The sequence below is a fragment of the Photobacterium sp. GB-1 genome (assembly GCF_003026165.1).
Classification (GTDB): Bacteria; Pseudomonadota; Gammaproteobacteria; order Enterobacterales; family Vibrionaceae; genus Photobacterium.
Genome location: NZ_PYOB01000007.1, coordinates 57,672 through 115,130, shown reverse-complemented (window position 1 = coordinate 115,130; position 57,459 = coordinate 57,672). Strand labels below are relative to the sequence as shown.

At 41.7% G+C, this 57,459-nt stretch carries 61 protein-coding genes (2 of these 61 running past the window's edge); 36 read left to right on the top strand and 25 right to left on the bottom strand.

Annotation, left to right across the window (positions count from 1 at the left end; genetic code table 11):
* Positions 1-289: the final stretch of a phosphoenolpyruvate carboxylase gene (gene ppc, locus C9J45_RS10160; RefSeq protein WP_107247099.1), read on the top strand. The gene continues 2,342 nt to the left of window position 1, outside the view; 289 of the gene's 2,631 nt are visible here — the last part of the coding sequence; its start codon lies beyond the left edge, outside the window; the stop codon is at positions 287-289.
* A 409-nt stretch (positions 290-698) separates the two neighbouring features.
* The gene (locus C9J45_RS10155) at positions 699-1,262 is read left to right on the top strand and encodes a PadR family transcriptional regulator (RefSeq protein ID WP_107207485.1); all 564 of its coding nucleotides are present in this window, start codon (positions 699-701) and stop codon (positions 1,260-1,262) included.
* A 137-nt stretch (positions 1,263-1,399) separates the two neighbouring features.
* Here C9J45_RS10155 and C9J45_RS10150 read toward each other — a convergent pair whose 3' ends face one another.
* Complete coding sequence (locus tag C9J45_RS10150) at positions 1,400-3,814, bottom strand: bifunctional aspartate kinase/homoserine dehydrogenase II (RefSeq protein ID WP_107260633.1); 2,415 nt, start codon at positions 3,812-3,814, stop codon at positions 1,400-1,402.
* Positions 3,814-4,980: an O-succinylhomoserine (thiol)-lyase gene (locus tag C9J45_RS10145; RefSeq protein ID WP_107260631.1), complete on the bottom strand. Its 1,167-nt coding sequence runs from the start codon at positions 4,978-4,980 to the stop codon at positions 3,814-3,816. The genes C9J45_RS10150 and C9J45_RS10145 overlap by 1 nt, the downstream gene beginning before the upstream one ends.
* A gap of 303 nt (positions 4,981-5,283) precedes the next feature.
* Here C9J45_RS10145 and metJ point away from each other — a divergent pair, with 303 nt between their 5' ends.
* On the top strand, positions 5,284-5,601 hold the full coding sequence (metJ, locus tag C9J45_RS10140) for a met regulon transcriptional regulator MetJ (RefSeq protein WP_005371859.1): 318 nt from the start codon (positions 5,284-5,286) through the stop codon (positions 5,599-5,601).
* Positions 5,602-5,678: 77 nt separating this feature from the next.
* Here the strand turns inward: metJ and C9J45_RS10135 are convergent, their stop codons facing one another.
* Together C9J45_RS10135 and rpmE are read right to left on the bottom strand one after the other, a co-directional pair.
* Positions 5,679-6,926 (bottom strand): malic enzyme-like NAD(P)-binding protein, encoded by a 1,248-nt coding sequence (locus tag C9J45_RS10135; RefSeq protein ID WP_107260629.1) that lies wholly within the window; start codon positions 6,924-6,926, stop codon positions 5,679-5,681.
* A 198-nt stretch (positions 6,927-7,124) separates the two neighbouring features.
* Positions 7,125-7,337 (bottom strand): 50S ribosomal protein L31, encoded by a 213-nt coding sequence (gene rpmE, locus C9J45_RS10130; protein WP_105061118.1) that lies wholly within the window; start codon positions 7,335-7,337, stop codon positions 7,125-7,127.
* 266 nt (positions 7,338-7,603) lie between these two features.
* Here rpmE and priA point away from each other — a divergent pair, with 266 nt between their 5' ends.
* The 7 genes from priA to rraA all read left to right on the top strand — a co-directional run bounded on the left by priA (position 7,604) and on the right by rraA (position 15,607).
* A complete protein-coding gene (priA, locus tag C9J45_RS10125; RefSeq protein ID WP_107292492.1) occupies positions 7,604-9,805 on the top strand; it encodes a primosomal protein N' in 2,202 nt (733 codons plus the stop codon).
* 184 nt (positions 9,806-9,989) lie between these two features.
* Positions 9,990-11,012, top strand: a complete 1,023-nt coding sequence (gene cytR, locus C9J45_RS10120; RefSeq protein WP_289844205.1) for a DNA-binding transcriptional regulator CytR — start codon at positions 9,990-9,992, stop codon at positions 11,010-11,012.
* 159 nt (positions 11,013-11,171) lie between these two features.
* Positions 11,172-11,906: an SPOR domain-containing protein gene (locus C9J45_RS10115; RefSeq protein WP_107292491.1), complete on the top strand. Its 735-nt coding sequence runs from the start codon at positions 11,172-11,174 to the stop codon at positions 11,904-11,906.
* 182 nt (positions 11,907-12,088) lie between these two features.
* The gene (gene hslV / locus C9J45_RS10110; RefSeq protein ID WP_005371875.1) at positions 12,089-12,616 is read left to right on the top strand and encodes an ATP-dependent protease subunit HslV; all 528 of its coding nucleotides are present in this window, start codon (positions 12,089-12,091) and stop codon (positions 12,614-12,616) included.
* 10 nt (positions 12,617-12,626) lie between these two features.
* Entirely contained in the window at positions 12,627-13,958 is a 1,332-nt protein-coding gene (gene hslU / locus C9J45_RS10105) for an HslU--HslV peptidase ATPase subunit (protein WP_107207479.1), read from the top strand.
* Positions 13,959-14,092: 134 nt separating this feature from the next.
* The gene (locus C9J45_RS10100; RefSeq protein WP_107292490.1) at positions 14,093-15,001 is read left to right on the top strand and encodes a 1,4-dihydroxy-2-naphthoate polyprenyltransferase; all 909 of its coding nucleotides are present in this window, start codon (positions 14,093-14,095) and stop codon (positions 14,999-15,001) included.
* A 120-nt stretch (positions 15,002-15,121) separates the two neighbouring features.
* Complete coding sequence (rraA, locus tag C9J45_RS10095; RefSeq protein ID WP_107207477.1) at positions 15,122-15,607, top strand: ribonuclease E activity regulator RraA; 486 nt, start codon at positions 15,122-15,124, stop codon at positions 15,605-15,607.
* Between the two features lie 100 nt (positions 15,608-15,707).
* Here rraA and zapB read toward each other — a convergent pair whose 3' ends face one another.
* Positions 15,708-15,950: a cell division protein ZapB gene (gene zapB, locus C9J45_RS10090; RefSeq protein WP_107207476.1), complete on the bottom strand. Its 243-nt coding sequence runs from the start codon at positions 15,948-15,950 to the stop codon at positions 15,708-15,710.
* A 607-nt stretch (positions 15,951-16,557) separates the two neighbouring features.
* Here zapB and glpX point away from each other — a divergent pair.
* The 5 genes from glpX (at position 16,558) to tpiA (ending at position 20,534) form a co-directional block, all read left to right on the top strand.
* Entirely contained in the window at positions 16,558-17,565 is a 1,008-nt protein-coding gene (gene glpX, locus C9J45_RS10085) for a class II fructose-bisphosphatase (RefSeq protein ID WP_107292489.1), read from the top strand.
* Positions 17,566-17,726: 161 nt separating this feature from the next.
* On the top strand, positions 17,727-18,341 hold the full coding sequence (locus C9J45_RS10080) for a metalloregulator ArsR/SmtB family transcription factor (RefSeq protein ID WP_107292488.1): 615 nt from the start codon (positions 17,727-17,729) through the stop codon (positions 18,339-18,341).
* Between the two features lie 15 nt (positions 18,342-18,356).
* Positions 18,357-19,100 (top strand): ferredoxin--NADP reductase, encoded by a 744-nt coding sequence (locus C9J45_RS10075; protein WP_107292487.1) that lies wholly within the window; start codon positions 18,357-18,359, stop codon positions 19,098-19,100.
* A gap of 38 nt (positions 19,101-19,138) precedes the next feature.
* Positions 19,139-19,579, top strand: a complete 441-nt coding sequence (locus tag C9J45_RS10070) for a DUF3135 domain-containing protein (RefSeq protein WP_233217672.1) — start codon at positions 19,139-19,141, stop codon at positions 19,577-19,579.
* Positions 19,580-19,763: 184 nt separating this feature from the next.
* The gene (gene tpiA / locus C9J45_RS10065; RefSeq protein ID WP_105061127.1) at positions 19,764-20,534 is read left to right on the top strand and encodes a triose-phosphate isomerase; all 771 of its coding nucleotides are present in this window, start codon (positions 19,764-19,766) and stop codon (positions 20,532-20,534) included.
* A 143-nt stretch (positions 20,535-20,677) separates the two neighbouring features.
* On the opposite strand, the gene pfkA is transcribed toward tpiA, so the two are convergent.
* Both pfkA and C9J45_RS10055 read right to left on the bottom strand, forming a co-directional pair.
* The gene (gene pfkA, locus C9J45_RS10060; protein WP_107207471.1) at positions 20,678-21,640 is read right to left on the bottom strand and encodes a 6-phosphofructokinase; all 963 of its coding nucleotides are present in this window, start codon (positions 21,638-21,640) and stop codon (positions 20,678-20,680) included.
* A gap of 470 nt (positions 21,641-22,110) precedes the next feature.
* A complete protein-coding gene (locus C9J45_RS10055; protein ID WP_105061129.1) occupies positions 22,111-22,578 on the bottom strand; it encodes a Spy/CpxP family protein refolding chaperone in 468 nt (155 codons plus the stop codon).
* A 199-nt stretch (positions 22,579-22,777) separates the two neighbouring features.
* Here C9J45_RS10055 and C9J45_RS10050 point away from each other — a divergent pair, with 199 nt between their 5' ends.
* Both C9J45_RS10050 and cpxA read left to right on the top strand, forming a co-directional pair.
* Positions 22,778-23,470, top strand: a complete 693-nt coding sequence (locus C9J45_RS10050) for a response regulator (RefSeq protein WP_107207470.1) — start codon at positions 22,778-22,780, stop codon at positions 23,468-23,470.
* Positions 23,470-24,849: an envelope stress sensor histidine kinase CpxA gene (gene cpxA, locus C9J45_RS10045; protein WP_107260623.1), complete on the top strand. Its 1,380-nt coding sequence runs from the start codon at positions 23,470-23,472 to the stop codon at positions 24,847-24,849. The genes C9J45_RS10050 and cpxA overlap by 1 nt, the downstream gene beginning before the upstream one ends.
* An 80-nt stretch (positions 24,850-24,929) precedes the next feature.
* Here the strand turns inward: cpxA and C9J45_RS21900 are convergent, their stop codons facing one another.
* Positions 24,930-25,019 (bottom strand): diguanylate cyclase domain-containing protein, encoded by a 90-nt coding sequence (locus C9J45_RS21900; RefSeq protein ID WP_107247081.1) that lies wholly within the window; start codon positions 25,017-25,019, stop codon positions 24,930-24,932.
* 96 nt (positions 25,020-25,115) lie between these two features.
* On the opposite strand from C9J45_RS21900, the gene C9J45_RS10035 reads away from it, so the two are divergent.
* A complete protein-coding gene (locus C9J45_RS10035; protein ID WP_107292486.1) occupies positions 25,116-25,580 on the top strand; it encodes a tRNA (cytidine(34)-2'-O)-methyltransferase in 465 nt (154 codons plus the stop codon).
* Positions 25,581-25,650: 70 nt separating this feature from the next.
* On the opposite strand, the gene cysE is transcribed toward C9J45_RS10035, so the two are convergent.
* From cysE to C9J45_RS10015, 4 genes are all read right to left on the bottom strand, one after another.
* The gene (cysE, locus tag C9J45_RS10030; RefSeq protein WP_107207466.1) at positions 25,651-26,472 is read right to left on the bottom strand and encodes a serine O-acetyltransferase; all 822 of its coding nucleotides are present in this window, start codon (positions 26,470-26,472) and stop codon (positions 25,651-25,653) included.
* A gap of 150 nt (positions 26,473-26,622) precedes the next feature.
* A complete protein-coding gene (gene gpsA, locus C9J45_RS10025) occupies positions 26,623-27,639 on the bottom strand; it encodes an NAD(P)H-dependent glycerol-3-phosphate dehydrogenase (protein ID WP_107292485.1) in 1,017 nt (338 codons plus the stop codon).
* A gap of 17 nt (positions 27,640-27,656) precedes the next feature.
* Positions 27,657-28,118: a protein-export chaperone SecB gene (gene secB / locus C9J45_RS10020; RefSeq protein ID WP_045083845.1), complete on the bottom strand. Its 462-nt coding sequence runs from the start codon at positions 28,116-28,118 to the stop codon at positions 27,657-27,659.
* A 123-nt stretch (positions 28,119-28,241) separates the two neighbouring features.
* Positions 28,242-28,682: a rhodanese-like domain-containing protein gene (locus C9J45_RS10015; protein ID WP_005371904.1), complete on the bottom strand. Its 441-nt coding sequence runs from the start codon at positions 28,680-28,682 to the stop codon at positions 28,242-28,244.
* A 419-nt stretch (positions 28,683-29,101) separates the two neighbouring features.
* Here C9J45_RS10015 and gpmM point away from each other — a divergent pair, with 419 nt between their 5' ends.
* Positions 29,102-30,643 carry a 2,3-bisphosphoglycerate-independent phosphoglycerate mutase gene (gene gpmM / locus C9J45_RS10010; protein ID WP_107247075.1) on the top strand — a complete coding sequence of 514 codons (1,542 nt, stop codon included), beginning with the start codon at positions 29,102-29,104 and terminating at the stop codon, positions 30,641-30,643.
* An 8-nt stretch (positions 30,644-30,651) separates the two neighbouring features.
* The gene (gene envC / locus C9J45_RS10005) at positions 30,652-31,947 is read left to right on the top strand and encodes a murein hydrolase activator EnvC (protein WP_107207463.1); all 1,296 of its coding nucleotides are present in this window, start codon (positions 30,652-30,654) and stop codon (positions 31,945-31,947) included.
* 85 nt (positions 31,948-32,032) lie between these two features.
* Here the strand turns inward: envC and C9J45_RS10000 are convergent, their stop codons facing one another.
* Positions 32,033-32,677: a TetR/AcrR family transcriptional regulator gene (locus C9J45_RS10000; RefSeq protein WP_107207462.1), complete on the bottom strand. Its 645-nt coding sequence runs from the start codon at positions 32,675-32,677 to the stop codon at positions 32,033-32,035.
* A 115-nt stretch (positions 32,678-32,792) separates the two neighbouring features.
* Here C9J45_RS10000 and rfaD point away from each other — a divergent pair, with 115 nt between their 5' ends.
* From rfaD to C9J45_RS09985, 3 genes are read left to right on the top strand one after another with little or no spacing between them, the layout of a single operon-like run.
* Positions 32,793-33,737, top strand: a complete 945-nt coding sequence (gene rfaD, locus C9J45_RS09995) for an ADP-glyceromanno-heptose 6-epimerase (protein ID WP_045083840.1) — start codon at positions 32,793-32,795, stop codon at positions 33,735-33,737.
* Between the two features lie 7 nt (positions 33,738-33,744).
* Entirely contained in the window at positions 33,745-34,692 is a 948-nt protein-coding gene (gene lpxM, locus C9J45_RS09990) for a lauroyl-Kdo(2)-lipid IV(A) myristoyltransferase (RefSeq protein WP_107292484.1), read from the top strand.
* Complete coding sequence (locus tag C9J45_RS09985; protein ID WP_158260221.1) at positions 34,685-35,869, top strand: O-antigen ligase; 1,185 nt, start codon at positions 34,685-34,687, stop codon at positions 35,867-35,869. Before lpxM ends, C9J45_RS09985 begins: the two co-directional genes overlap by 8 nt.
* 10 nt (positions 35,870-35,879) lie before the next feature.
* Here C9J45_RS09985 and C9J45_RS09980 read toward each other — a convergent pair whose 3' ends face one another.
* The 3 genes from C9J45_RS09980 to C9J45_RS09970 form a co-directional block, all read right to left on the bottom strand.
* Complete coding sequence (locus tag C9J45_RS09980; protein ID WP_107292482.1) at positions 35,880-36,983, bottom strand: glycosyltransferase; 1,104 nt, start codon at positions 36,981-36,983, stop codon at positions 35,880-35,882.
* Positions 36,980-38,089, bottom strand: a complete 1,110-nt coding sequence (locus C9J45_RS09975) for a glycosyltransferase family 9 protein (RefSeq protein WP_158260220.1) — start codon at positions 38,087-38,089, stop codon at positions 36,980-36,982. The genes C9J45_RS09980 and C9J45_RS09975 overlap by 4 nt, the downstream gene beginning before the upstream one ends.
* Positions 38,090-38,204: 115 nt before the next feature.
* Positions 38,205-39,248 carry a WavE lipopolysaccharide synthesis family protein gene (locus C9J45_RS09970; protein WP_233217670.1) on the bottom strand — a complete coding sequence of 348 codons (1,044 nt, stop codon included), beginning with the start codon at positions 39,246-39,248 and terminating at the stop codon, positions 38,205-38,207.
* A 98-nt stretch (positions 39,249-39,346) separates the two neighbouring features.
* On the opposite strand from C9J45_RS09970, the gene C9J45_RS09965 reads away from it, so the two are divergent.
* Genes C9J45_RS09965 through waaA form a run of 6 tightly spaced genes read left to right on the top strand, consistent with a single transcriptional unit; the run spans position 39,347 to position 45,484 of the window.
* Positions 39,347-39,727 carry an HAD-IIIC family phosphatase gene (locus tag C9J45_RS09965; protein ID WP_107292480.1) on the top strand — a complete coding sequence of 127 codons (381 nt, stop codon included), beginning with the start codon at positions 39,347-39,349 and terminating at the stop codon, positions 39,725-39,727.
* Positions 39,718-41,298, top strand: a complete 1,581-nt coding sequence (locus C9J45_RS09960; RefSeq protein WP_107292479.1) for a capsular biosynthesis protein — start codon at positions 39,718-39,720, stop codon at positions 41,296-41,298. The genes C9J45_RS09965 and C9J45_RS09960 overlap by 10 nt, the downstream gene beginning before the upstream one ends.
* The gene (locus tag C9J45_RS09955) at positions 41,295-42,026 is read left to right on the top strand and encodes a glycosyltransferase family 2 protein (protein WP_107292478.1); all 732 of its coding nucleotides are present in this window, start codon (positions 41,295-41,297) and stop codon (positions 42,024-42,026) included. Before C9J45_RS09960 ends, C9J45_RS09955 begins: the two co-directional genes overlap by 4 nt.
* 47 nt (positions 42,027-42,073) lie before the next feature.
* The gene (locus tag C9J45_RS09950) at positions 42,074-43,156 is read left to right on the top strand and encodes a glycosyltransferase family 4 protein (RefSeq protein WP_107247062.1); all 1,083 of its coding nucleotides are present in this window, start codon (positions 42,074-42,076) and stop codon (positions 43,154-43,156) included.
* Between the two features lie 15 nt (positions 43,157-43,171).
* Positions 43,172-44,203, top strand: a complete 1,032-nt coding sequence (gene waaF / locus C9J45_RS09945) for a lipopolysaccharide heptosyltransferase II (protein ID WP_107260597.1) — start codon at positions 43,172-43,174, stop codon at positions 44,201-44,203.
* Between the two features lie 6 nt (positions 44,204-44,209).
* Positions 44,210-45,484 carry a lipid IV(A) 3-deoxy-D-manno-octulosonic acid transferase gene (gene waaA, locus C9J45_RS09940; RefSeq protein WP_107292477.1) on the top strand — a complete coding sequence of 425 codons (1,275 nt, stop codon included), beginning with the start codon at positions 44,210-44,212 and terminating at the stop codon, positions 45,482-45,484.
* Positions 45,485-45,525: 41 nt separating this feature from the next.
* Here the strand turns inward: waaA and C9J45_RS09935 are convergent, their stop codons facing one another.
* On the bottom strand, positions 45,526-46,230 hold the full coding sequence (locus C9J45_RS09935) for a 3-deoxy-D-manno-octulosonic acid kinase (protein WP_107260593.1): 705 nt from the start codon (positions 46,228-46,230) through the stop codon (positions 45,526-45,528).
* 89 nt (positions 46,231-46,319) lie between these two features.
* Between C9J45_RS09935 and C9J45_RS09930 the strand changes: the two genes are divergently transcribed.
* From C9J45_RS09930 to coaD, 3 genes are read left to right on the top strand one after another with little or no spacing between them, the layout of a single operon-like run.
* Positions 46,320-47,378 (top strand): glycosyltransferase family 9 protein, encoded by a 1,059-nt coding sequence (locus C9J45_RS09930; protein ID WP_107292476.1) that lies wholly within the window; start codon positions 46,320-46,322, stop codon positions 47,376-47,378.
* A gap of 7 nt (positions 47,379-47,385) precedes the next feature.
* Positions 47,386-48,162, top strand: coding sequence for a glycosyltransferase family 2 protein (locus C9J45_RS09925; RefSeq protein ID WP_107207448.1), 777 nt, complete (start codon positions 47,386-47,388; stop codon positions 48,160-48,162).
* A gap of 8 nt (positions 48,163-48,170) precedes the next feature.
* On the top strand, positions 48,171-48,653 hold the full coding sequence (gene coaD, locus C9J45_RS09920; RefSeq protein WP_107207447.1) for a pantetheine-phosphate adenylyltransferase: 483 nt from the start codon (positions 48,171-48,173) through the stop codon (positions 48,651-48,653).
* A gap of 33 nt (positions 48,654-48,686) precedes the next feature.
* Here coaD and C9J45_RS09915 read toward each other — a convergent pair whose 3' ends face one another.
* From C9J45_RS09915 to radC, 6 genes are all read right to left on the bottom strand, one after another.
* On the bottom strand, positions 48,687-49,691 hold the full coding sequence (locus tag C9J45_RS09915; RefSeq protein WP_107207446.1) for an NAD-dependent epimerase: 1,005 nt from the start codon (positions 49,689-49,691) through the stop codon (positions 48,687-48,689).
* 142 nt (positions 49,692-49,833) lie between these two features.
* Positions 49,834-50,643 (bottom strand): bifunctional DNA-formamidopyrimidine glycosylase/DNA-(apurinic or apyrimidinic site) lyase, encoded by an 810-nt coding sequence (gene mutM / locus C9J45_RS09910; RefSeq protein ID WP_107292475.1) that lies wholly within the window; start codon positions 50,641-50,643, stop codon positions 49,834-49,836.
* A gap of 15 nt (positions 50,644-50,658) precedes the next feature.
* Positions 50,659-51,177, bottom strand: coding sequence for a hypothetical protein (locus tag C9J45_RS09905; protein WP_107292474.1), 519 nt, complete (start codon positions 51,175-51,177; stop codon positions 50,659-50,661).
* A gap of 171 nt (positions 51,178-51,348) precedes the next feature.
* Positions 51,349-51,516 carry a 50S ribosomal protein L33 gene (gene rpmG, locus C9J45_RS09900; RefSeq protein ID WP_005371942.1) on the bottom strand — a complete coding sequence of 56 codons (168 nt, stop codon included), beginning with the start codon at positions 51,514-51,516 and terminating at the stop codon, positions 51,349-51,351.
* 13 nt (positions 51,517-51,529) lie between these two features.
* On the bottom strand, positions 51,530-51,766 hold the full coding sequence (gene rpmB, locus C9J45_RS09895) for a 50S ribosomal protein L28 (protein ID WP_005371944.1): 237 nt from the start codon (positions 51,764-51,766) through the stop codon (positions 51,530-51,532).
* 172 nt (positions 51,767-51,938) lie between these two features.
* Entirely contained in the window at positions 51,939-52,613 is a 675-nt protein-coding gene (gene radC / locus C9J45_RS09890; protein WP_107207443.1) for a DNA repair protein RadC, read from the bottom strand.
* Between the two features lie 233 nt (positions 52,614-52,846).
* Here radC and coaBC point away from each other — a divergent pair, with 233 nt between their 5' ends.
* The 3 genes from coaBC (at position 52,847) to slmA (ending at position 55,349) form a co-directional block, all read left to right on the top strand.
* A complete protein-coding gene (coaBC, locus tag C9J45_RS09885) occupies positions 52,847-54,061 on the top strand; it encodes a bifunctional phosphopantothenoylcysteine decarboxylase/phosphopantothenate--cysteine ligase CoaBC (protein ID WP_107207442.1) in 1,215 nt (404 codons plus the stop codon).
* An 8-nt stretch (positions 54,062-54,069) separates the two neighbouring features.
* Entirely contained in the window at positions 54,070-54,525 is a 456-nt protein-coding gene (gene dut / locus C9J45_RS09880; protein ID WP_107207441.1) for a dUTP diphosphatase, read from the top strand.
* Between the two features lie 233 nt (positions 54,526-54,758).
* Positions 54,759-55,349, top strand: coding sequence for a nucleoid occlusion factor SlmA (gene slmA / locus C9J45_RS09875; protein WP_005371955.1), 591 nt, complete (start codon positions 54,759-54,761; stop codon positions 55,347-55,349).
* Positions 55,350-55,425: 76 nt separating this feature from the next.
* On the opposite strand, the gene pyrE is transcribed toward slmA, so the two are convergent.
* Both pyrE and rph read right to left on the bottom strand, forming a co-directional pair.
* Positions 55,426-56,067 (bottom strand): orotate phosphoribosyltransferase, encoded by a 642-nt coding sequence (pyrE, locus tag C9J45_RS09870; RefSeq protein WP_045083819.1) that lies wholly within the window; start codon positions 56,065-56,067, stop codon positions 55,426-55,428.
* A 145-nt stretch (positions 56,068-56,212) separates the two neighbouring features.
* Positions 56,213-56,929 carry a ribonuclease PH gene (rph, locus tag C9J45_RS09865; protein WP_107292473.1) on the bottom strand — a complete coding sequence of 239 codons (717 nt, stop codon included), beginning with the start codon at positions 56,927-56,929 and terminating at the stop codon, positions 56,213-56,215.
* Positions 56,930-57,156: 227 nt separating this feature from the next.
* On the opposite strand from rph, the gene C9J45_RS09860 reads away from it, so the two are divergent.
* Positions 57,157-57,459: the 5' portion of a YicC/YloC family endoribonuclease gene (locus C9J45_RS09860; protein ID WP_107207520.1), read on the top strand. It continues 561 nt past the right edge of the window; only the first 303 of its 864 coding nucleotides appear in the window; the start codon lies at positions 57,157-57,159; its stop codon lies off the right edge, out of view.

The following is a 57,459-nucleotide window of genomic DNA, read 5'->3' as shown; positions in this document are numbered from 1 at the left end:
GCGTCTAACAGATGAATCTCTATGGCCATTAGGTCAAAAGCTTCGTGATCAATTAGGTAAAGATATTAAGGCCGTATTAACGGTTGAAAATAGCGATCACTTAATGGAACAAGACCCTTGGGGCGCAGAATCAATTCGATTACGCAACATTTATGTTGAGCCTCTTAATATGCTACAAGCAGAACTGTTATATCGAACTCGACAGCAGGAAGAGTTGCCTCCTGCACTTGAAGAAGCCTTAATGGTTACTATTGCTGGTATTGCAACAGGTATGCGAAATACTGGATAGCAAATTGCAATAATTAATAAGGGTCATTTGATGGCCCTTTTTTTTCCCGTTATTTATCGATATGTTAAGAAAAATCTTTTTTGTCTCAATATTGATACAGCATAAAGTTTCTTAACAGAGCTATGATAGTTATAACTTCGATATGAGCAATGATGTATAAGATTGTTTAAGCCTTTAATGGTGCGAGTGATTTTTTGCTATCGAAGTAAGGTCACAAGATAATAAATTTGCAAGCCCGTACATCAGATATTTCATCTTGATGTATCGATATTAAGCAAATTAATGATATTGTATGCGGTCTCAACCGAACTATAAGATATTAAGATTATAAATAAAAAACGCCATTACGAAGCGTATGTAATCTAGTTCAGTTGTTATTTTTATTTGACGTATTTAACGGATAGAAGAGATGTCACTACCACACGTAATTTTAACCGTGCTGAGCAACAGAGAAGCAACGGGTTATGATATAACTAAAGAATTTTCTCATAGTATTGGCTATTTTTGGAAAGCGAGTCACCAACAGGTGTATCGTGAACTGAATAAGATGGCGACTAATGATCAAGTAACATGTCGACTTGAGCCTCAAGAGGGTAAACCTGATCGTAAAGTCTATGCCATTACAGATGCCGGTCGCCAAGCACTCTTTAATTGGTTTGAAGAACCTGCACGTAATCCCACAACTCGCGATGAGTTCTCAGCAAAGCTGTTAGTTTGTGGTGTTCACAATTCAGAGCCAATGCAAAAGCAACTTGCTGCATTGATCGATGAATCTCAAACACTGATCGGCCATTACAAAGAGCTAGAAAAAATTCATTTCAGCGATTATAAGTCAATGGACCGCCAACAACGCTTAGATCGTTTAACACTTCGTCGTGGTTTACATAACCGCCAAGCTTGGATTGACTGGGCTGAAGAAGTGCTTATTGAGCTAAAAGATATGGACAGTAACGGCAGCCCTGTTGCGCTGTAGTTCTTTATCTCTCTCATAAAATAAATAAACCGCAGTTTACTGCGGTTTATTTTTTACGACACAAACCAATCGCAACGCTGCTTTTAAATATAAAAAGCCCGCTAACAATAAGCGGGCTTTAAAATTTTATCAAACCGTTACAGTAAACAGGCCAGACGATTTATATCTGATAATAATGCACCAGCAGTTACATCACGCCCCGCTCCAGGTCCTCGAATCACTAACGGATTATCACGGTACCAATGGCTTTCAATGGCAAAGATATTATCGCACGGAAGCAAATTAGCTAGCGCGTGCTCTTGGGGTAAGGCTTCAACACCAACATAAGCGTTGCCATGGCGATCTAAACGAGCTACATAACGCAGCACTTTGTCTTCCTCTCGCGCACTTTCTAATCGCTCGGCTAAAATCTCATCGAGCACTTGAGTTTGTTCAAAAAACTGCTCAACAGATAATGCTGCCAGTTCGCTTGGGACTAAGCTTTCAACTTTAACCTGTTCAGGCTCAATCTCTAGGCCTGATTCACGGGCTAATATCACGAGCTTACGCATCACATCACTGCCATCTAAATCATGGCGAGGATCTGGTTCAGTGAGTCCTTGTTGCCACGCTTGTTCTACTAACTCAGAAAATGGCACGCTGCCATCATACTGTTGGAACAACCAAGACAAGGTGCCTGAGAAAATACCAGAAACAGCGATGATCTGATCGCCACTCTCTCGTAAATCACGGACAGTATGATTCACCGGAAGCCCAGCACCAACCGTCGCGTTATACAACCAATGACGGCTACTTTTCGCAAACGCATCAATCACCGCATGATAATCTTTACTGCTCGCAGAGCCCGCCACTTTATTGGCTGAAATTAAGTGCAAACCGTGTTCTGCTATTTCTGCATAACGCTTTGACAGCTCGGAACTTGCAGTGACATCAAGCACAATCACATCGTCATAATCAGCACTCGCAAGATGAGAGAAAAGCACACCCTCTTGATACTCTATGGCTTCTTGTTCAAATTGTGTCAGTGCTAGCGAAGGATCGATACCTGTAAAGTTCATCCAACAACGACGACTATCGAGTACCCCTATTAAAGTAAAACTTAAACCATGACGTTTTTCTAACGCTGATTTCTCTCGGTCGAATAATTCAAGCCAACGGGTGCCAATATTGCCTTTACCACAAAGTACTAGCCCTACTCGTTTTTGAGCTTGAAAGAGCGCTTGGTGAATATCACTAACCAAGCTTTCAGTTTCGACATGGCGCAATACAGCAACCAAACTTAATCCCGAATCCGCTTCTGTCATAAACTCAACCGGTAAGCCTTTTAACTGCTGATAAAAGCCATGACAGTGGATAGGGTTATTGATCACCCCAGCGCCCACAGCAGCAACCATTGAGAAGCCTTCTCGCAACCGTAATTCGGCAGGTGTTCCGCTATCTTGCAGTAAATTTAATACGTCATTCACTACCTCTCGAGTATAAGCCAGCATAATACGGCCTTTACTCTGCTCTAGGCTTTGCGCTAAAGGTGCTAATTGATGGCGCGACAATAAACGCTCAACGTCTTCACGTACATGTTGAACATCCATACCTCGTGGTACATCAACTTCAATCAAACACACATCATCAAGCGAAGAGACAATTTTTGCCCCTCGACCCGATGCCAGAACACGCTCTACTCGCGTAGAGCCTGATTCAGGTTGATGACTACAACGCAATGTTAAATCTATCGCACTTTGTGCCACCGGTTGTAACGTACGGCTATGCAAAACAGGGGCAGCAAGGCGAGCAAGCTCATTAGCTTCATCTAATCGTAATAACGGTAATAGGCAGGCATCGCTAACTTTACGTGGATCAGCACTATAGACTCCAGCCACATCACTCCAAATCGTGACTCGAGAAACATCTGCTAATGCACCAATGATTGTCGCAGAGTAATCTGAACCATTACGACCAAGTAAGACAGTTTCCCCTTGCTCATTTTGAGCCATAAAGCCTGTGATCACTAAGCGGTGATGGCTATGTTGTGCAAACTGCTGTTGTAATAATGGCTTCGACGATCGGCTATCGACTTCTGGCTGTGCGGCATGTTCGGCACGTAAAAATAACCGAGAATCCAAATCTGTGGCGGGTAAGTCACGCTGGCACAGTAATGCCGCTAATAATCGCGCAGACCATACTTCACCATACCCTTGAATGGTGCCTCGAAGTGCTGGGTTAATAGGGCTTTCACCATAACGAGCAATGGTTGATAAATCATCATGTAGTAATTCAATCAAACGTTCTGCTGTCGGCGAATAAAGCAAAGACTCAATTAATTGTTGCTGATAACTGCGGACAGATAACAAGGTTTCATGGGCTTGACGACCATCTTTTTCTAATTGCGCTAACCATAATATAAGTTGGTTTGTTGTCTTTCCCGCGGCTGACACAACAATTAAATCTTCATTGTTTGAATACTCCGCCAGAATATCCGCTACTCGGCGATAGCACTCAGGATCAGCTAAGCTACTACCGCCAAATTTATGTAATTGGCGTAATGCTTTTGTCATTAGTGAGCCTCCGCCGCGAGTTTAAAGGCTTGATCAAGATCTTCTATTAAATCACTAGGGTCTTCAAGACCAACCGAAAGACGTAATAATGAGGTGGTGATCCCCGCTTCTGCCTGTGCTTCATCAGACATTGCACGGTGAGTCATACTTGATGGATGCGCAATTAAGCTCTCAGTACCACCTAATGATTCTGCCAGTGAAAACAGCTTTAACTCTTTCACAAACACTTCTAGTTGGGTTTGATCACCCGCAAACTCAAAACTCATCATAGAGCCAAAACCTTTTTGCTGACGTTTGGCAATCTCATGACCAGGATGGGATGCAAGGCTTGGATGATAAATAGTACCCACCATCGCTTGTTGCTGAAGGTAACTTAATACCGCGGTACCATTCTCTTCATGCATTCTCATACGCGGTGATAATGTACGTAGACCTCGCAGAGTTAGGTAAGCATCAAATGGTGCGCCAGTCGCACCAATACAGTTCGCCCACCAAGCAATATTTTCTGCCATTTCGGCATCTTTTGAAATCAGTACCCCACCAACCACATCCGAGTGACCATTGAGGTACTTGGTTGTTGAGTGAACAACAAAGTCGGCACCTAATTCAATTGGTTGTTGTAATAGTGGCGATAAGAAAGTGTTATCTACAGCAACAAGACAACCCACGGCTTTTGCTTGCTGACACAGCGCCGCAATATCAATCACACGCACTAATGGGTTAGACGGCGTTTCAACCCAGATTAGTTTAGGTTTTTTCGCTAAAGCCGCTGTAAGTGCTTCTTGATCCGATTGGTCAACGAACTCAACCTTAAAGTCACCTTTATTGGCACGAGTATTAAATAATCGATAGGTACCGCCATAACAATCATGCGGCGCAACAATCAAATCATCAGGACCTAATAATGCAGTAACCAATAAATTCATCGCAGCTGTACCACAACTGGTTACCACACCACCCGCACCGCCTTCCATCTCACTAAGCGCGTCAGCTAACGTATTTCTAGTTGGGTTACCTGAACGAGAATAATCATATTGCGGTACTTCGCCAAAAGCTGGAAAGCTATAGGTCGACGTTAAATAAATAGGAGGAACAACAGCATTATATTGAGAGTCAACATCAATACCGGTTCTTACTGCAATTGTCGCCAGTCGCTTATCACTCATACAAACATTCCTTGTCGGGGCAGGATTTAACCCAAGATAATAAATTTATAACAACTTTAACCACTACAAAACAAGACGTCAACACATCTGGACGTCTATATGTCTTTGCTTATGGCAGTAAATCCCGCTAAAATTCAGCCATAACAAAATAATGGTAACAACCTTACTGTAATTTTTCTGTTCAATACGGGACAAAACCGCGATGTTCACGTAATATCGCCGCCCTACAATCCCCGTTGCTAACAGAAAATGTTGATTCCTGTTACCACCATTATTAACCCAATATCGCTGAGAAGGTAAAACATGGCAAAGTGGAATGGCGAATATATTAGCCCTTACGCGGAACACGGTAAGAAAAATGAACAAGTAAAAAAAATTACTGTTTCGATTCCATTAAAGGTGCTTAAGATTCTGACTGATGAACGTACTCGTCGTCAGGTGAATAACCTTCGCCACGCAACAAATAGTGAATTACTTTGTGAAGCCTTTCTGCATGCCTACACAGGTCAACCGCTTCCCACTGATGATGACATTCGTAAAGATCGCCCAGACGATCTACCTGCAGAAGCAAAAGCATTAATGGACGCAATGGGCATTAGCTACGAAGACATTAATGAATAATTATTGCAGTACTATGTCTACAAAAAAACCAGCCTAACAGCTGGTTTTTATTTTTTGTCATCAATAGAATAGCGCGATTACACTTCCATATATCCCATTGGCATCTCAATACGCGCGACACCTGAATCAATGGCTGCTTGTGCAACTGCTTTTGCGACACGCGGTAATAAACGTGGATCCATCGGTTTTGGAATAATATATTCTCGGCCAAATTCAAGCTGTGATACACCCGCAGCCTCAAGCACACTTTGTGGTACTGGCTCTTTCGCTAACTCTCTAATTGCATGAACGGCTGCTAATTTCATTTCATCATTAATTTGACTTGCACGCACATCCAATGCACCGCGGAAAATAAACGGGAAACATAGAACGTTATTTACTTGGTTAGGATAATCAGATCGTCCCGTTCCCATAATTAAATCATCTCTAACTTGATGAGCTAATTCAGGCTTTATTTCAGGATCAGGGTTAGAGCAAGCAAATACAATAGGGTTTTCAGCCATTAGTGCTAGCGCTTCAGGTGGTAATAAATCAGGGCCTGATACACCAACGAAAATATCGGCTCCCGCAATCACATCTTCTAATGTGCGCTTATCGGTATTGTTAGCAAATAGCTGCTTATATTCATTTATATCATCACGGCGAGTATGAATAACGCCTTTACGATCGAGCATGTAAATTTTTTCACGTTGCGCGCCACATTTGATCAAGAGCTCCATACACGCAACAGCAGCAGCTCCCGCTCCCAAACAAACAATCACCGCTTCACTAATTTCTTTACCTTGTAACTCTATGGCATTGAGCATACCAGCAGCGGTGACAATAGCCGTACCATGCTGATCATCGTGAAACACCGGAACATTACAACGCTCAATTAAGCGCTGTTCGATCTCAAAACAATCTGGCGCTTTAATATCTTCTAAATTAATACCACCAAAAGTATCGGCAATATTTGCGACAGTATCAACGAACTCATCAATAGTGCGATGTTTGACTTCAATATCAATCGAATCAATACCTGCAAAGCGCTTAAAAAGTAATGATTTCCCTTCCATAACAGGCTTAGAAGCTAACGGGCCTAAATTACCAAGACCTAAAATAGCGGTGCCATTGGTGATCACCGCAACTATATTCCCTTTTGCGGTATATTTGTAAACGTTATCAGGATCTTGAGCGATTTCCCTTACGGGCTCAGCAACACCTGGGCTATACGCTAAAGCAAGATCTTCAACCGTATTTGCTGGCTTTGTCAGTGCAACGGCTATTTTTCCAGGAGTAGGAAGGGAATGGTAATCTAGAGCTTGTTGACGAAAATCTTCGGTCATAGTGATATTTGAGCCTCAACGCTGACATTTATAATGGCAAATTACATCTATGTGTAATTCGTATTTGTTATTAAATCATATGCCATTAAGTATTAATTTCCCAGCTGATAGCTAACAGTTATTCTTCACATATTTTATTGAGACATAAAAAAAGGGATGCTTTCGCATCCCTTTTTTCTAAATTCATCTGGCAAGTAATTACTTGCTAGTAAGCGCACCGAAACGCTTGTTGAATTTGTCAACACGGCCGCCAGAACTAACTTGACGTTGCTTACCAGTGTAGAATGGGTGGCACTTGTCGCATACATCAAGGTTGATGTCTTTACCCATAGTAGAGTTAAATACGAAAGTGTTGCCACAAGAACAACGTGCGTTTACTGCTTTGTACTCAGGATGAATACCTTGTTTCATGGGATAACCTCAAAATAAAGGCCGTGTCGCTCTCCCGATCCAAAGCCGGGCACCACACGTCGTTAAAAAATAGCTTGTCACATTATGTGACAAATCAGGCGGCGTATAGTAATCAATCATCACGCGGAGATCAATACAGATGCCGATTTTTCACGCGTAATTTCTTTGTACCACACCGCGTTCTTCACCTATCAGACTTAACAGCACTTATCGAGTATCACTTGGTCTGGTATTATTCAACACAAGCTCAATGACTGCAGTAAATTATGATCCCGAATATCGCTCGAGTCGCTCTCCCTATTCCCCTAGATAAAACCTTTGATTATTTAATCAAACCCAACGACCTACCTATTATCGGCGGGCGTGTGCAGGTTCCTTTCGGGCGTCAACGTTTAATAGGTATCGTTACCGCACTGACAAATAGCTCTGAGTTTCCTATCGAACAACTAAAAGCTATTCAAAAAGTCATTGATAAAGCACCACTGTGGATGCCGCCATTATTTGATTTGCTCAAATGGGCTAGTCAATATTATCAATATCCTCTCGGCGATACACTGGCTAATGCAATGCCGGCTTTATTGCGAAAAGGACGTGAAGCCTCACAAACCACCCTGAAATTTTGGGCATTAACTGAAGCGGGAAAATCACAACCGCTAAATGGCCTAACCCGCGCGCCCAAACAAGCCCAAATACTGCGTCTACTACAAAACGGAGCTGTCAGTCATGATGCACTATTGAGCGAAGAAGTGAGCTCTACGACCTTAAAAACGTTAGCGAATAAAGGCTGGATCATTGAACAACAGCAACAACCCAAAAGCCAAAACTGGCAGAAACAGTTTTCTGTTACTGAAGAAAAACCACGTTTAAATGAAGAACAAGCGTTAGCAATTGCCACCGTGAATAGTAACCCTGAGTTTGGCTGTTATCTTTTAGAAGGGGTAACGGGCTCAGGCAAAACAGAAGTATATCTTAACTTGCTAGAGCCGGTGCTTGCCGCAGGTAAACAAGCACTCATCTTAGTCCCTGAGATTGGCTTAACCCCTCAGACGATTAACCGCTTTCGCCGTCGTTTTAATGTGCCTTTAGAAACGGTTCACTCAGGGCTAAACGACAGCGAGCGTATGGCTGCATGGCTTGCAGGTCGAGATAATCAAGCGGGGATCATCATCGGGACGCGATCTGCATTATTCACCCCCTTTGCAAACCTTGGCATCATCATTGTCGATGAAGAGCATGACGCATCTTATAAACAACAAGATAGCTTACGTTATCATGCTCGCGATCTTGCCGTTATGCGCGCCAATAAAGAAAACATTCCGATTATTTTAGGCTCTGCAACACCAGCATTAGAAACCTTGCATAACGCTAAAACAGGCAAATACCATCATTTAACCTTAACTAAACGTGCGGGTAACGCTCAATTGGCGCGTCATGGCGTGATTGATGTTAAAGGTTTATATCTTGATGCTGGGTTATCTGCACCACTTATCGCTGAGATGCGTAAACACTTAAATGCGGGTAATCAGGTGATGTTATTTCTTAATCGTCGTGGTTTTTCACCTGCAATGATGTGCCATGAGTGTGGTTGGATCGCTGAATGCCATCGTTGTGATGCTTATTACACCTTACACCAGCAATCTGGAGAGCTGCGTTGTCACCATTGTGCAACTCAGCGTCCTATCATGCCGCAATGTGAGCAATGTGGTTCGACGCAATTATTGCCCGTCGGTGTTGGTACTGAGCAATTAGAAAATCAACTCGCCACCCTATTTCCTGAATTTAAGACGGTGCGCATTGATCGTGATAGCACGCGTCGCAAGGGGGCTTTAGAAAACTATCTCGAAGCGATTAAAAACAATGAGTATCAAATTTTAATTGGTACCCAAATGCTAGCAAAAGGCCACCATTTCCCGAATGTCACTTTAGTCGCCTTAATTGATGTTGATAGCGCACTGTTTAGTAACGACTTCCGCGCATCCGAGCGTTTAGCACAATTGTTTATTCAAGTTGCAGGACGTGCAGGGCGCGCGAGTAAACCGGGCGAAGTGTTATTGCAAACTCATCACCCAGAGCATCAACTATTACAATCATTGCTTCATAAAGGCTATGGCGTTTTCTCACAAACCGCATTAGTTGAACGCCAGCAAGCTATGTTACCGCCCTATACTCACCTTGTCTTAATACGGGCGGAAGCGAATGACAGTGATACTGTTTGCCAACTATTACAGCAAATCCGTGGCATTTTTGAATCCAGCCCCGTTTATGATCAAGATTGCTGTGTATTAGGGCCAAACCCCGCTCCTCTTGCCCGTCGTGCTGGACGTTATCGTTGGCAATTAATTTTACAAACCCCTAATCGCAAAACCTTGCAACAGATACTCAGTGTTGCCAAGCCTGCAATTCAATTACTGCCGTTAGCAAAAAAAGTACGTTGGTCGATTGATGTAGAGCCACAAGATTTAACTTAAGACCAACAATGCGACAAAACTCACATAGTGAATGTAATTTATGCTATTTGAGGCATGTTTAATCCCGTGTATACGCTCTACAATATCAATAGTATTGACTAATATCAGTCATTTACTGCTTCGCTGGTTTCCGTCTCAGTCCTTTTGACCTCGAGCCACCAGCCGCATAATAAGAGAGATTTAGATAAAAGAGGAAAGCAATATGGCGACAATGAAGGATGTTGCCCAGCTAGCCGGAGTTTCGACTGCAACGGTTTCCCGTGCGCTAATGAACCCGGAAAAAGTATCGGCTTCAACTCGTAAAAAAGTTGAGCAGGCTGTCATGGAAGCTGGCTACTCACCTAACTCACTTGCCCGTAATTTACGTCGCAATGAGTCAAAAACGATCGTAACTATCGTCCCTGATATTTGTGATCCTTACTTCACAGAGATTATTCGTGGTATCGAAGAAGCTGCAATGGAGTACGGTTACCTTGTATTGCTGGGCGACAGTGGTCAACAGAAAAAGCGTGAAAACTCATTTGTTAATTTAGTCTTTACTAAACAAGCTGATGGTATGTTATTACTGGGTACAGACTTACCTTTTGATGTCAGTAAACCAGAACAGAAGAACCTACCCCCCTTAGTGATGGCTTGTGAGTACGCACCCGAGTTAGAGTTGCCGACCATCCATATTGATAATCTCACCGCGGCATTTGAAGCAGTTAATTATCTAACACAAATGGGTCATAAGCGTATTGCGCAAATTACCGGCCCCGACCAAGCACCATTATCTCAATTCCGAAATCAGGGCTATCAACAAGCACTGCGTCGTGGTGGGATTACATTAAACCCAGCCTATACGGTGAAAGGTGATTTTAGCTTTGCTGCTGGCGCACGCGCAGTTACCGCATTGTTGTCGTTACCTGAGCCACCAACCGCACTGTTCTGTCATTCTGATGTGATGGCGATTGGCGCAATGCAGCAGGCAAAACGTCTTGGTCTTCGTGTTCCTCAAGATATTTCGATTGTTGGCTTTGATGATATTCAATTTGCTGAATATTGTGACCCACCATTAACCACCGTTTCTCAACCACGCTATGAGATTGGTCGTCAAGCAATGTTGATGTTACTTGAACTACTTAAAGGCAAGGAAGTACAAGCAGGATCTCGCTTACTTGATGCGAAACTGGTGATCCGTGAAAGTGCAGCCCCACCATCTCGATAGTCATAAAAAGACTGTGAGCTTATGAAATAATCATAAGTTCACAGTTTTTACATACTATTGACCTTAACCCACACATTAATAGTGATAAAAACTAGTCAGTATCATTCCAACTTTGTAACATAGAGTTCTTTCCTTCTCTCAACATATTTGTCTATCATCGTGGCTACTAAAGATTATGTAAAACGCGGACGCTCGCCGAAACCGGCAAATAAAAAAAGCAGTCCGAGTCGAAAAAAAGCCCCCGCCTCTAGTGGATTTCCAATCAAGTGGGCGGTCACCGCTATTGTATTAGTATTTGGACTTATTACTGGTTTATTCTTCTTATCTGGTACTGATGTTCCTGAAAAACCAGCACATAAAGATGAACCTTTAATTAGTGCAAAACCTCAACCCACTAATGAGGTTAAAAAAACCGCTAATAAAGAAGTTCTACCGCCAAAACCTGAAGAGAAATGGCGTTACATTCAAGAATTAGAAAATAAAAAAGTCATCGTGCCAGACGACTTGAAAAACCAACGTATGCAGCCAGTGGAAACAGAAACTGCAGCTAAAAAAACAGACACACCTAAACCGAAAGAGAACGCTCAAACAGCTAAGCCTGTGGTTACTGTAGACATAAAACCAAGTCCAGCCAAAAATCAGTCCGAGGCGACATCAAGTGTGCGCTTTGTATTGCAGTGTGGTGCTTACCGTAATAAATCACAAGCCGATGAACGTAAAGCAAAAATTGCATTCCAAGGCATGAATAGCCAACTTAAAATTAGCAGTGATGCAAAAGGAACCTGGTACCGTGTCGTATTAGGCCCTTACTCACAAAAAAGCAGTGCTGAAAAAGATAAAGCTAAACTACAAAATGGCGGTGTTTCACCGTGTGGTATTTGGCATTGGCAATAACTCTCCAAGGTTAGCCAAATAATCAGAAGGACGTACCTATGTACGTCCTTTTTTTATGTTAGATAAACGTAATAATAGCGACCAATTGACAGTTCATACTTGAAAAGCCTTTCTTTCATCCCCAGATCTTTTCACATTAACGTTACCGGCTATGCCGGAGCAGAACCAGAGAGGTTAACCCCGTGACAACTATTGTATCTGTACGTCGAAACGGTAAAGTCGTCATTGCTGGTGACGGCCAAGTATCACTTGGTAACACAGTAATGAAAGGCAACGCACGTAAAGTTCGCCGTCTATATAACAATAAAGTACTGGCAGGTTTTGCTGGCGGTACCGCTGATGCATTCACTCTATTTGAACGTTTTGAGCGTAAGCTTGAGATGCACCAAGGCCACCTTCTAAAATCGGCCGTTGAACTTGCCAAAGATTGGCGTACTGATCGCGCTCTGCGTAAGCTTGAAGCCTTGTTGGCCGTTGCCGATGAAACAGGCTCACTCATCATCACCGGTAATGGTGACGTTGTACAACCAGAGCACGACTTAATTGCGATTGGCTCTGGCGGTAATTTCGCCCAAGCCGCAGCCACAGCATTGCTAGAAAATACCGATTTAGGTGCGCGAGAAATTGCAGAGAAAGCCCTGAATATTGCTGGTGATATTTGTGTGTTCACTAACCACAATCACACCATTGAAGAATTAGAAACTAAGTAAGGAAGTTGTAATGTCTGAAATGACTCCTCGCGAAATCGTTCATGAACTTAATCGCCATATTATCGGTCAAGACAAAGCGAAACGAGCAGTTGCGATTGCACTACGTAACCGCTGGCGTCGTATGCAACTTCCTGAAGAGTTGCGTGTTGAAGTAACGCCAAAAAATATTTTAATGATCGGCCCAACTGGGGTGGGTAAAACCGAGATTGCACGCCGCTTAGCGAAACTAGCTAACGCGCCTTTCATTAAAGTAGAAGCAACAAAATTCACCGAGGTGGGTTATGTTGGTAAAGAAGTCGAAACAATCATTCGCGATCTAACTGATGTAGCAGTAAAAATGACACATCAACAGGCGACTGAGAAAGTCCGTTTCCGTGCTGAAGAATTAGCAGAAGAGCGTATTTTAGATGCCCTTCTACCACCAGCGCGTGATGCTTGGGGTCAAAATGAAGAAGCCCCTGCAGAGTCGTCGACTCGTCAATCTTTCCGTAAAAAATTACGTGAAGGCAAGCTTGACGATAAAGAAATTGAAATGGACATTGCAGCACCTCAGATGGGTGTAGAGATCATGGCGCCTCCTGGTATGGAAGAAATGACCAACCAGCTACAGGGCATGTTCCAAAACCTTGCTGGCAATACCACTAAAAAGCGCAAGATGAAAATCAAAGACGCGCTAAAAGCTGCAACCGAAGAAGAAGCGGCGAAGTTAGTCAACCAAGAAGAGCTTAAAGAACAAGCCATTCATTCGGTTGAAAACAATGGTATCGTGTTCATCGATGAAATCGATAAAATTTGTAAGCGTGGCGAGTCTTCCGGTCCTGATGTTTCTCGTGAAGGTGTGCAGCGTGACTTACTCCCATTAGTCGAAGGCAGCACAGTATCAACCAAACACGGTATGGTTAAAACAGACCACATCCTGTTTGTTGCATCAGGCGCTTTCCAAGTGGCTAAGCCATCGGATTTGATCCCTGAATTGCAAGGTCGTTTACCTATTCGCGTTGAGCTTGAAGCGCTAACAAGTCACGACTTTAAACGAATTCTGACGGAGCCAAATGCATCGCTAACAGAGCAATACAAAGCATTAATGGCAACAGAATCAGTTGAAATCGAATTCACGGCTGACGGTATCGACAGCCTAGCGGATGCGGCATGGCAAGTGAATGAGCGTACTGAGAATATCGGTGCTCGTCGTCTGCATACCGTTATGGAACGTCTAATGGAAGAAATTTCCTATGATGCAAGCGAAAAGTCTGGTGAGAAATTCACGATTGATGCCGCATATGTTAGCGAGCGTCTTGGTGAATTCGTACAAGATGAAGATTTAAGCCGCTTTATCCTGTAATAACATTGCCTTTCAGAAATAACGGTGCCTTGCGCACCGTTTTTTTTATTTTAGCAACTATTAATGGGATAAATTTGCGCCAATCCAAATTTTCGCCATAATAGCTATTCCCTCATTATTTAAGTACCTAGATTATGAAATCATCTTCATCACTTGCTATTTGGTTAGATGCAGCAAGACCGAAAACCTTGCCACTAGCCATCGCATCAATTGTATGCGGTAGTGCAGTGGCAGGATGGCATGGAAGTTTTTCTGCTTTAATTGCAGCGCTCGCTTTATTAACCGCCCTTTTGCTGCAAATTCTTTCTAACCTTGCTAATGATTACGGTGACGCTGTCAAAGGCACCGATAATGATGATCGTTTAGGACCTCAACGTGCGATTCAATCAGGATTAGTAACCCCGAAAGCCATGCGTACTGCCATGTTTGTCAACATTATTCTGACAGCAATCAGTGGCTTATCATTGATATTTTTTGCCTGTCATAATCCCCATGACATCATTGGCTTTATACTACTCGGCGCGCTAGCTATTGTTGCATCTATTGCCTATACCGTGGGTAATAAGCCCTACGGTTACCGTGGCTTAGGTGATTTATCAGTATTAATCTTTTTTGGCTGGTTGGGTGTTGCAGGCACTTACTACCTACAAGCTGGCAACATTGATTCAGTGATAATGTTACCGGCAACGGCCTGTGGTTTGCTCGCAGTGGGCGTTCTTAATATTAATAACCTACGTGATATTGATAACGACCGAGCTTATGGTAAGCAAACTTTGGTCGTACGAATGGGACCTGAATGGGGTCGTAAATACCACCTCTTCTTATTAGCAGCCAGTGTTGTATGTTTAACGCTTTTTTCTCTATTTGAAATAAAATCGCTATTCGGATGGCTATTTTTATTGAGTGTGCCACTACTATTTAAACATGGTCGTGCTGTTTATCATTCTAAAAATGGTGAAGAACTCCGCCCAATGATGGCAACCATGGTCAAATGTGCTTTACTGACGAATTTATTGTTTGCTCTTGGGATCATCTTGTCATAATTGCGAATTGCAATGACAGATCAACTGGTTATAATTTCAACAAGGCTTACGATGAGTATCTCCTCGTTATAAGCCTTATTGATTTCCTTTCTTTTCTTTCGCTAAATAAGAAGTCCACTTATGGAATACAATACCTCTGAACTGTGTGATATCTATCTCGAACACGTTGATGTTGTTGAGCCTATGTTCAGCTCTTACGGTGGACGCAGCTCTTTTGGCGGTCAAATAACCACCATAAAATGTTTTGAAGATAACGGTGTTATTCGCCAAGTCTTAGAACAATCAGGCGTAGGGCGAGTGTTATTAATTGACGGTGGTGGTTCACTACGACGTGCATTAATTGATATCGATTTAGCTCATTTAGCGCAAGAAAATCAATGGGAAGGGCTGATTATTTATGGCTGTGTTCGCCATGTTGATGAGCTAGATGAATTAGATCTTGGTATTCAGGCGCTTGCCTCAATCCCAGTGGGCGCTGATCAACGTGATATCGGTGAGGTTGACGTTGCAGTCAATTTTGGTGGGGTGACCTTCTTACCAGAAGATCATATCTATGCTGATAATACTGGGGTTATTTTATCACCTGAGCCTCTTGATATCGATTAGACATACTGCGAGCAATCAATAAAATTACGGCCCGGTATGCTGTCGTTCCTGAAAACAACATACCAAGCCGAAAACCGAAACAGATAAACTGAAATCAGTATTATTCTACGTGTTCCATTTTGCCTAGTAGGTTGCGTACGCGCTCCTGCCATGCATTATGATCTTGACGTAGTTTTTCATTTTCTTCATTTAGACTTTCACGACCAGAGCGTAGTTCTTGCGCTTCCATCGAAAGTTGAGAGTTTTGCTCTTTTAATTCATCAATTTCCATTTGTAGAATAGAAATTGTATCAATTGCCATCTGAACTTTGGCTTCTAGTTGTTCTAACATTTCTAGAGACATATTGTTTACCTGATCTTAGCCCGTATGTTGGCTTAGTCATTAAGCCAATCACCTACGCGCGAGTTAAATTCACATTCACCTCTATTCTAACGAGGCAGCGACTATCTGACATCCACAATTCTAATGCTTTTGGGCAAACGGATGAAAATCACACAAGTCTGATATAATTTTTGCAAAGTGGATCAAATATTCGCCCACTGAGACAACCAAATACAGCGCGAAGTTCATTTTTAATCGAATCTCAGCTTTATTTGCTCTCTTCCCTGTCAAAAAAACATCAACGAATAAGCTTAACTGTCACCTAACTTACGCTTTCTTATTTATATCCTAATTTGTACACAGTGTTTAGACCCAATACCACCAATATTGCTTTTTTGTCACGATTCATTCATTGATATTCTGTCACCAAAAATAACGCTAATCATTAGCATGACCACATGCAGGATATAATAGTGGCTTGTCATCAAAACCAGAATTTATACACAGCGATTAATACGGGTTATGAACATTGCAATACTGCCCTTTATTTTGCGCAATCGTTTCACCATCCCTTATGTTAAAATCGACTCAGTTTATTTATCTAATCGATTTTATATCTGGAGTTATCATGAAACGCGATTTAGCAATGGCATTCTCACGGGTTACAGAAGGGGCGGCACTAGCAGGCCATAAATGGCTTGGTCGTGGCGATAAAAATGCTGCTGATAATGCTGCGGTAGAAGTGATGCGTATTCTACTTAATCAAACTGAAATCAATGGCGAAATCGTAATAGGTGAAGGCGAAATTGATGAAGCGCCAATGCTCTACATCGGTGAAAAGGTGGGTTGCGGTGGCGATGCTGTTGATATTGCAGTCGATCCCATTGAAGGAACACGCATGACAGCGATGGGACAAAATAATGCCCTCGCTGTATTAGCCGCGGGTGAAAAAGGAAGCTTTCTAAAGGCGCCTGATATGTACATGGAAAAACTGGTGGTTGGCCCTGCAGCAAAAGGCGTGATTGATCTTGAGAAGCCACTTGTTGATAACTTGACGGCTATTGCTAATGCTCTGGGTAAATCATTGCAAGATTTAGTGGTGATCACCCTTGCCAAGCCTCGCCACGATGAAACGATTAAGCAAATGCAAGCAATCGGTATTCGTGTCTTTGCCGTGCCTGATGGCGATGTGGCGGCGTCTATTCTAACTTGCATGCCAGATAGTGAAGTCGACGTGATGTACTGTATCGGTGGTGCGCCAGAAGGTGTTGTTTCCGCCGCCGCGATCCGTGCATTAGGCGGTGACATGCAGGCGCGTTTACTTCCTCGTCATGAGGTCAAAGGGGATACCGCAGAAAACCGCGAACTCGGTGAAATTGAAATTCGTCGTTGCCACGAAATGGGTATTAAAACCAACACATTATTGCGTATTGAAGATATAGCAAAAAGCGATAACGTGATTTTTGCAGGGACAGGTATAACCAAAGGTGACTTACTAGAAGGCATTCATCGTCAAGGTAATATCGCGACAACGGAAACCTTATTGATCCGTGGTCAATGCCGTACTATTCGTCGTATTAAGTCGACCCATTACCTTGATCGTAAAGATGACATTGTAAAATCGCACATCATCTAATTACGATATTCACATGCAAGAAAGCGTACTTCGGTACGCTTTTTTTCCCACCTCTCACTCCTAAGAAGCAAAATCAACGCAACCCGTTAGAATGGTAAAGAGATTGCTTTATTTAATGAGCTGATCCCATAATACCTAGAGAAATGAATATATAGGTAGCTATGAAAACCATCGAGAAAATCCTCTATCACTTAAAAAATGAAGGTCCTGTCACGGCAAAAGTATTGGCTGAAAAGTTCTCCCTTACTACCATGGGAATTCGTCAGCACTTACAAAGCTTAGAAGATGAAGGGCTGGTTGATTTTAACGATGTCAAAGTCAAAGTCGGACGTCCTACCCGTCATTGGCAATTAACAGAGCAAGGACATCGTCGTTTTACTGATCGTCATCATGATTTAGCCGTATACATGTTAGAGTCAGTTGAAGATCTGTTCGGAACATCAGGGCTTGAGCAAGTCATCGCAAAACGCGAACAGCAGACTTACGAACAGTATCAACAAACATTACAAACGTGCGAAACACTCAAAGAAAAGCTCGAACACCTCGCTCAATTACGTACACAAGATGGGTATATGGCAGAGCTTATAACAACGCACGATGGTTATACCTTAGTTGAAAATCACTGCCCTATTTGTCGAGCAGCACAACATTGTCCTGCGCTATGTCTCTCGGAACTTACGGTATTTAAACGCCTTCTTGGAGAAAACATCCGTATTGAACGTGAAGAACATATCATTTCAGGTCAAAGGCGCTGCACTTATCGAATAACATCATAGAATTAGGAGGCCATAATGGCTGATTGGATTCCTGCTCAAGTTATTGCAAACCGCCACTGGAATAATAATTTATTCAGTTTGTCATTAGCGGCAAACATCGAGCCTTTTAAAGCAGGGCAATTTACCAAGCTCGGCTTAGAGATTGATGGCCAAATGGTCCAACGCGCCTATTCTTTTGTTAACCCTCCCCAGCAGCCAACCATCGATATTTACGCCACAAGGGTTCAAGACGGGTTATTGTCACCACGACTCCACCAACTAGAAGAAGGCGATACAGTCTTGATCTCTGCACGCGCCAATGGCTTTTTTACTCTTGATGAGGTTCCACAAGGCGATCACCTTTGGCTACTTGCAACAGGGACGGCTATCGGTCCTTACCTGTCTATTTTGCAGCAAGGCGATGCCTGGCATCGGTTTAGAAAAATTATCTTAGTTCATGCGGTTCGTTTTGCCGCAGATTTAAGTTATCAAGCAGAAATCACACAATTAAAGCAGCAATATGGCGATCAACTTATCGTCCAGCCTTTTGTCAGCCGAGAACCGTCTCCTCTTTGCCTGACAGGAAGGATCACTCAAGCCCTTGCAGATGGACAACTAGAGCGCCATGTCGGGCTAACATTACATCCAGAGCAAAGCCAAATTATGTTGTGTGGTAACCCTGAAATGGTAAAAGAGACTAAAAGTGTGCTAGAAGCGCGAGGATTTGCTAAAAATTTACGTCGAAAACCGGGACAGATAACTATGGAGCATTACTGGTAGTTATTAACACCCGCTTAGTTGTATCAAATAGGAGATATATGCATAAAGTTGTCACTTTATCTCCTACTAATCTCACCTCTAAGACGCCATACCCGTTATCTTTTCATATACTAAAGGTAGTTGTACGGATGGAGTTGACGATGGATACGCTACCCAATTTTGATGATATGGCAAAAATGGCAAAAGAAGATCCAGAACAATTCGAACAACTACGTCAACAATTAATAGAAGACGCAATAAACCAAGCACATGACAGCATGCAACCACGCCTAAAAGCACAACAAAGTCATATCGATCTGATTATTAGTCGTGGAAAAAACCCACTTCACACCACCATGTTGTTACGAAATGAGTTACAGCGCCAATTAGTTCGCTTTGCCGAAACCCTCCAACACCCCTATAACCAAGAAAATGCTGAGATCACGCCGATTTCATCTCATCCCAAACAATCCGAAAACACAGAGAAAAACTCTTTCTAACGCAGTTTCCTGCAAGAAATTAACTATATTTTGAAATATTTTGAAATTATGAGTTCACTTTTTACCTTGAAAAAGGTACAACCGAGCTCATTAATGATTTTGGACAGTAAAAATGAACCATTCTTGGTATATTTTTACTACATCAAGTTAAGTTAATTACATCATTTAAATTTGGAGAAAAGCTATGCGCCATCCTGTGGTTATGGGTAACTGGAAGCTAAACGGTAGCAAGGAAATGGTCTCTGGCCTTATCAAAGGTCTTGATGCAGCACTTAACGGTGTTGAAGGTGTTGATGTAGCCATCGCTCCACCAGTAATGTACTTGGATCTAGCTGAGCAGCTACTAAGCAAAGCAAACAGCAAAATCATCCTTGGTTCTCAAAACGTTGATCTACACAACAACGGCGCATTCACAGGTGATATCTCTCCTGCAATGCTTAAAGAATTCGGTGCTAGCCACATCATCATCGGTCACTCTGAGCGTCGTGAATACCACAACGAATCAGATGAGTTTGTTGCTCAAAAATTCGCATTCCTAAAAGAAAATGGCCTAACGCCAGTTCTTTGTATTGGTGAGTCAGAAGCACAAAACGAAGCTGGCGAAACGGTAGCTGTATGTGCGCGTCAACTTGACGCAGTTATCAACACTCAAGGTGTTGAAGCACTGAACGGCGCAATCATCGCTTACGAACCAATCTGGGCTATCGGTACAGGTAAAGCAGCAACTGCTGACGATGCACAACGCATCCACGCTGCTATCCGTGCTCACATCGCTGAGAAGAGTGAAGAAGTCGCTAAGAACGTTGTTATCCAATACGGCGGTTCTGTTAAGCCAGAAAACGCAGCTGCATACTTCGCACAACCAGACATCGACGGTGCTCTAGTTGGTGGCGCAGCACTTGATGCTGAAAGCTTCGCTGCTATCGCTAAAGCAGCAGCTGAAGCGAAAAACTAATCATTCTTTTTGATTAGCCTAAGAGGTCACCTACGGGTGGCCTTTTTGTTTTTACCGCAAAAAACCGTCCTTTACCGATTTCAAGGTAATAAAAAAGGCCGATAATAATCGACCTTTTTCTCTCTTACTGCTCGATAAATCTCTTAAAATAACTTCTCAGCTAACTCATAAAGATCGTTACGAACAGGACGACGCATATTTTCAATTGCATCGATGATATCGTGGTGAACAAGTTGCTCACACTGAATACCTACACAACGACCACCTTCTCCTTTTTGAAGAAGATCAACTGCATATGCACCCATACGAGAAGCAAGTACACGGTCAAACGCTGTTGGTTGACCGCCACGCTGAATGTGGCCCAATACTGTTGCACGAGTTTCACGACCTGTTTCAGTTTCAATGAACTTAGCCAGTTCATTCACATCAGTCATTAGCTCTGTGATAGCAATAATTGCGTGCTTTTTACCTTTAGCAATACCTTCACGGATATGCGTTAGTAATTTTTCTTTATCTAGACCAGTTTCAGGTGTGATGATGTACTCACAACCACCAGCAATCGCAGACATTAGGGTTAAGTCACCACAATGACGACCCATCACTTCTACGATAGAGATACGTTGGTGTGAAGAGGATGTATCACGTAAACGGTCAATTGCATCGATAACCGTATTCATTGCAGTCATGTAACCGATAGTGTAATCAGTACCAGCAACGTCATTATCGATAGTGCCAGGAAGACCGATACATGGGTAACCCATCTCAGTTAACTTCTTCGCGCCCATGTATGAACCGTCACCACCAATGACTACTAATGCATCAATGCCGTGCAGTTTTAGGTTCTCAATCGCTTTTTCACGCACTTCCACTTCTCGGAATTCAGGAAAACGCGCAGAGCCTAAGAATGTACCGCCTTTGTTGATCACATCAGATACACTTTTACGATCTAGCTTTTCGATACAGTTGTTATAAAGACCTTGGTAGCCATCATAAATACCGTACACTTCTAGACCTTCAGTTAACGCTGCTCGAACTACGCCGCGAACCGCTGCATTCATACCAGGTGCGTCACCACCACTGGTCAAAACACCAATCTTCTTAATCATGGTTACCCTCTGACTTTGGGAATTGAAAATCAAATCCGACACGATTATACCGAGGTTCCCCTGCTCGATATCACAGCAACAGCCGTGCTGTGCGTGTAAAAACTGAAACTTTTCTACTTACGTGGGAGTATTACAAGTTTGCAAAAATATTTAGTTGATTCATATCACGCAAGGTTGGGATTCAATCAAGCTTCTTTTTACACAAAAATTAACCTTATCTCTTTCGTTTTAAGCTGACGTTGCTACATAATCAGCCCGATTTTTCGTGTACTTGATGATCCATATGCCTATGGTGTGTTCAATATCACGCAGTATAGCCGTTTTATGATGACAATTAATAACAAAACCTACGAGAAAATACGATCATCGAGGTGATTTTTTTATGAGGGCTCTAACTCCTGAGTAAAAAATCAAAAAAAAGCCACAACAGAAGTTATGGCTTTCTTTTTTTGTCTTTATTACTCAAACACTCAGTGTGTTTTTTTCTCAAGTTTCATAAATCGCTTTTCGGCATGCTGTTGCTTTAATTCCACATATTTTGCTTTTTGCTCTGGGGTCAAAATATTCAACATTTGATGGCGCTGTTTTAATCGCTCAACACGGTGCTCAGCTTGTTTCTCTGACATACGATCGACCAATTGACGTACCGCTTGCTCATCAAAATTATCTGCCAGTACTAATTTATCGAGTGCTTTGTGATCTGTTTGCATTTCAGTGCGATTAGCCTGTCGCTCCGCTTTCATCGCTTCACGATCTTTCTCTCGTAAGGTTTTCATTTCGGCTTTTTGTGTATCAGTCAACTCTAGCTGTTTAAACAGGCCACGCTCACCATGATGCCCTTTCATACCATGTGAGTTCGGAGCAGCCATTACTGACATCGAACCTAATACCATTGGTACTGCAATCGCCATCATCATTGTTTTTTTGAACATTTTCATGCTTGTATCTCCAACTATTTGGGTGCGGCAACCTGTGCCATTGTGCTTGGTAATCATAATAACGGATCACAAGTAAAGCGTTGTCGAGTAAACGTAAAGCTACGTAAATCAATGATAACGAAACTTGGCGTTCACGCTGACATTAGCGATACTAGGCTCAAGACTTCATCACTCTCTTTATCTTTGCATAGGTTTGACCATGGCGAAAATTTTACTTGTCGATGACGACATTGAGCTCACAGCATTATTAAAAGATATTCTAGAGCTAGAAGGCTTTGATGTGATTGAAGCCAATAATGGCCAGCAAGGATTAGAAAAGGTAGATAGCAGTATCGATCTGATTTTACTTGATGTCATGATGCCAGTAATGAACGGCACTGAAATGCTACGTCGCTTACGAGAGTCCCATTCAACACCAGTGATGATGTTAACCGCTAAAGGTGATGAAATTGATCGTGTGCTTGGTCTTGAACTCGGCGCTGATGATTACCTGCCTAAACCTTTTAGCGACCGAGAGTTGTTAGCGCGTATACGCGCAGTATTGCGCCGTACTCAAGCCACGAATGAAAAAACCACTGAAAAATCAGACCTACTCACCTATCAAGACATTACGATTTATCCCGGACGACAAGAGGTGCTTTGTCAGGAAATTCCAATCGAAATGACAGGCACAGAGCTCGCTTTATTAAGCTATTTTATTCAACGCCCAGGTCAGATTATTGCCAAAGAATCCTTAAGCCTAGATGTACTCGGTAAACGTTTAGCTCGTTTTGATCGCGCCATTGATATGCATGTATCCAATATTCGTAAAAAGTTGCCAGAGCGCTTAGATGGTAAGCCAAGGATTAAAACCTTACGCGGTAAAGGTTACTTATTAGTTGAGGAAGCATAATGAAATTTCCGGGGCTCACTAGCCTTTATGGCCGTATTTTTGCCATTTTCTGGTTTACCCTTTTTGTTGTCGTCGTGACAATCGTTTTGTTATTTCAACTCGATCCTCGAACAGGGCAAGCGATCCCAGAGCCTCACCTTAAGCGCCTAGAATATACCGCAGAAAATATTAACCAAAAGCTCAACACCCCACGAAACGAAACCGTTAAAAGATTGCAGCTAGAACAAAAACTCAAACGCTTAACAAAACGTAAAAATAATCATGATATCCAGATTTATTTTACGACTCTTGATGGCGACATTATCTCACCACAAAAACACACTAAAGCATTGCGTAACTTTATTACTATTGCTGATAACCCAAGTGCCCCTAAGCAACGTTTATATGGTCGCTGGATGATGGCTGGCCCCTTTACGATCAATACGCCGAAGGGTGATATTTATATGTATAGCGGTCAAATATGGCGTGGCCCTTCCCCGTTTATCATTCAAATTTTGGATAAGCCATTTAAGCTCCTACTCGTGACAATGCTTGTCAGCACCCCCTTTTTGCTCTGGCTCGCTTGGGCAGTCACACGCCCAGCAAGACGTTTACAACAAGCCGCAGAGCGTGTCGCACAAGGTGAGTTTACCGCCGATCCAAATTTAGAAACCGGACCACGAGAATTTAAACAAGCTGGCGCAAGCTTTAACCAAATGGTAGGGGCATTAAATACCATGATCAGTGGACAGCAACGTTTACTGTCAGATATTTCGCATGAGTTACGCTCACCACTCACTCGTTTACGGATGGCTACCGCATTAGCTCAACGCAAACAAGGGGAAAGCCGTGAGCTAACCCGCGTTGATACTGAGGCTGAACGATTAGAAACCATGATTGGCGAATTACTTGAATTATCTAGAATGCAAGTCAATAGTCATCAACAAAATGAAAGGCTTGATAGCCAAACACTATGGTATGAGATGCTTGAAGATGCTCGCTTTGAAGCTGAACAATGCCATAAAACTTTACGTTATAACGCGCTGCAAGATTGGCCGATTAATGGCAATCCTAACCTATTGATCAGCGCACTAGAGAACGTAATACGAAACGCGATTAAATACGGCAATGACGTCATTGAAATACAGTTTACGGTTCAACAGCACCTGCTCACCATCACGATTGATGACAATGGTGACGGTGTGCCTGAGGCGGAATTAGATGATATCTTCCGCCCCTTTTACCGCGTATCCACCGCACGAGATCGTGACAGCGGAGGCACTGGGCTTGGTTTAGCTATTACAGAAAGTGCGATTCGACAACATAGAGGAACAATTAAAGCGAATAATAGCTCCCTTGGCGGATTGAATATTACTATTACTTTGCCTCTGGCCTGTTAACACCATTAAAGAGATACTCTTGATAAACCAGCGACACTTTTGAGCCGAAAACGTTGCATGTCATTAAAGTAACGAGGCTTTCATACTCTATCTCCATTGGCATGACCATATTGATCATTTATTGACTTAAAATCGTCCAGATCAATATACAAAGCTAAAAACAGACACACTCTTAGTGGAAATAATCTTTATGCTCAGGCCATTTGCTTGTTTATACTGAGCTTGTCACAATGTGTTATCTTTAGCTGCTAATAAAGCGATAAATTATGTTTGATATTGCGTTATATGAACCTGAAATTGCCCCCAATACGGGTAACATTATTCGCCTCAGTGCGAACTGTGGTGCTAACTTGCATTTGATTGAACCATTAGGATTTGATTTAGACGAGAAAAAAGTACGCCGTGCTGGTTTGGATTATCATGATTTAGCGCATGTCCATCGTCATAAAGATTTTGCTTCTTTCATGCAAGCAATGGAAGGACGTCGTATTTTTGCCTGCACCACCAAAACCACTAATTTCCATACTAATGCGAAATTTAAGCAAGGTGATGTGTTACTTTTTGGCCCAGAAACTCGTGGCCTACCGGCTGAATTTATTGCCAGCCAGCCCCTTGAGCAACGCTTACGTATTCCAATGCAACCCGATAGCCGCAGCTTAAACCTTTCCAATGCAGTTGCGATTATTGCGTTTGAAGCATGGCGACAAATGGATTTTAACGGCGCGGTATAAAACAGAAAAAGGCGATCAATGATCGCCTTTTTTTCACATTCAATATGTCTTTTATTGAACATAACGATGGCTAAATACCATCACCTTCAATAAACGTTTGCGAGTTACCATTAAATTGCTGATCCATATCCATCGATGGTTTATCAGAATTTGGTCGCCCAACCACTTTGGCAGGAATACCAGCGACAGTGGTATGGGGAGGTACAGAATTTAACACTACCGAACAAGAGCCTATTTTCGCCCCTTCACCGACTTCGATATTGCCTAACACTTTAGCGCCAGCACCTATCATCACCCCTTCACGGATCTTCGGGTGACGATCGCCACTCTCTTTCCCCGTACCACCTAATGTGACGTCCTGAAGAATTGAAACATCATTTTCAATGACCGCGGTTTCACCAATCACAATACCGGTCGCGTGATCAAACATGATCCCTTGACCGATTTTTGCCGCAGGATGCACATCGACTTGGCAAGCTACTGAGATTTGGTTTTGTAGATAAACCGCTAAGGCTTTTCGATCTTGTTTCCACAACCAGTTAGCCACACGATATCCTTGAAGAGCGTGACAACCTTTAAGATAAAGTAATGGAATAGAATACATCTCAATAGCAGGATCACGTTCAACAACAGCACAAATATCACGTGCTGCCGATTCAACTATCGAACAATCGCTAGCATACGCTTCTTCGATGACCTCACGAACAGCCATCGCTGGCATCGATGGTGTCGCCAATTTATTGGCAAGTATATAACTCAATGCAGCAGCAAGATCATCATGCTTAATAATCGTGGCATGATAAAAACTCGCAAGCATTGGTTCATGCTCTGACTGCTCTCGTGCTTCCTGCTTGATCGCTGGCCAAAGCTGGTGTTGTTGACATTGCTTCACGTCATCCTCTGCTTACTTATCTATTCTTCTTATAACTATACTTAATTAGTCAGGTATTACTTTAACCTGATTGCAAAAAAAAACAACGCGAGCCAAGGCTCGCGTTGTTGAAACAGAAGATAATAAGGTTGTTAGCTTTATATCTTACTGTTATTCATATTTTTTCTCGCGTGCGAGTAATTCTTTAGCAGCCTCACGAGCATCTTTACCTTGATAAAGTACTTGATAAATTTGCTCAGAGATCGGCATCTCAACACCATTACGTTTCGCTAGTTGCCAAACTTCTTTGGTATTACGATAACCTTCAACAACTTGACCAATTTCCTGCTGTGCTTGCTCTACACTTTTACCTGCACCTAGTGCTAAACCAAAACGACGGTTACGGGATTGGTTATCGGTACATGTGAGTACTAAATCACCCAATCCAGCCATCCCCATAAAGGTTTCAGGCTGTGCACCTAATGCCGCGCCAAGACGACACATTTCCGCAAGACCGCGGGTGATCAACGCTGTACGTGCATTGGCACCAAAGCCAATACCGTCAGACATACCTGCACCAATCGCAATCACATTTTTTACCGCGCCGCCTAGTTGCATCCCCGTAAAATCATTATTGCTATAAACTCTAAAGGTTTTATCACAATGAATCTTTTCTTGAAGATCAGCAACAAACTCCGCATCCGGTGATGCAACAGAAATAGCCGTCGGTAAACCCGCAGCCAGTTCTTGGGCAAAGGTAGGGCCTGATAACACTGCAAGTGGAATATCATTACCTAAAGCATCGACTGCGACATCTTTTAACAGGCGTCCAGTTTCTGGTTCTAACCCTTTGGTCGCCCAACAGACACGTGAATCTGAGCGTAAGAAAGGTTTTACTTGTGATAATACTTGACCAAATACATGACTTGGTACAACAACAAGTAAATCGCGGCTACCTTCAACAGCATCTTGTAAGTTTGACGTTACAATTAACGATTCAGGAAAGTGCACACCAGGAAGAAACGCTTCATTGGCACGATCAATTTCCAATTGTGCAATATGTTCTGGGTCATGGCCCCATAAAATAACATTGGCACCATTTCTGGATAACGCAATAGCAAGTGCTGTGCCGTAAGAGCCAGCACCTAATACTGCCATTGAAATCGTATTATTTGCGTTCTTAGTCATAATTGTTACTTTGCTTATTAAGCTTCAGCGTTTGCTTCTGCTTGGTTTTGTAAGTAGTTCATGAACAACGCATCAAAGTTTACTGGTGCTAGATTCAATTGTGGGAACGTACCCTTAACGACTAAGCTTGAAATTGTTTCACGCGCGTACGGGAATAGGATGTTCGGACAGAATGCACCTAGGCAATGTGCTAGCTGTGGTGCCTCCATACCTGCAACAGAGAAGATACCACCCTGCTGAACTTCACAAAGGAATGCATTCTCTTCTTCATTCTTAACTGTAACAGTCAGACGAAGTACAACTTCATACACACCTTCAGCTAGTTCGCGGCTTTGAGTATCAAGATCCAATTTCACATCTGGGTTCCATTCTTTTTGGAACATATCAGGTGAATTAGGCGCTTCAAAAGAAACGTCTTTTAGGAAGATACGTTGAATTTGAAAGTTTTGTTGTGCTTCTGTATTTGCTGCTTCAGCCATTTCCTGAGTCCTTTTTGATGCTCGCTATTACGAGACTTAATGCGCCAGCACAGTGCTAACCACAGGCTGTATTGAATAAATAGACAGCGGTATGACTACGCGTACCGCACATCAAACAATGCGTTATTTTTTACCTTTGCTTTTTACTAACGGCAGGTTTGCTTCGTTCCAAGCAATCAGACCGTCTTTTAGTACATTAACATTGGTAAAACCCGCTTTACTCAAATCATTTGCGGTTGTTTGAGCGGTTTGACCTGTCTTACATACCACAATGATTGGGGCTGTTTTATGTTTTTCAAGCTCTGTAATGTTTTGTTCTTTAATTTGGCTTGGTAAAGCGTGAAGTGAGCCTGCAATATGACCCTTACGGTATTCGTCACGAGAGCGAATATCAACAAACACTCCTTCTTCACGATTGACTAAAACTGTTGCATCGTTAATACCAATTGTTTTATACGTTGCAGTTTTCTCTTTGACCATAGAACCGATGATAGCCACAACTAAACCGATCCAAACTAGAGATAAAATAGGGTTACTGGTTAAAAATTCAATATATTGTTGCATTTGCTTCGCTCTGTTTCATGGCTAAATGGCAGCCAAGATTAACGGGATTTTTAAAGGTTTTGAGTATACCGTTGTTACCTATCATGTACAGCAACGGGTATTCATTCCGCGCTTTAACTCACTTGTTGCTATTAATAAGTGATGCGCACCACCCAGTATAAAAGCGAATCTCGCACTTACCTATTAATGAAATAGAGAAAAACTGTGATCTAGGGCTTACACTCAAGACAATAAATGCATATATTTTGTCGAATAGGTCACAATACGCTCGACAGTAAGTTTGAACTTCTCCTACTGCTTTCAATACTTTCTGTAGTAAAATCACATTAATGGATATTACAATTACCTTAAAAGTGCTTTTACATTAAGCAGTTAAGGCAATTGATATAGATTTTCATTTATTCGAAGAGGGACAGAACATGTCTGCGAAGAAACCACTTGCACTTGTTATTTTAGATGGTTGGGGCTACCGCGAAGACAATGCGGATAACGCCATTGCTAACGCTCAAACACCAGTAATGGATGGGCTGCTTGCTCAAAACCCTAACACACTAATTTCAGCTTCTGGTATTGATGTTGGTCTACCTGACGGTCAAATGGGTAACTCTGAAGTAGGTCATACTAATATCGGTGCAGGCCGTGTGGTATACCAAGATCTTACTCGTATTACTAAAGCGATCAGCGATGGTGAGTTTTTCGAAAATGAAGCACTTGTAACGGCTATCGACAAAGCAGTAAACGCAGGTAAAGCGGTTCATATCTTAGGTCTTCTATCTCCTGGTGGCGTACACAGCCACGAAGATCACATTGCTTCTGCAATTGAAATGGCAGCAAAACGTGGCGCAGAGAAAATCTACCTTCACGCATTCCTAGATGGCCGTGATACACCACCACGTAGCGCGAAGAATTCACTGGTTCGTTTTAATGAACTATTTGCCAAGCTAGGCAAAGGACGTACCGCATCACTGATTGGTCGTTACTACGCAATGGATCGCGATAATAACTGGGATCGCGTTGAAAAAGCGTACGATCTTATCACTGCTGCTAAAGCGGAGTTCACAGTCGCTAATGCCGTTGACGGTCTAGCTGCGGCTTACGAGCGTGATGAAAATGATGAATTTGTACAAGCAACTGAAGTACGTGCTGAAGGTCAAGAAGCTGCAATCGTGGCAGATGGCGATAGCGTTATTTTCATGAACTACCGTGCTGACCGTGCGCGTGAAATCACACGTGCATTTGAGCCAGGTTTTACCGATTTTGCGCGTGCACAATTCCCACAATTATCTGACTTTGTAATGCTAACGCAATATGCTGCAGATATTGAACTAACAACAGCATTCAAACCAGCAAGCCTAGACAATACATTAGGCGAATGGCTATCGAAGAAAGGCAAAAAACAGCTACGTATTTCTGAAACAGAAAAATACGCGCACGTAACCTTCTTCTTCAATGGCGGTAAAGAAGATGAGTTTGATGGTGAATCACGTCAACTTGTTGCTTCACCAAAAGTAGCCACTTACGATCTTCAACCTGAAATGAGTGCACCAGAGCTAACTGATAAGCTTGTTGCCGCAATCAAAGGTGGTGAGTTCGATATGATCATCTGTAACTACCCTAACGGTGATATGGTTGGCCATACTGGTGTTTACGACGCTGCAGTGAAAGCGTGTGAAGCACTAGATACTTGCCTAGGTAAAGTCGTTGCAGCGATTAAAGAAATGGACGGTCAGTTACTGATCACTGCCGACCACGGTAATGCCGAGATGATGGTTGACCCATCAACCGGTGGTATCCACACAGCACACACTAATCTACCAGTGCCACTTATCTACGTAGGTAGCAAAGACTTAGAACTTAAGTCAGGTGGTAAGCTGTCAGATCTTGCGCCAACGATGCTTTCACTAACAGATATGGAAATCCCTGCAGAGATGTCTGGTCAGGTGCTATACAATCTGAAATAATTATCTCCATGCGAGATATGATTAGAAAACATCTAAACAAAAAAATCCGCGCCAGTGCATTATGCACTGGCGTTCTTTTATGCATGACATTTGCCGTTCCATGTGCAGCGTCCAGTCAAAACCAGCTCGATGGCGTAAAACAGGAAATCTCACGTCAAAAAAATCAACTGGCAAGCAAGCAAAAGAAATACAACAGCTTGCAACAAGATCTAAAACAACACGAACTGAACATTGCCAAAGCTGCGAATGATATTCATGCGACAAACAATCAATTAGCAACCATTAAACGCGCTATTGATAAGTTAAATACGGAACAAACAGCACTAGAACAAAAACAGAAACAACAGAAAGCCGTTGTTGCTTCACTCTTAAATGCCCAATTTCGCCAAGGCCAAGACAGTGATATCGCCAGTTTATTAAGCGGTGAGGATTCAACACGCCTTGATCGAATGACAACCTATGCTGAGTACATCAGTAAAGCCCGTGTTAATGCCATCGATGCCCTTGATGCCACGCAAACTGAAATTCAAATGAAAGTGCACCAGCTCAACGAGCAAAAAACAGAGCAGCAACAAGCACTCAACACTCTTAAACAGCAAAAACAAACACTCGATCAACAGCAGCAATCACGTCAAAAAACACTATCTAGCATTAAAAGTCAAATCGATAGCAGCAGTGAAGATTTAGCTGAACTACAAGCCAACGAAAGACAAATGCTCGCTGCCATTGCCAAAGCGAAAGCGGAAGCAGAAAGAAGAGCCCGTGAAGAAGCGGCAAGAATTGCCCGTGAAAAAGCGGCAGCTCAAGCACGCATAAAAGCGGCAAAAGAAGCCAAAGCGCGTGCCGCAGCTGAAGCTGAAGCACGTGAGATTGACAGACAATATGCAAACCAACAGGCACGTGTGCCGATGGACGGCCTTGCTCGCCATAAAGGCAAACTATACTGGCCAGTAAAAGGGACTATTTTGCATAATTACGGCTCGCACCAGCAAGGGCAATTACGCTGGAAAGGCATGGTATTTAGCACGCCAATGGGGAGCCAAGTAAAAGCTATTTATTCTGGTCGCATTATTTTTGCAGACTGGCTACGTGGCTATGGTTTGATGATTGGTATTGATCACGGTAAAGGTGACATGAGTTTCTATGGCTATAACCAAACACTACTGAAGAAAGTCGGTGATACGGTCCAAGCTGGAGAGCCAATAGCCTTAGTCGGTGACAGTGGTGGCCAAACCCAACCCGGACTCTACTTTGAGATCCGCCGTAAAGGCCAGCCAATAGATCCTAAACCTTGGCTTGATTAAGCTCCACTCTAATACTAAAAATAAAAAGGTTGGTGGTAGTTATTATCCCAACCTTTTTTAATATCGCTTCTTTCGCAACGGATTTTTAACGCTTTGCTTGCTGCTCTTGTTGCTCGTAATACTGTTTCAATGCTTCTACACGTTCGCAGCCTAACGGTGTTGCCAGCGGCCTTACAATATTAAGTATCTGAATAACACCTTTATAGATAACCGTTGGGGTTATTTTAGCACCAGCGACTTGGGTCGTTTGATAGCTAATCCAACTTGATGCTACCATCAGCAACGTCTCAGCCAAGGTTTTCAAATCTTCATCATCGATATCAACCAATCCACCTTCTTTTAAGCTTTGCATCAATATCGCGATATTACTGCGAAGTTGCGCCTGTGCTTCGAGATATTTAAGCTGTAATTCAGGATCACGACGTAAAATATCAGGCAAATTTGCGTAGAAAAAACGATACCGCCACATCAGCAAAAATACGGCATCGAGGTAACTCAACAGACTTTCTGTCGTTTCCGCTTCACTACGCGGTTGAAAGCTCACTTGTAAGTCAGTGGCATATAAATCAAAAATACTGTGGATGATCTGTTCTTTATTTCTAAAATGATAATAAAGATTACCCGGACTGATCGCGAGATCGGCGGCGATATGGTTCGTCGTTACGTTTGGCTCTCCACGCTCATTAAATAACGCTAAAGCAGCATGAATAATTCTGTCTCGGGTTTTCATTTGATTGACTTCCTTCGCCCTTCTTCTACATATAATGTATCATAAGTTAACGTTTTTTTTGCTCTGTAGCGCCATAGCTACAAGTTGTTATTTCATCAATGAAGGATTTTCTCCCATGATAATTGTTACTGGCGGCGCCGGCATGATCGGCAGCAACATCGTAAAAGCCCTTAACGAGCAAGGTTGTAACGATATTTTAGTGGTGGATAACCTCAAAGACGGGACTAAATTTGCCAACCTTGTCGATTTAGACATTGCCGATTACATGGACAAAGAAGACTTCATCACCCAGATTATGGCGGGAGATGAGTTCGGAAATATTGAAGCTATTTTCCATGAAGGTGCTTGCTCAGCAACCACTGAGTGGGACGGTAAATACATGATGCTCAATAACTATGAGTACTCAAAAGAGCTATTACATTACTGTTTAGAGCGCCAAATCCCGTTCCTTTATGCTTCATCTGCAGCAACCTATGGTGGTCGCGATCATGACTTCATCGAAGAAAAGCCATACGAAGGTGCACTGAACGTTTATGGTTATTCGAAACAACAGTTTGATAACTATGTTCGCCGTATTTGGCAAGATGCCGAAGCACATGGTGAGAAACTATCGCAAATCACTGGCTTCCGTTATTTCAATGTGTACGGCCCGCGTGAGCAACATAAAGGTAGTATGGCTTCTGTCGCCTTTCACCTAAACACTCAAATTAATGCAGGTGGCAACCCAAAACTGTTTGAAGGCTCTGAAACCTTTAAGCGTGATTTTGTTTATGTTGGCGATGTATGCAAAATGAACCTATGGTTCTTAGCAAATAGTGTATCCGGTATTTTTAACTGTGGTACAGGCAATGCTGAATCTTTCCAAGCAGTAGCTGATGCTGTCGTTAAATATCATGGCAAAGGTGAAGTTGAGTCAGTTCCCTTCCCTGAGCACCTAAAAGGTCGTTACCAAACTTACACCCAAGCAGATCTGACTAAAGTGCGCGCTGCAGGCTATACAGAAACGTTTAAATCTGTTGCAGAAGGCGTTGCAGAATACATGACAATCCTAAACAAATAATAACGATATGATTGATAACCATTACGATAAACAAGCTTATAACCCACAATTTGAATGGTCTTTTCTAGCACCTAAATATTGGGGGACATGGCTTGCCGTTATCCTCGCTTCTCTATTTTGCTTGCTGCCCCATAAAGCACGCCGCGCAATTGCGAGTACCTTTGCTAAACAAGCTATCAAGTTAAATAGCAAATCAAACCGTCGTGCGCGCGTAAACTTACAGATGTGCTTTCCTGACAAAAACGATGCTGAACGTGAAGATATTCTACTGCAAAGTATCACCACCGCAGGTACATTCTTGCTGGGATTTGCATCGTTAAGTGTACGTAGCAAATTTTGGTTAGAAGATAATACCGTGATCCGCGGGATGGAGAATCTCACCACTCTCACCGATCAGCAGCAAAGCGTGATTTTGTTAGTCCCTCACACTTGGGCAATTGATATTCCTGCGGTACTGCTTGCATCACGCGGTTTACCTGTTTCTGCAATGGCGAAAAAGCAGAAAAACCCAGTATCAGACTGGTTGATGCATCGTCAACGTGTGCAATACGGCGGCCGTGTTTATGAACGCAGTGGTGGTATTAAACCGTTTATTAAATCGATTCGCGAAGGGTACTTAGGTTACTACTTACCCGATGAAGATCTTGGCCCTGAGCACAGCGTATTTGTCGATTTCTTTGCTACCACCAAAGCAACAATGTCAGGTCTTGGCCGACTGTCTAAATTAAGTCGCGCAAAGATCGTACCGCTTTTTGCGATGTACAACAGTGAATCAGGTAAATATGAATTAGATTTCTACCCTGCTCTGCCTTTCCCTAGTGAAACTGAAGAGCAAGATGCCCGCATGATGAACGAATGTATCGAGCAATACGTGAGTGAGCGTCCAGAACAATACATGTGGATTCTGCGTTTATTAAAGACACGACCTAATAGTGATGAGAACCCATATGAGTAGTAATAAATTCTTTAATAAATTAGCCGACTTTCTAATTTTACTTCCGATTTTTTGGAGCTTTACCGGTTTATTCCATTTATATAATGGCGATAAGATTCTGGTTGTGTTAACGCTTATTTCAGCATTAGCATCAGTTATTAAGTATAAAAAATCGGCTATTGTTATCAACATAAAAAGTAAATATGTCTGGTTAATGTACAGCCTTTTATTTATATCAATAACCGCAGATATTCTAAATTTATATAACCCAATAAATATAAGAGCTATTGCAATTCTCTGTGTATTTTTAACCTTTTTACCTTGTCAATTAATCACTAGAAATGCCTTAATAATCACAACAGTTTTAGGCAGTATTAATAGCCTTTTTTTTGTCTATAAATTTACATACCTTACCCCAGTAACGAGATATAGCTGGCCTATTAATGCAATACCGTTTGCTACTTATATTTGTTTTATTTCAGCTATTGTATTCATCTTATTACTCACAAGTAAGACGGTTAAAGAAAAATTCGCTCTTACTTTAACGTTAATAATTTCTATCATGAGTCTAGCTATAACAGAAACTCGTGGTGCTCTTGTTGCATTATTACCAACACTAATAAGCATTTATTTCTATTATGCATATCAACGAAAAACGTTAAAGAAAAGCATTGTTATTAGCTTAATAAGCATCACTCTAATCTTTACTGCGATCTATCCAATAATTAAAGATAGAATAATTCAAACCCAACAAGAGATCACACAAATAGACGATGGTAATACTGATACTTCTATAGGATTAAGATTAAACTTTTGGATAGCAGGAATTAACTTAATTGAACAGTCACCGTTTGTTGGTTATGGTCAAAATTACTATTCTCAATTAAACAAGTTAGCAAAAGAAAAAGTTATTATTCAGGCTGCTGCTAATTATAAACCACCACACTTCCATAACCAGTTTATAGATATTGCTGTAAAATGTGGCCTTTTCGGCTTGGCTTTTTTATTAGTCCTAATATTTATCCCCATTTTCTTTGTTAGGAATAAATCTTCATTAAATGCCATCTGTATCTATTCTTTTATATCTATATTGATATTGTCGGGACTAACTGATGTGCCTTTCTTCCATAAACAAATATTTATAATCTATTTTTTATGTATTGGAATATTTCTTAGCAGAGAGAAGTTTGAGTCATAAAAAAGGGGCTTTATAGCCCCTTTCCTTCAATAAATGATATATATTCTTTCCCGATAGAGTCCGAACCAAATTTATTTCTTATTACTTCTTTATTAATATTAATATTAATATTAATATTAATATTATCTAATAATAAATCATCAACTCGTTTGGCAATTATTTCTGCATCATAGCTATCTACCAGATATTTTTTTAAATCATCAACCAGTATCTCAGATGGCCCTGTTGGACAATTTGTGCTCAAAACAGGAGTACCAAGAATTAGAGCTTCAATTAAAACGGTTGGGAGTCCCTCATGCAATGAGGTTAAAACAAGTATTTTTGCTTTTTTTATTATTGGATAAGGGTTTTGACAAAACGGATAAATGACAACACGTTCCTGAATTCCAAGCTCTCTTGCTCTTTTCATTATGGCTTCTTCGAGTCTCCCCTGACCAATAATAATCAGAGGAATATTACTCTTCATTTTTGATAAGACATCTAAAAGTAATAATAAGTTTTTTTGTTTTTCAAGACGTCCAACAAAAACAATGTAATCATTAGGCAGTGGATAAACAGACTCACTTCCTGCTAATCTATTAATCTTTTCTATATTAAATGAATTATAAATTGTCGAGAGAGAAGAATAACTGCTAGCAGCATGTTCTTTAACAAATTTTCTTATTCCTTGAGATACACATAAAACATGTTTATCTTTGATTTTTCGTTTAAGTTTTCTTTTAAATTTAAACTTTTTAACCCAACCTTTATTATTGTAAGAATGCTCATCAGAATTGTGAATGCAATGAACAAAACGCTTATCATTAATGAATGAAATAATATCGTTAGTTTCACCATGAACAGAAAACACAGCCCTAAATGGTTCATCACTCTCAATTTTATTTAAGAATGATAATAAATATTTCGTATATTTATTGGCATCTTTATAAGGAATATATTTTTCTATTGCCATATTATGACACTGAACATTTTTAGGTAATAGTAACTCTTGATCACTATTTAATGTTATTAAATCGCAACGATGCCCCATTGCTGTTAAAGTTTCAGCAAGACGCAAAGTGACAACCTGAACCCCTTCAACCTTCAGATCTCGTAAAAAAAATCCAATTCTCATTGTATTGCCTTCAATATATTTGCTCTGGCTTCTTCTAGTTGTTCATATCCGAACTCATATACATATACACTATCATTATCGCAAATAGGCTCTCGATTAAAGATGGTCTGAGAATACATACCTAATGGTTTCCACTCTTCATAATTCATTCTATTTTCACGATATATACCAATTACAGGTTTATCTAATGCCGAAGCCATGTGTACTACTGCAGTATCAGGAGTAAATGTAAAATCAGCCTTATCGATAATAGCTAAAGACATTTCAAGGCTCGCTTTATCTGTCGGTAAGAGCAAATTAGACGAAGAAAATTGGCTGTTCAGCTTCGTTAAAAATTTCTCTTCACCTGGCGTTGGTAATAAAACCAACAAGTCTTCAGGATGCTTCTCCAACCAATATTTCATCAAAGATGCTGCTTTTTCAAAACTGAATCGTCTATATTTACCTGAACCAAAAAAGTTAATACCAACTATATTTTTATAATCTTTATCTATTATTAATGAGTCAAGAAATTCAAGCTCTTTATTATAGTTTGGTACAGGAGGTTTTTCAGAAGTCAAACAATCTTTATTCGTTAAAATTTTTGTCGCATTAATATATCGTTGATAAAAATGCATCTGATTACTGTCAATAGAAACATCAATGATATTAAATCTATCCGCACTGAACCCTAAATAATGTTTAGCATTTATGTATTTCGCAATAAATATTTCTTTGTAAGAAAAACCATTTGACACATCAACAAATACGTCATATTTATTTTTATAAGGCTGTAATGTTTTACGTAAATTATGCTTGCCTAATAAAATATATTCATCGATAAAAGAAACTTTATTTAACCATAACTTAGTTGTTTTACGACATATAACGGTAATTTTTATGTCTGGTCGATGTAAACGCAGGTTATTGATAAGAATGCCAGCCATAATACAATCACCAAGCTTATCATCCCAACGAAATATAACTATATGCTTCACATCTTCTGCGCAAAAAACATCGGAACAGTCCCGATGATCATAAAGCGCACAAGCCGCTTTAAGTTTTATCGCTTTTTGTGTATTTCGAACGGTGCGCCACTTTGCTTTTAGTCGCTTAATCAAATTCATCTGATAACCTTTACTAAACATTTTTCATAAATACAATGATGATATTCGATATCTTCATTCTATTAATGCGACAATATTATCAACACCAAACACATCAGTTAATTCAACCGAACACTTAGTTTAACTTATTATTTTTTAAAAAAAATTTAGTACGCCTACATAAGTTAATCTTCGTTTCAAAATACACAGGAAAGACGTATAAACAACGTTCAAAAAATAGACCCAGCTTTTCTTTTAAAGGGTAGTTTACGTCAAATCTAGCATCACAATATTTTTTATAGAGCTCCTGCCACTCTCTATATTGATAATGAGCACACTTCCCTTTCGGCTTAGAAACTCTCACCTTTTCTTTAAATTTCTTACATAGTCCTAAACCAATATCTTCTGCAGAAGCAACAACTAAATTATTCGCCATGCATAACTCTGATTGATAAATGGTATGTTTGTTATTATCTAGCAGTCCATTTAAATGAATAGTTGGATCAAACTGTTTTAAGGCATTAAGAAAAAGTAATTGTGTACAATCAACAGGGTAGTCTGGATAGCCATCATTTAACATCCCCGGCTTGGTTAAGGTAAATTCAGGAATTAATTCAAACTGCCACAGCGCCAAAACATCTTCGGTTAAACCAAAATAAAAGAAATCACTAACATGAAAAGCGACTCGATGCCCCTTCGCATATTTGCGTGTAAAAATATTTGGCACAACAACCCGCTCTTTTAAAAACTTAAACGCATCGCAACGACTTTTATATTGCTGTTGAATATTTATAAAATCATTCGATTCGAGGTAATTATCACTTCTCAGCTTTACCACATATTTGGTTTGTACTTGCTTTAATCCAGCTAGCGTCGATACTATTTGACGGTTATTGTTGTAATGCTGTGGAGTTCCATTTTTCTTGTAATATCGAGTATTGGGGCCAGGATCTTCACTTATGACTAATTGATCATAATCTAAGCCCGCTAAATCTTGATCTTTCCATGTCGACAGTATGATATGAGCGCCAGGTAGCATCTGTCGCACTGACCTTAAACAACGCTGGGTTATGCCATCTTCTTGTTGTCTATCCGCAAATGTCTGAACCGGTCCTTGGACAACGACAGTAATTTCTTCAAACGGTATAGAATTGTTATTAATTTTTAAACCCAAGTCCAAAATAGGGATACCTCGTCATCATTTATGACAAAAAAAGACTTCATTATATTAATCAGATAAACTATTGGGCAAACATTCTACATGAAGATTGACCTAAAATGAAAAGACTGGTTGTTGATTTAGATGGCACCTTAACGCAAGCTGATACCTCTGATTATAAGAATGTAAAACCTCGACAAGAAATTATCGACAATTTATACGCTTACAAAGAAAAAGGCTTTGAAATCGTTATTTTCACTGCCCGCAATATGCGTACACATAATGGGAATATCGGTAAAATTAATATCCATACTTTACCACTTATCATCGAATGGCTAGATAGATACAATGTTCCTTACGATGAAATAATTGTTGGTAAGCCTTGGTGTGGTCATGACGGCTTTTATATTGATGATCGCGCAATTCGCCCGTCTGAATTTGCAGCCCTCTCTCACGACGAAATCAATGCATTAATTGCAAAGGAGAAAGTATGTTCTTAATCATGTCAGCGGCCTATGTTGATATGGAATTACAATCTGAGTTTGGTGCTCTTCCCCCAAGTTTTCTTCCGCTTGGTAACCGTCGTTTATTTCAACATCAAAACACTGTTATTCCCCAAGGTATAAAGAAATATATTTCACTTCCTGAATCATATTCAATATCTCCAACGGATGCGACTTGGCTAGAAGAAAATAACTTCACGATATTATCAACGCCTGACGGTTTATCGCTCGGTGCATCGCTCGTTGCTGCCATAAGTCTTATCGAAGATAATTTCGACAGTCCTCTACATGTATTATTTGGCGATACGCTAATTACTCAATTACCACTCGGTAATAATCTCGTTGCAATCACTGAGGTAGAAGACGGTTATAATTGGGCCACAATTAACAATAGCCCGAACTCTCCATGGTTATCAGCAAAAAATACCTTTACATCGAGTAATCAAATGGTTTGTGGCTATTTTAAATTTAATCAGCCGCGACAATTAATTCGACTTATCACCCAAAGTCATTGGGACTTTCTTGAGGCTCTCAATCGTTACCACAACCAAATTGGCTTACAAACAATCAGTACTGATCATTGGCTTGATTTCGGACACGTTAATACGTATTACCGCTCAAAAGCAAAGTTCACGACGCAAAGAGCTTTTAACGAATTGCTCATCACTCCAGACTGGATTGAAAAATCAAGCTCAAAAAATATAAAGATTAAAGCCGAAGCAAAGTGGTTTGAACTATTACCTTTCGAGATGCGCCACTTTATCCCTCAGTTTATGGGATCACAAGAAAGCCAAGGACGCTATAAATATCGTTTAGAATATTTACACCACACGGCATTAAATGAGCTGTATGTTTTTTCTGAATTACCGACAATTGTTTGGAACAACATCTTTAACAGTTGTATTAACTTTATATCTCAGTGCCAAGAATTTCCCGCACCGCATGACGTCACTTGTTCTTCGCTAGATGATCTCTTTGGCGAGAAAACAGCAAGTAGACTAATTGAGTTCTGTGCCACCCGACACATATCACTCGAAGATACTTGGTTGTTTGATGGAGAAGAAATCACATTAAATGATATTCTCAGCACCTCATCACAATGGCTACCAACAGATAAATCGCAACCATCAGTCATGCATGGCGACTTTTGTTTTAGCAATATTTTATATGATTTTAGAACCAATCGAATAAAGACCATCGATCCACGAGGATTGACACCGAATAATGAGCTCACCATTTATGGGGATACTCGTTACGATATTGCAAAGTTAAGCCACTCGGTACTAGGACTCTATGATTGGATCATCGCTGGCTACTATCACGTTGATATAACGAATAAAGATATTACTCTGCATATCCCAAGCACTCAGAGACAACAAGATTTACAACAACTATTCATTGAGATTGTAGGAAAGAAATTTAATCTTACCCCTATGAATTTGTATGCGATGCAAATCCAATTATTTTTATCAATGTTGCCGCTACATAGTGATGATCAGCAGCGCCAAGATGCACTTTTTGCTAACGCATTTAGACTTTACCAAATATTGAAAAGGTATGCCCAATGATAATCATTCCGATGGCAGGCTTAAGCTCTCGCTTTTTTAAGGCTGGATACACGCAGCCTAAATACATGCTAGATGCGCATGGTATGTCTCTTTTTGACCATGCTGTAACCAGCTTCAAAGCCTATTTTTCAACAGAGACTTTTTTATTTATTGTGCGTGATGTTTACCAAACACCCATTTTTGTGGAACAACGTGCGAAAGCTCTAGGGATACAATCTTTCTCCATCGTGACTTTGACACAAGAAACCCGAGGGCAAGCGGAGACCGTCTACCTTGGCTTACAACAAATTGAGCAAGATAAAAGCCAGCCAATCACTATATTTAATATCGATACCTTCAGACCTGATTTCATTTACCCCGATTTATCTTTATTAGGTCAAGGCTATCTCGAAGTATTTAAAGGTAGCGGCGATAACTGGTCTTTTGCCAAGCCTCGTTCAACACACTCAACTGAAGTTGTCGAAACAGCAGAGAAACGAGCAATCTCTGATTTATGCTGTACTGGTCTTTATCATTTTGCCCACCAGCAAGATTTTGAAACGGCCTATCAGCACTATCTTGCTTTGCCACAAGAGGAATGGGAAAAGGGAGAGCTTTATATTGCCCCGATGTACAATTTTCTCATCAAGAACAATCAATCAATTCACTACCACCTAATCGATCGCGAAGATGTTATCTTTTGTGGCATTCCTAGTGAGTATGATGACTTTAAAGCTTGTAGAATATAAACCTACTCGTTTATTTTGATAAACATTTAAATCGACTGAGCAAAATAATGAGAATAATGATAATAAGCTCCTATATGGATGCTTGGAACAGCGTTAGACCAGAAGCCGAAATGTGTATCGAGATGGTCAAACAAGGTCACGAAGTCACGATTATCACCCAAGGTGATGCGCCTTATGTCGAGCGTTTTCGTGAAGCTGGAATAACGGTTATCGATTGCTACCCAAGTCGTAAAATTTGCTTCAACACAATAAAAACAATTCGTCATGAACTACGCCAACACCATTATGATGTGGTGTATGCGCTTAACTCTAAAACTATCCCTAACGCTGCGTTTGCTTGTATTGGTTTTCCGGATACAAAACTTATTAGCTACCGTGGCACTGTTGGTGGTATTTACCGTCATGACCCATCATCATATTTAACCCATCTTCATCCTCGCGTGAATGGTATTTCTTGCGTCGCAGAAGCGGTTACAGAGTCTGTACGGAGCGTTGTTAAGCTAGCACCTGAAAAAGTTCAAACCATTTATAAAGGTCATGACTTAGCTTGGTATCAAGCAGATGCTCTGCCACGTGAGCAAATCGGCTTAACCGATGATGATATTATTGTTACCTGTGTCGCCAATGCACGTAAATCCAAAGGCGTGCATGTTCTGCTTGATGCCGCTAAGCAATTAGCTGATATCGACAATCTACATCTGGTACTCGTTGGTCGTGATATGGATACGGAAGAAAATGACCAACTAGCAGCAAACAGTGGCATGCAGGATCGTATTCACTTTTTAGGTTATCGCTCTGATGTACCTGAAATCATGGCGACATCCGATATCCAAGTGCAGCCATCTATTAGCGGTGAAGGTCTACCCAAAACAATTATCGAAGCGATGGCAATGGCAAAACCTTCCGTTGTCACAACTACTGGCGGCAGTAAAGAGTTAGTAGAAGAAGGTAAAACCGGATTTGTGGTTGAAACCAATAATCCTCAAGCATTAGCTGATAAAATTAAACAATTAGCAGAATCTAAAACAGTACGCGTTGAAATGGGACAGAATGCACAACAACGATTAAAAGCCCATTTTTCAATCCAAGAAACAACAAAGCAGCAGCTGAACTTCTTTCAAAGCGTATAAACCAACGGTTGTAATGTGAAAATATTAATTATTGGCCCATCATGGGTTGGCGATATGGTAATGTCGCAATGTCTTTATACCGAGCTTAAAAAGCTTCACCCTGACGCTATCATTAATGTGATGGCGCCCGGCTGGTGTAAGCCCGTGCTTGAACGCATGCCTGAGGTCAATCAAGCGATTGAAATGCCGCTTGGCCATGGCGATCTCAATCTGTTTGCTCGCTATCAATTAGGTAAAATTCTTCGCGATGACAACTATGATCATGCGTATGTTTTACCTAATTCAGCCAAATCAGCATTAATCCCCTTATTTGCCAAGATCCCAGTTCGTACCGGCTGGAAAGGTGAGATGCGTTACGGTTTACTTAATGATCTGCGCAATAACAAAAAATCATTCAATTTGATGATTGAACGCTATATTGCACTCGCGCATCCGGCAACGGAAATGACAGGCTCGGGCTGTTTAACTGATATGCCACATCCAAAACTTACCATCGACGCCACAACTCAAAATGAAGCGATAACTAAATTCGGCTTAAACAAAGAAAGAACCGTGATTGGCTTATGTCCAGGTGCTGAATTTGGCCCTGCAAAACGTTGGCCGGAGCAACATTTTGCAAAAGCTGCCGCAACGCTGATAGAGCAAGGTAACCAAGTATGGTTATTCGGCTCAGCAAAAGATCGTGAAGTGACCGATAAAATAAAAGCCAGCCTGCCGCAGGAAATGCAAACGCATTGCCAAAATCTTGCTGGTAATACGTCTTTAATCGAGGCAATTGATTTACTTGCCGCCTGTAAGACCGTCGTTAGCAATGACTCTGGCCTAATGCATATTTCAGCCGCTGTTGGCTGTAATATCGTGGCGTTATACGGCTCAACATCACCGGGTTATACCCCACCGCTAGCTAAGCATGTTGAAGTATTAAATACCGATATCAGTTGTCGCCCATGCTTTAAGCGCGAGTGTCCATTAGGTCATTTGAAGTGTTTAACAGAGCTAACACCTGATTTAGTGGTTGCTGCGATCAATAAGTTACAACAAGCGTAAGTGAATATGTTACTGAGAATCGTTTATACCTTACTGCTTGCTCTGGCTTCCCCGTTACTTCTGTTTGGGCTATACAAACAAAAACCGGGGAAACCTCGTTTTGGTAAGCGTTGGAAAGAGCACTTTGGTTTTACGCCTGCAGTTAATGGTCAGAAGCCTATTTGGGTCCATGCCGCATCGGTTGGTGAATCGATTGCCATCACGCCACTGATCAAAGCGCTAAAAGAGCAATATCCAGCGCAAGCTATCGTGGTAACAACAACAACCAGCACAGGTGCGGAGCAAATAGCCAAGCTAGGTGATTTGATTGAACACCGCTACATGCCGATTGATTTTGCTTGGTGTGTCAGAGGCTTTCTCAAAGCGGTGCAACCTAAACTAATGTTGATTGTTGAAAAAGAACTCTGGCTCAATACGCTAGCAACTGTTAAAAAACAGCAGATTCCAATTGTAATAGCTAATGCTCGCTTATCAGAACGCTCTGCTCAACGTTATCAATCGGCAGCGTTTTTTACCCAACCACTACTCAATAATGTCGATAGGATTCTTTGTCTTCATCAAGACGATGCAAAACGCTTTATCGATATTGGAGCGGCCAAAGAGAAGGTTACGGTAACAGGCTCGATTAAATACGATCTTACTATTACGCCAACGGTCTTTGAGCACGCAGCACAATTACGTTCACAACTGGGTCAAGATCGCCCTGTGTTCATTGCTGCGAGTACTCACAAAGGTGAAGATGAGCAGGTATTTACGGCTTTTAAGACGATATTGCAGCACAACGAAAATGCATTACTCATCATCGTTCCTCGTCACCCTGAACGCTTCAATGATGTTGAAATATTGGCAAAACAGCAATTTCAATTGTCCGTTCATCGTCGTACTAATAACACTGAATTTACGTCACAAACCCAAGTGTATTTAGCCGATACCATGGGTGAGATGCTATTACTTCTTGCTAGTAGTGATGTGGCGTTTATCGGGGGAAGTTTGATCGGTGATAAAGTCGGTGGACATAACCTACTCGAACCTGCCGCAGTAGGAAAACCTGCTATCACAGGCCCTAGCTACTACAACTTTATCGATATTACAGAGCAACTACTGCAAGCTAACGCGATAGAAGTCTGTCAAGATAGCACAGAGCTAACACAGCAAGTGATTGAGTTATTTGATAACCCAGAACGTCAGCATGTGATGGGAGAAAACGCTAAAAAAGTGGTAGAGCAAAATCAGGGCGCAGTGCAACGCACCATTGATAGCATTACTGACTACCTGCATTAAATTTATAGCGATGAGAGCCCACACTCATCGCTACTTCATCCCTAACCTTGTTGATAGCCATCGCATAACGCTTGCCAATCTTGAGCTTGCCATTGAATATTACGCTTCTTCACTTCTTTGATAAATGAGCGCTCTAAACGGGCTAAGTTATCTTTTTTCCAACTTTCACCCTGTTGCTGATAGCATTTATCAAAGTCAATCAACCAAACTTGCTGCTTCATATCAAGCAAGATGTTGTGGGCATTTAAGTCGGTGTGGCAAACCTGCAGATCATGCATCTTACGGATCATAATACCAATTTGACGCCAAACCGAACTTGGCAAAGATGACTTGATAAGTAGCGCAACGAGATCACGGCTATGAGGAATTTTCTCAACCAAAATATCTGCGCGATAAACACAGCCCTTCTTTTCCGCTTTTGCGGCCACAGGACGAGGAACATTTACCCCACCTTCTCGTAAGACTTTTAGCAGCATCAATTCAGCATAACTCCGGGTCTTATCCCAACCAGTAAACCAATAACTGTCACTCACCAACTTACCAAATAAGCCACCACGACGATAATGACGCAATGCCATTTCCATTTTATCGCCAGCAACGAACCAAGTCGTGCCCCGTCCTTGCGCCGAGCCGACAATTGCATTTTGTTGACGCCAAAAATCAATCTCAAAGCAACAATGCGGATCGACAGTTAAATAATTGTCATCAAACCATATCATTTGCTGTTCATGGCTAATTTTCTGCACTGTTGTCTTTCTCCTGTTTATTTTGGTTTATTTTACAATTACCAGCGCTAACTGCATAATTCGCTAACCACTTTTTATTAGGTATCACTATGGCTTTGTTTACCACTGCGCCTCAATCCATCTGTATTTTACGGCTATCCGCTATTGGTGATGTGTGTCATGCGATCGCTGTAGTACAAGCTATCCAAAAACATTGGCCAGAAACCAGTATTACATGGGTAGTGGGCAAAACAGAAGCTCAGCTTGTGGGTACACTGCCTAATGTTAAGGTGGTTAGTTTTGATAAAAAAGCAGGCTGGCAAGGGATCAAAGCAGTTTGGAATACCTTGAAAGGTCAAAAGTTTGATGCCTTACTCGACATGCAAGTAGCGCTACGCGCAAGCCTATTATCTTTAGGAATTAAAGCACGTTATAAAGTTGGCTTTTCACGCCAAAGAGCCAAAGAGGGACAATGGCTCTTTACGAATAGAAAGCTGCCACAAACAAATGCTTCTCATGTACTTGATAACTTTGCTGAGTTTGCTCGCTACATAGGCGTACCTTTTACAACTCCAGATTGGCAGATCCCATTATCAAGTGAAGATATGGCCTTTGCTCAGCAATATACTAACAAACCAACATTGATCATCTCACCGGCTGCTAGTAAAGATGAGCGTAACTGGCTTATAGAGCGCTATGCTGCCGTTGCAGATCATGCCGTTAGCAAAGGATTAAATGTCATCCTATGTGGTTCACCGACACAACGTGAGCAAACGTTAGGTGAGAAGATCATACAACATTGCCATCACCCTATTACTAACCTTATTGGTAAAACAAGCCTGATCCAGTTAACCGCATTACTAAAATACGCAACGGTTGTTATCGCTCCCGACTCAGGTCCAGCCCATTTAGCAACCACACAGGGCACTCCAGTGATCGGTTTGTACGGGCATAGTAATCCAACACGCACAGGCCCTTATCTTAGCCAACAATATGTCGTCAGTGTGTATCAACAATTTGCAGAAAAGCATTATGGCAAACCTGTCTCAGAACTTCCTTGGGGAGCACGAGTGAAAGGCAGTGATATTATGGCTGCAATTTCTGTTGAGGATGTTATCACCCAACTTGATACCATCATCGACCCCTTAACTTTGACCCAATCACAGTGAGAAAACAATGAACCAGCAAAACACCAAACCAAGCCTTGCTGTTGCACTGATTGTCAAAAATGAAGCCAAGCATCTGGCGGCATGTTTAAACTCAGTAAAAGATTGGGTTGATGAGATCGTGATCCTTGATTCTGGCAGTAGCGATACAACAGAAGCCATTGCACGCCAATATACTGATAAATTTTTTGTCAGTCATGATTGGCCTGGTTTTGGTATGCAACGTCAACGTGCTCAACAATATGTTGAGAGCGATTATATTTTATGGCTTGATGCTGACGAACGAGTAACGCCAGAGCTACGTCTATCGATTCAACAAGCTGTCGCAAGCAATCACATCAATACGGTTTATCAAGTTAATAGACTCAGCACAGCATTTGGTAAATTTATTCATCATTCTGGTTGGCATCCAGATTGGATCTCGCGTTTACATCGTCGCAATGAAACCCAATATAATGACGTCAAAGTACATGAGTCTATTGTGATCCCTGCTAATGGCAAAGTCGAAAAACTAACGGGTAATTTAGAACATTACACTTTTGAAGATTTCTTTGAGTTTCAGCGCAAACAACAAAAGTATGCAGAGCTTTGGGCTGAAGAAAAGTTTTTAAAAGGCAAAAAATCATCTATTGCCTCTGCTGTTATCCACTCTATGTTTAGCTTTATTCGAACTTACATTCTTAAAGCTGGGTTTCTAGACGGTAAGCATGGGTTTATTATTGCTTGTATAAACGCCCAATACGTCCTAAATAAATACTTAGGTCTTCACCTAAAGCACAAGAAGTAACGACAATTATGACAACTCGAGTAATTTATCCTGGCACTTTCGATCCTATTACCAACGGTCATTTAGACTTAATTGAGCGTGCAGCTGCAATGTTTGATCATGTGATTGTTGGCGTTGCTTTTAACCCAAGTAAAAAGCCACTGTTTGATCTTAATGAACGCGTAGAACTAGCAGGTAAAATTACCAAACACCTAGATAATGTAGAGATTGTTGGTTTTTCAGGGCTGTTGGTTGATTTTGCTAAAGAGCGCAACGCCAACATTCTAGTCCGTGGTCTGCGTGCAGTATCCGATTTCGAGTATGAATTTCAGCTCGCCAATATGAATCGTCGTTTGATGCCAGAACTAGAAACTGTCTTCTTAACCCCAGCAGAAGAAAATTCCTTCATTTCTTCAACCATTGTTAAAGAAGTCGCATTACACAAAGGGGATGTCAGTCAGTTTGTTGATCCACTCATTACTGAAGCATTATTAGAAAAGTTTGTAAAATAGACATTTAAAAAAAGGCGCTTTATGCGCCTTTCCTTATTTTTTGTAAAACTCGCGATACCAATCAACAAAGGCTTTTACACCTTCTTTGACTTTCACTTCAGGCTTATAGCCCGTCGCTTTAAATAAATCGTCTGTATCTGCGTACGTCATGTAAACATCACCCGGTTGCATGTCCATGAAGTTTTTCTTCGCTTCAATGCCCAATGCCTCTTCCAACGCTTCAATATAATCCATCAGTTTTACAGGGCTGCCGTGACCGATGTTATACACGCAGTATGGGGCAGAGCTGGTTGCTGGTGAGCCAGTTTCTACTGTCCAATCAGCATTGGGCTGTGGGATCACATCCTGAATACGCATCACACCTTCAACTATATCATCGATATAAGTGAAATCGCGGCGCATATCGCCATGGTTATACACATCGATCTCTTTACCTTCCATGATCGCATTGGTGAATTTAAACAATGCCATATCTGGACGCCCCCATGGGCCATAAACAGTAAAGAAGCGTAAGCCCGTCGTTGGAACACCGTAAAGATGCGAATAGGTATGTGCCATCAACTCATTAGATTTTTTAGTTGCAGCATAAAGTGAAATGGGATGGTCAACGCTATCTGCCGTATTAAACGGTGTCTTATGATTTAAGCCATATACTGAGCTTGAAGACGCATAAACCAGATGCTCAACCTTATTATGACGACAACCTTCTAAAATCGTGAGATGTCCCACCAAGTTACTATCAGCATAGGCCAATGGGTTATCAATCGAGTAACGTACGCCTGCTTGTGCCGCTAAGTGGATAACGCGGTTAAATTGCTGCTCTGCAAATAAGTTAGCAATACCCTCACGATCCGCTAAATCTAATTCGATAAAAGTAAAACTTGGATGAGCAATACGAGCTAAACGCGCTTGTTTAAGTGATACATCGTAGTAATCATTAAGATTATCGATACCAATGACTTGATGGCCTTGAGCACATAAACGTTCGGTGATTGCACTACCAATAAAACCAGCAACACCAGTGATGAGATATTTCATTTTTCTATCCTCAATAACGCTTCATTATGCGCTACTCAACCTAAATACTGTGGGCATAATACCATTTTAGATCAATCAACAAAGGTTAATCCCAAACCAACTGACTCAATAATGATGATACCTAGGTTAATTATTATCGAACCTACTTCTGGCAATCACTGCAGAACACTGTCGCGCGTTGACCTATTTTGGCTTCACTTAAGGCCTTACCGCATTTAGGGCAAGGTTTACCTGCCTTGCCATATACCTGCAACTCTTGCGCAAAATATCCTGGTTTTCCGTCTGCGTTTTTAAAATCTTTTAATGTCGTACCGCCCTGTTGAATGGCAAAGGCTAATACCGATTTGATCTCTGCCACCAGCTTCGTCATAAGAGCAAGTGAGATTTTGCCAGCGGCACGTTTAGGGTGAATACCAGCCGCAAACAGAGATTCATTGGCATAAATATTACCCACACCAACAACCACATGATTATCCATAATAAATTGTTTTATTGCTGTCCGTTTTCCCTGTGCTTTTTCATGTAGATATTCTACGTTAAAATCGTCGCTCAGCGGCTCTGGGCCCATTTTCTCAAGCACAGGGTGTGTTACCCCTTTCTCTTCCCATAACCACGCACCAAAGCGCCTAGGATCGTTATAGCGTAGCACTTCACCACTAGTCAGAACCAAATCAACGTGATCGTGTTTTTCAACCGGGGTTCCGACGGGTAAAACACGTAAGCTGCCTGACATCCCTAAATGCACAATCGCATAACCGACATCTGTTTCTAGTAACAAGTATTTAGCGCGACGTGTCACACCACGAATCACTTGCCCTTCTATCGCTTTAATCGCTTCAGGAATAGGCCACCGCAATCGAGGATTACGGACAATAATTTGTTTTACCGTTTGATCGATGACATGAGGAGATATCCCCATTCGACTCACTTCTACTTCTGGTAATTCAGGCATGACTCAATCTCGTTTTTATTGGTTATTTGATACAGACGTCGGAAACAGATAATCCGCAGCAACAGACACAGCAACCCATTGTTGACCATTATTGAACAACCAAAATTTAGGTAAGGCATAAACTGTTAATCGAATCGGTTCTATTTGTTGCTCCCCCAAAACTTCTATCGTCTGTGGAGGCGGTAACTGTAAACTTAACTTTGATATTGTTGCTTCATCCACCACAGTGCCTTGTAGATGTTGCCAACGTTGTATTAACTCACTGGCTGAAATCGATAACTTAGACGAGCTTTGCCACTGCCCGTTACTTTTCTTAACCGTAAAATGTGGAAAAACAACTCGCTGAATCAAAAGATCTGGCGAGAGGACAAAAACAGTATTGGGAATATTATTTACTTGCTCGGTTACAGTTTTTGTCACCGCTTCTTTGGGGGTAAATCGTTCGCGAAGTAAATCGGGCAATTTAATTATCGCGATAAAGCACAATACACCAATGATGATAATGTTATTCCAGCCACGTCGAGTTAAGCGCATTCATCCATTCCTGTCTTATCTTAATGAGAATAAAGATAACACTGGTAAGGTCATTGCACCATTGGCAGATAAATAAGTAACAGAAAGGAAGTCAGCGGTGTTAAATAGAAAAGTAATAGATATAAAAAAACCCAGCTAGGCTGGGTTTTTATCAAAGATTGATAAAACCAATTACTTGATTTTAGCTTCTTTGTAAAGCACGTGCTGGCGAACTACTGGATCAAATTTCTTGATCTCAAATTTGCCTGGCATGTTGCGCTTGTTCTTGTCGGTAGTGTAGAAGTGGCCTGTACCAGCAGATGATACTAGACGGATCTTCTCACGAATGCCTTTAGCCATTCTTTAAATCCTCTTAAACGTTCTCGCCGCGAGCACGCATTTCACCAAGAACGACATCAATGCCTTTCTTATCGATGATACGCATGCCTTTCGCAGAAAGGCGTAGTTTAACGAAGCGTTTTTCGCTTTCTACCCAGAAACGATGAGTTTGCAGGTTCGGCAGAAAACGACGCTTGGTGGCATTACGTGCGTGTGAACGGTTGTTACCCGTTACAGGACGCTTACCAGTTACTTGGCATACTCGGGACATTACTGTCTTCTCCAAATCGTTTCAGCTCGATATCTACTGTAGAAATTCACTGTAAAAATAATTTTCACAGATAACCACAGCTATCAAAGGTCGCGCATTATACTAAGTCAAAACCAGTTGCTCAAGTCCCGAGCAGATCCTTTCTCACTTTTTTATCGAAAAATCGGCTATTTTATAGCCAACCACGCTCGGTGAAAGAAACAATCTCTCCATCACCAACAACAAAATGATCCAGAACACGAATATCGACCAAAGCCAGCGAATCACTGATTTTGCGCGTTATTCGACGGTCAGCCTGACTAGGTTCAGCGACGCCTGATGGGTGATTATGCGCTAAAATGAGCGCTGCTGCATTAAGTTCTAGTGATCTTTTTACAACTTCACGTGGATAAACGCTCGCACAATCGATCGTTCCTTCAAATAAAACCTCTCCTGTGATCACTCGGTGCTGGTTATCTAAAAACAGGATATAAAAGGCTTCACGCTGTTTATCACGTAATTTTCTCGCTAAATATCGACGGGTATTTTGCGGGCTTGTGAGGACATCATCTTTTTTTAAAGTTTCTTCTAGATACCGCTCATTCAAAGCTAAAACTGCCTGCAATTGTGCAAATTTTGCCGGTCCCAAACCTTTAACCTGACAAAATATCTGTTTTTCAGCACCAAGCAGTGCTCGAAGAGATCCAAACTCATCCAGTAAATGGGTCGCTAATTCCAGTGCATTCATTCCTTGAGTACCGGTGCGTAAAAAAATGGCTAATAATTCAGCATCGGTTAATGCATCAGAGCCATGAGATAATAATTTTTCTCGCGGTCGCGATGCGGCTGGTAATTGCTTTAATGACATAATCCCTCCCATTGATATGCCACTAGCAAAACAGCCGACACCATTATCACAACCTAACAAGACGCTTTTTTAGAAAACAGTCACAGCGAAAAAGTAATCAATAAAATATTCAGTACTCAAAATGCGAGGCATACAACTTCCCATTCAATTCAGAGTTGATCCGAATCGATGATCAAAAATTACTTTGGTGGTATCTTGTTGCCAATTTATAAGCCCAAGACACAGGCAGACGAATGCAAACACTGGCAGGAAAAAAAATTCTTCTCGGCATTAGCGGCGGTATCGCTGCTTACAAATGTGCAGAGCTCACCCGACGACTTATTGAACGTGGGGCGCAAGTGCGCATTGTCATGACCACAGCTGCAAAAGAGTTTATAACCCCACTCACCATGCAAGCCGTGTCAGGCCACCCCATTTCAGATAGCTTGCTAGATCCTTCCGCAGAAGCGTCCATGGGTCATATTGAATTAGCTAAATGGGCAGATTTAGTTCTCTTAGCTCCTGCGACCGCGGATCTGATTGCTCGAATGAGTGCGGGGATGGGCAATGACTTACTGACAACACTGTGTCTCGCAACCGATGCACCAATCGCTGTTAGCCCTGCGATGAATCAGCAAATGTACCGCAATATCGCAACACAAGAGAATATTGCCACCTTACAACGTCGCGGCTGCCGTATTTGGGGACCTGCAAGTGGTGAGCAAGCCTGTGGTGATGTAGGCCCTGGTCGTATGCTAGAACCCATGCAACTGGTACATTGCTGCGAAGACTTTTTTCAGCCACAAGACCTTAGTGGTCTAAATATTGTGGTAACGGCAGGTCCTACACGAGAAGCGATTGATCCAGTACGTTATCTAAGTAACTACAGCTCAGGAAAAATGGGCTACGCCATTGCTCAAGCAGCAGCAAAGCGTGGTGCAAACGTCACCCTAATCAGTGGCCCAGTAAATTTAACCACACCTGATGGTGTAACGCGTATTAATGTCAGTAGTGCCCAAGAGATGCACCAAGCGGCACTTGAACATGCCGTTAATCACCACATTTTTATTGCTTGTGCTGCCGTTGCAGATTTCCGTCCAGCTCATCTCGCAACTCAAAAGATGAAAAAACAAGACGGTAATGATGAGATGGTGATTCAGTTAGTGAAAAACCCTGATATTGTTGCCAGCGTAGCGGCCTTAACAGAAAACCGCCCATTTACGGTCGGGTTTGCAGCAGAGACACAAGATGTTGAGCAATATGCACGTGGTAAACTGGCAAAGAAAAACCTTGATATGATTTGCGCCAACGATGTGTCGGTACAAGACCAAGGCTTTAATAGTGATAACAACGCGCTACACCTTTACTGGTCTAACGGTGATAAAGCACTACCTCTTGCTGCCAAATCAGAGCTTGGGCTGCAATTAGTCAATGAAATTATTAACCTTTACCAACAAGCGAAACAATAGAGCAAAATATGAATAGTATTGATCTGAAGATTCTTGACCCACGAGTTGGCAATGAATTCCCACTCCCAGCGTATGCAACCGAAGGTTCTGCTGGTTTAGATTTACGCGCTTGTTTAGATGAAGCATTAACCGTCGCACCGGGTGAGACCCATCTTGTACCAACAGGTCTTGCGATCCATATTGGCGATTCAAATCTTGCGGCAACCATCCTGCCTCGCTCAGGCCTTGGCCATAAGCACGGCATTGTTTTGGGAAATCTTGTTGGCCTTATCGACTCTGATTACCAAGGTCAATTAATGGTGTCGGTGTGGAACCGAGGTGAAACCACATTTACTATTGAACCAGGTGATCGTATTGCTCAATTGGTTTTCTTACCTGTGGTACAAGCGCAGTTTAATATCGTTGAAAATTTTAATAGCACAGATCGTGGCGAAGGTGGTTTTGGTCATTCAGGCCGTAGCTAATCGCTATTGATGTTAAAAAAGCGTGATCTAATTAGCCATGTATTATCAATTTTGATGATAAAATAAAGGCAACATATTAAAGCAAAGCGCAACCTCTTCAGCTTGCGCTTTTTTTGCGAATAAAAATACGTACATTTCGATTGCGCTACTTTTCACAACGCCAAGGCATCGCTAAGATAGGCGGGTTTCATACTGTCCATGGACAGTCTCATTTTGTAAAGGAACGATAATTCATGGCAGGCACCAAAAAGAACAATCGCCGCGAGGAAATACTTCAGTGCTTAGCGCATATGCTGGAGTCCAACCAAGGCAGTCAACGCATCACGACCAAAATGCTAGCCGCGAATGTTGGAGTTTCAGAAGCTGCACTCTACCGCCACTTCCCAAGCAAAGCGCGTATGTTTGAAGGGTTAATTGAATTTATTGAAGATTCAATTACCACGCGTATTAACCGCATTTTAGATGATGAAAAAGATACACTGAACCGTTTACGTATGGTGATGCAGTTCATCCTCATGTTTGCTGAGCGTAACCCAGGTTTAACTCGTATCATGACTGGCCATGCTCTGATGTTTGAACAAGATCGTCTTCAATCTCGTATTAATCAACTGTTCGAACGTGTTGAATCGCAACTTCGCCAGATCTTAAAAGAGCGTAAAATTCGTGAGGGTAAAGGCTTTCCTGTTGATGAGTCAGTTTTAGCAGCACAACTTCTAGGTCAAGTAGAAGGCAGTTTAAACCGCTATGTTCGCTCTAACTTCAAATACAAGCCAACGGCAAACTTTGATGAATACTGGGAGCTATTAAGTGCGCAATTAGGCTAATACTTAGTTGACGGACACAAAAAAGCGAGAGCCTCAGCCCTCGCTTTTTTATTATCTCTTTTTTCTTAAGCCGTACTTATACACCATACTCGGCACGGTACGCTTTTACCGCTTCAAGATGTTGTTCCATGCCTGCTTGCTCAGAAAGGTAGGTCACCACATCGCCTAGCGAGACAATTGAAATAACCGCACAACCAAAGTCACGTTCAACTTCTTGAATCGCAGATAATTCACCTTGCCCTTTTTCTTGACGATCAATCGCCACTAAAACGCCAGCTAAATCTGCGCCATTCGCTTTAATGATTTCCATTGACTCACGAATCGCCGTACCTGCCGTGATCACATCATCAACTAACATAATACGACCGTCTAGTGCGCTGCCGACTAAATTGCCACCTTCACCATGATTTTTTGCTTCTTTACGGTTAAAGCAATATGGCGTATCAACATCATGGTGATCAGCAAGGGCAACTGCCGTTGTGGTTGCAATCGGGATCCCTTTATACGCTGGGCCAAACAACACATCAAATTCAATCTTGGCATCAACCAAAGCTTCAGCATAAAAACGACCAAGACGTGCTAAATCACGACCGGTATTAAATAAGCCAGCATTAAAGAAGTACGGACTCTTACGACCGGATTTCAATGTGAACTCACCAAATTTTAATACACCTTTCTCTAGGGCAAATTCAATAAACTGACGCTGATATGCTTTCATTGTGTCTCCTTAAACTACTTCTCTGTGTTTTAACAATGTACCTGTTACCTAACACTCATCAGGTAACAACTAAAACCAACAAGTACTCCACTTGATATTCAGTTTTAGCTAAAAAAAAGCGGCTCCCAATAGGAACCGCTTAATATCAATTTGCTAACGCTTGCTTCTGCATCGAAATAATATCGGTTATACCGTCTTTCGCCAGAGCCAGCATTGCCAGTAATTCTTCATGGCTAAAGGCTTCACCCTCGGCAGTACCTTGGATTTCAATCATCTTGCCTTCTTCTGTCATCACCACATTCATGTCGGTTTCAGCCGCTGAATCTTCAAGATATTCCAAATCGCAAATAGGTTCGCCTTTATAGATACCCACAGATACCGCAGCGACCATACCTTTCAGTGGGCTTTTCTTAATCATGCCTTTTTCTAGCATGTAATTAATTGCATCAACCAGTGCAACCATCGCACCGGTAATAGATGCGGTACGTGTGCCACCATCAGCCTGAATAACATCACAGTCAACGGTGATCATCTGCTCGCCTAATACTTTTAAATCAACCGCAGCACGCAAGCTACGTGCAATAAGACGTTGGATTTCCATCGTACGTCCACCTTGCTTGCCACTCGCAGCTTCTCGACGGTTACGCGTATGCGTAGCACGAGGTAACATGCCATATTCAGCCGTCACCCAACCTTGGCCTTTGCCTTTTAACCAGCGCGGAACATTTTCTTCTACACTCGCGGTACAAATAACCTTGGTATTACCAAACTCAACCAGTACTGAACCTTCAGCATGGGCTGTATATTGGCGAGTAATAGTGATTGGACGAACTTGAGTCGCACTTCTTCCGTTTGGACGCATCGGGATTTCCCTTTGGCTGGATGATATTAACCGGCGATTATAGCGATAACTCAATCTCAGTGCACGAGAAAACGATAACGTAAGCTGACAAACAGTAGCCCCTTGAGGCCAATATCGCATATAATCTCAACACCCGGTAACGACGCACCTGTTATGAATAATTAAGACTTATCGTGGGTAACGGTAAGTTAGTCGTCGCACCATTCTCAACTAAAAGGCCAAAAGCCATGATCCATAGTATGACTGCTTATGCCCGTCGCGAAATTAAAGGCGATTGGGGCACTGCTGTGTGGGAGATCCGCTCAGTAAATCAACGTTATCTTGAAACCTACATTCGTATGCCTGAGCAATTCCGTAGCTTAGAGCCAGTATTACGTGAGCGTTTCCGTAAACGTCTTGCTCGCGGTAAAGTGGAATGTAATCTACGTTTTGAAGCCAATATTGCCGCAAACACAGCACTAACCATCAATGAAGCGTTAGCAAAACAAGTTATTACTGCTGCTAAATGGGTAAAAGAAACCGCGGGTGAA

Excerpts from the sequence above, each read along its gene's own strand:
- C9J45_RS10155 (WP_107207485.1), top strand. The coding sequence starts at position 699 with ATGTCACTACCACACGTAATTTTAACCGTGCTGAGCAACAGAGAAGCA.
- C9J45_RS10150 (WP_107260633.1), bottom strand. The coding sequence starts at position 3,814 with ATGACAAAAGCATTACGCCAATTACATAAATTTGGCGGTAGTAGCTTA.
- C9J45_RS10145 (WP_107260631.1), bottom strand. The coding sequence starts at position 4,980 with ATGAGTGATAAGCGACTGGCGACAATTGCAGTAAGAACCGGTATTGAT.
- metJ (WP_005371859.1), top strand. The coding sequence starts at position 5,284 with ATGGCAAAGTGGAATGGCGAATATATTAGCCCTTACGCGGAACACGGT.
- C9J45_RS10135 (WP_107260629.1), bottom strand. The coding sequence starts at position 6,926 with ATGACCGAAGATTTTCGTCAACAAGCTCTAGATTACCATTCCCTTCCT.
- rpmE (WP_105061118.1), bottom strand. The coding sequence starts at position 7,337 with ATGAAACAAGGTATTCATCCTGAGTACAAAGCAGTAAACGCACGTTGT.
- priA (WP_107292492.1), top strand. The coding sequence starts at position 7,604 with ATGATCCCGAATATCGCTCGAGTCGCTCTCCCTATTCCCCTAGATAAA.
- hslU (WP_107207479.1), top strand. The coding sequence starts at position 12,627 with ATGTCTGAAATGACTCCTCGCGAAATCGTTCATGAACTTAATCGCCAT.
- C9J45_RS10100 (WP_107292490.1), top strand. The coding sequence starts at position 14,093 with ATGAAATCATCTTCATCACTTGCTATTTGGTTAGATGCAGCAAGACCG.
- rraA (WP_107207477.1), top strand. The coding sequence starts at position 15,122 with ATGGAATACAATACCTCTGAACTGTGTGATATCTATCTCGAACACGTT.
- zapB (WP_107207476.1), bottom strand. The coding sequence starts at position 15,950 with ATGTCTCTAGAAATGTTAGAACAACTAGAAGCCAAAGTTCAGATGGCA.
- glpX (WP_107292489.1), top strand. The coding sequence starts at position 16,558 with ATGAAACGCGATTTAGCAATGGCATTCTCACGGGTTACAGAAGGGGCG.
- C9J45_RS10080 (WP_107292488.1), top strand. The coding sequence starts at position 17,727 with ATGAAAACCATCGAGAAAATCCTCTATCACTTAAAAAATGAAGGTCCT.
- C9J45_RS10075 (WP_107292487.1), top strand. The coding sequence starts at position 18,357 with ATGGCTGATTGGATTCCTGCTCAAGTTATTGCAAACCGCCACTGGAAT.
- C9J45_RS10070 (WP_233217672.1), top strand. The coding sequence starts at position 19,139 with ATGCATAAAGTTGTCACTTTATCTCCTACTAATCTCACCTCTAAGACG.
- tpiA (WP_105061127.1), top strand. The coding sequence starts at position 19,764 with ATGCGCCATCCTGTGGTTATGGGTAACTGGAAGCTAAACGGTAGCAAG.
- pfkA (WP_107207471.1), bottom strand. The coding sequence starts at position 21,640 with ATGATTAAGAAGATTGGTGTTTTGACCAGTGGTGGTGACGCACCTGGT.
- C9J45_RS10055 (WP_105061129.1), bottom strand. The coding sequence starts at position 22,578 with ATGAAAATGTTCAAAAAAACAATGATGATGGCGATTGCAGTACCAATG.
- C9J45_RS10050 (WP_107207470.1), top strand. The coding sequence starts at position 22,778 with ATGGCGAAAATTTTACTTGTCGATGACGACATTGAGCTCACAGCATTA.
- cpxA (WP_107260623.1), top strand. The coding sequence starts at position 23,470 with ATGAAATTTCCGGGGCTCACTAGCCTTTATGGCCGTATTTTTGCCATT.
- C9J45_RS10035 (WP_107292486.1), top strand. The coding sequence starts at position 25,116 with ATGTTTGATATTGCGTTATATGAACCTGAAATTGCCCCCAATACGGGT.
- gpsA (WP_107292485.1), bottom strand. The coding sequence starts at position 27,639 with ATGACTAAGAACGCAAATAATACGATTTCAATGGCAGTATTAGGTGCT.
- secB (WP_045083845.1), bottom strand. The coding sequence starts at position 28,118 with ATGGCTGAAGCAGCAAATACAGAAGCACAACAAAACTTTCAAATTCAA.
- C9J45_RS10015 (WP_005371904.1), bottom strand. The coding sequence starts at position 28,682 with ATGCAACAATATATTGAATTTTTAACCAGTAACCCTATTTTATCTCTA.
- gpmM (WP_107247075.1), top strand. The coding sequence starts at position 29,102 with ATGTCTGCGAAGAAACCACTTGCACTTGTTATTTTAGATGGTTGGGGC.
- envC (WP_107207463.1), top strand. The coding sequence starts at position 30,652 with ATGCGAGATATGATTAGAAAACATCTAAACAAAAAAATCCGCGCCAGT.
- C9J45_RS10000 (WP_107207462.1), bottom strand. The coding sequence starts at position 32,677 with ATGAAAACCCGAGACAGAATTATTCATGCTGCTTTAGCGTTATTTAAT.
- rfaD (WP_045083840.1), top strand. The coding sequence starts at position 32,793 with ATGATAATTGTTACTGGCGGCGCCGGCATGATCGGCAGCAACATCGTA.
- lpxM (WP_107292484.1), top strand. The coding sequence starts at position 33,745 with ATGATTGATAACCATTACGATAAACAAGCTTATAACCCACAATTTGAA.
- C9J45_RS09985 (WP_158260221.1), top strand. The coding sequence starts at position 34,685 with ATGAGTAGTAATAAATTCTTTAATAAATTAGCCGACTTTCTAATTTTA.
- C9J45_RS09980 (WP_107292482.1), bottom strand. The coding sequence starts at position 36,983 with ATGAGAATTGGATTTTTTTTACGAGATCTGAAGGTTGAAGGGGTTCAG.
- C9J45_RS09975 (WP_158260220.1), bottom strand. The coding sequence starts at position 38,089 with ATGAATTTGATTAAGCGACTAAAAGCAAAGTGGCGCACCGTTCGAAAT.
- C9J45_RS09965 (WP_107292480.1), top strand. The coding sequence starts at position 39,347 with ATGAAAAGACTGGTTGTTGATTTAGATGGCACCTTAACGCAAGCTGAT.
- C9J45_RS09960 (WP_107292479.1), top strand. The coding sequence starts at position 39,718 with ATGTTCTTAATCATGTCAGCGGCCTATGTTGATATGGAATTACAATCT.
- C9J45_RS09955 (WP_107292478.1), top strand. The coding sequence starts at position 41,295 with ATGATAATCATTCCGATGGCAGGCTTAAGCTCTCGCTTTTTTAAGGCT.
- C9J45_RS09950 (WP_107247062.1), top strand. The coding sequence starts at position 42,074 with ATGAGAATAATGATAATAAGCTCCTATATGGATGCTTGGAACAGCGTT.
- waaA (WP_107292477.1), top strand. The coding sequence starts at position 44,210 with ATGTTACTGAGAATCGTTTATACCTTACTGCTTGCTCTGGCTTCCCCG.
- C9J45_RS09930 (WP_107292476.1), top strand. The coding sequence starts at position 46,320 with ATGGCTTTGTTTACCACTGCGCCTCAATCCATCTGTATTTTACGGCTA.
- C9J45_RS09925 (WP_107207448.1), top strand. The coding sequence starts at position 47,386 with ATGAACCAGCAAAACACCAAACCAAGCCTTGCTGTTGCACTGATTGTC.
- coaD (WP_107207447.1), top strand. The coding sequence starts at position 48,171 with ATGACAACTCGAGTAATTTATCCTGGCACTTTCGATCCTATTACCAAC.
- C9J45_RS09915 (WP_107207446.1), bottom strand. The coding sequence starts at position 49,691 with ATGAAATATCTCATCACTGGTGTTGCTGGTTTTATTGGTAGTGCAATC.
- mutM (WP_107292475.1), bottom strand. The coding sequence starts at position 50,643 with ATGCCTGAATTACCAGAAGTAGAAGTGAGTCGAATGGGGATATCTCCT.
- C9J45_RS09905 (WP_107292474.1), bottom strand. The coding sequence starts at position 51,177 with ATGCGCTTAACTCGACGTGGCTGGAATAACATTATCATCATTGGTGTA.
- rpmG (WP_005371942.1), bottom strand. The coding sequence starts at position 51,516 with ATGGCTAAAGGCATTCGTGAGAAGATCCGTCTAGTATCATCTGCTGGT.
- rpmB (WP_005371944.1), bottom strand. The coding sequence starts at position 51,766 with ATGTCCCGAGTATGCCAAGTAACTGGTAAGCGTCCTGTAACGGGTAAC.
- radC (WP_107207443.1), bottom strand. The coding sequence starts at position 52,613 with ATGTCATTAAAGCAATTACCAGCCGCATCGCGACCGCGAGAAAAATTA.
- coaBC (WP_107207442.1), top strand. The coding sequence starts at position 52,847 with ATGCAAACACTGGCAGGAAAAAAAATTCTTCTCGGCATTAGCGGCGGT.
- dut (WP_107207441.1), top strand. The coding sequence starts at position 54,070 with ATGAATAGTATTGATCTGAAGATTCTTGACCCACGAGTTGGCAATGAA.
- slmA (WP_005371955.1), top strand. The coding sequence starts at position 54,759 with ATGGCAGGCACCAAAAAGAACAATCGCCGCGAGGAAATACTTCAGTGC.
- pyrE (WP_045083819.1), bottom strand. The coding sequence starts at position 56,067 with ATGAAAGCATATCAGCGTCAGTTTATTGAATTTGCCCTAGAGAAAGGT.
- rph (WP_107292473.1), bottom strand. The coding sequence starts at position 56,929 with ATGCGTCCAAACGGAAGAAGTGCGACTCAAGTTCGTCCAATCACTATT.